53 protein-coding genes (1 of these 53 running past the window's edge) are annotated in these 54590 nt (G+C 71.5%); 31 read left to right on the forward strand and 22 right to left on the reverse strand.

The genetic code is table 11. The annotated features are described in order from the left end of the window. On the reverse strand, nt 1–597 hold a 597-nt coding region (locus NJ376_RS05330), incomplete at its 3' end, for a squalene/phytoene synthase family protein (protein ID WP_252952197.1). 180 nt (nt 598–777) lie between these two features. Here NJ376_RS05330 and NJ376_RS05335 point away from each other — a divergent pair. Further along, nucleotides 778–1416 (forward strand): superoxide dismutase, encoded by a 639-nt coding sequence (locus NJ376_RS05335; RefSeq protein WP_252952198.1) that lies wholly within the window; start codon nt 778–780, stop codon nt 1414–1416. A 167-nt stretch (nt 1417–1583) separates the two neighbouring features. Here NJ376_RS05335 and NJ376_RS05340 read toward each other — a convergent pair whose 3' ends face one another. The 3 genes from NJ376_RS05340 to yajC all read right to left on the reverse strand — a co-directional run bounded on the left by NJ376_RS05340 (nt 1584) and on the right by yajC (nt 3241). Further along, a complete protein-coding gene (locus NJ376_RS05340; protein ID WP_252952199.1) occupies nt 1584–2186 on the reverse strand; it encodes a cysteine hydrolase family protein in 603 nt (200 codons plus the stop codon). Between the two features lie 297 nt (nt 2187–2483). Further along, on the reverse strand, nt 2484–2885 hold the full coding sequence (locus tag NJ376_RS05345; RefSeq protein ID WP_252952200.1) for a hypothetical protein: 402 nt from the start codon (nt 2883–2885) through the stop codon (nt 2484–2486). Nucleotides 2886–2899: 14 nt separating this feature from the next. Then, complete coding sequence (gene yajC / locus NJ376_RS05350; RefSeq protein ID WP_252952201.1) at nt 2900–3241, reverse strand: preprotein translocase subunit YajC; 342 nt, start codon at nt 3239–3241, stop codon at nt 2900–2902. Between the two features lie 85 nt (nt 3242–3326). Here yajC and NJ376_RS05355 point away from each other — a divergent pair, with 85 nt between their 5' ends. Beyond that, complete coding sequence (locus NJ376_RS05355) at nt 3327–4190, forward strand: ATP-binding protein (protein ID WP_252952202.1); 864 nt, start codon at nt 3327–3329, stop codon at nt 4188–4190. A 496-nt stretch (nt 4191–4686) separates the two neighbouring features. Continuing rightward, nucleotides 4687–5508 carry a M10 family metallopeptidase C-terminal domain-containing protein gene (locus NJ376_RS05360; RefSeq protein WP_252952203.1) on the forward strand — a complete coding sequence of 274 codons (822 nt, stop codon included), beginning with the start codon at nt 4687–4689 and terminating at the stop codon, nt 5506–5508. A 103-nt stretch (nt 5509–5611) separates the two neighbouring features. Here NJ376_RS05360 and NJ376_RS05365 read toward each other — a convergent pair whose 3' ends face one another. Then, nucleotides 5612–7435, reverse strand: coding sequence for a type VI secretion system contractile sheath domain-containing protein (locus tag NJ376_RS05365; protein WP_252952204.1), 1824 nt, complete (start codon nt 7433–7435; stop codon nt 5612–5614). A 168-nt stretch (nt 7436–7603) separates the two neighbouring features. Between NJ376_RS05365 and NJ376_RS05370 the strand changes: the two genes are divergently transcribed. After that, nucleotides 7604–8563: a hypothetical protein gene (locus NJ376_RS05370; RefSeq protein WP_252952205.1), complete on the forward strand. Its 960-nt coding sequence runs from the start codon at nt 7604–7606 to the stop codon at nt 8561–8563. A gap of 290 nt (nt 8564–8853) precedes the next feature. On the opposite strand, the gene NJ376_RS05375 is transcribed toward NJ376_RS05370, so the two are convergent. After that, nucleotides 8854–9342, reverse strand: coding sequence for a cupin domain-containing protein (locus NJ376_RS05375; protein WP_252952206.1), 489 nt, complete (start codon nt 9340–9342; stop codon nt 8854–8856). 77 nt (nt 9343–9419) lie between these two features. Between NJ376_RS05375 and NJ376_RS05380 the strand changes: the two genes are divergently transcribed. Then, nucleotides 9420–10013 (forward strand): cysteine dioxygenase family protein, encoded by a 594-nt coding sequence (locus tag NJ376_RS05380; protein WP_252952207.1) that lies wholly within the window; start codon nt 9420–9422, stop codon nt 10011–10013. Between the two features lie 228 nt (nt 10014–10241). On the opposite strand, the gene NJ376_RS05385 is transcribed toward NJ376_RS05380, so the two are convergent. Beyond that, nucleotides 10242–11027, reverse strand: coding sequence for an SDR family NAD(P)-dependent oxidoreductase (locus tag NJ376_RS05385; protein WP_252952208.1), 786 nt, complete (start codon nt 11025–11027; stop codon nt 10242–10244). A 112-nt stretch (nt 11028–11139) separates the two neighbouring features. Between NJ376_RS05385 and NJ376_RS05390 the strand changes: the two genes are divergently transcribed. Beyond that, nucleotides 11140–12132: a Bug family tripartite tricarboxylate transporter substrate binding protein gene (locus tag NJ376_RS05390; RefSeq protein WP_252952209.1), complete on the forward strand. Its 993-nt coding sequence runs from the start codon at nt 11140–11142 to the stop codon at nt 12130–12132. 3 nt (nt 12133–12135) lie between these two features. Beyond that, nucleotides 12136–12462 (forward strand): 2Fe-2S iron-sulfur cluster-binding protein, encoded by a 327-nt coding sequence (locus tag NJ376_RS05395; RefSeq protein WP_252952210.1) that lies wholly within the window; start codon nt 12136–12138, stop codon nt 12460–12462. 159 nt (nt 12463–12621) lie between these two features. Here the strand turns inward: NJ376_RS05395 and NJ376_RS05400 are convergent, their stop codons facing one another. After that, nucleotides 12622–13122 carry a cupin domain-containing protein gene (locus NJ376_RS05400; protein ID WP_252952211.1) on the reverse strand — a complete coding sequence of 167 codons (501 nt, stop codon included), beginning with the start codon at nt 13120–13122 and terminating at the stop codon, nt 12622–12624. 136 nt (nt 13123–13258) lie between these two features. Here NJ376_RS05400 and NJ376_RS05405 point away from each other — a divergent pair, with 136 nt between their 5' ends. Both NJ376_RS05405 and NJ376_RS05410 read left to right on the forward strand, forming a co-directional pair. Beyond that, complete coding sequence (locus tag NJ376_RS05405; RefSeq protein WP_252952212.1) at nt 13259–14230, forward strand: TRAP transporter substrate-binding protein; 972 nt, start codon at nt 13259–13261, stop codon at nt 14228–14230. A gap of 154 nt (nt 14231–14384) precedes the next feature. Beyond that, on the forward strand, nt 14385–15485 hold the full coding sequence (locus NJ376_RS05410; RefSeq protein WP_252952213.1) for an acetoin utilization protein AcuC: 1101 nt from the start codon (nt 14385–14387) through the stop codon (nt 15483–15485). 91 nt (nt 15486–15576) lie between these two features. Here NJ376_RS05410 and NJ376_RS05415 read toward each other — a convergent pair whose 3' ends face one another. The 3 genes from NJ376_RS05415 to NJ376_RS05425 all read right to left on the reverse strand — a co-directional run bounded on the left by NJ376_RS05415 (nt 15577) and on the right by NJ376_RS05425 (nt 18118). Further along, on the reverse strand, nt 15577–16518 hold the full coding sequence (locus tag NJ376_RS05415) for a sigma-70 family RNA polymerase sigma factor (protein WP_252952214.1): 942 nt from the start codon (nt 16516–16518) through the stop codon (nt 15577–15579). Nucleotides 16519–16520: 2 nt separating this feature from the next. Then, on the reverse strand, nt 16521–16973 hold the full coding sequence (locus tag NJ376_RS05420) for a carboxymuconolactone decarboxylase family protein (RefSeq protein ID WP_252952215.1): 453 nt from the start codon (nt 16971–16973) through the stop codon (nt 16521–16523). Nucleotides 16974–17137: 164 nt separating this feature from the next. Further along, on the reverse strand, nt 17138–18118 hold the full coding sequence (locus NJ376_RS05425; RefSeq protein WP_252952216.1) for a Bug family tripartite tricarboxylate transporter substrate binding protein: 981 nt from the start codon (nt 18116–18118) through the stop codon (nt 17138–17140). Nucleotides 18119–18269: 151 nt separating this feature from the next. Here NJ376_RS05425 and NJ376_RS05430 point away from each other — a divergent pair, with 151 nt between their 5' ends. Next, entirely contained in the window at nt 18270–20426 is a 2157-nt protein-coding gene (locus tag NJ376_RS05430) for an HWE histidine kinase domain-containing protein (protein WP_305879961.1), read from the forward strand. A 254-nt stretch (nt 20427–20680) separates the two neighbouring features. Here NJ376_RS05430 and NJ376_RS05435 read toward each other — a convergent pair whose 3' ends face one another. Continuing rightward, entirely contained in the window at nt 20681–21754 is a 1074-nt protein-coding gene (locus NJ376_RS05435; RefSeq protein WP_252952217.1) for a tartrate dehydrogenase, read from the reverse strand. A gap of 140 nt (nt 21755–21894) precedes the next feature. Here NJ376_RS05435 and NJ376_RS05440 point away from each other — a divergent pair, with 140 nt between their 5' ends. Continuing rightward, the gene (locus NJ376_RS05440) at nt 21895–22869 is read left to right on the forward strand and encodes a phosphoribosylaminoimidazolesuccinocarboxamide synthase (RefSeq protein ID WP_252952218.1); all 975 of its coding nucleotides are present in this window, start codon (nt 21895–21897) and stop codon (nt 22867–22869) included. 268 nt (nt 22870–23137) lie between these two features. Here NJ376_RS05440 and NJ376_RS05445 read toward each other — a convergent pair whose 3' ends face one another. Next, a complete protein-coding gene (locus NJ376_RS05445) occupies nt 23138–24019 on the reverse strand; it encodes an FkbM family methyltransferase (protein WP_252952219.1) in 882 nt (293 codons plus the stop codon). Between the two features lie 297 nt (nt 24020–24316). On the opposite strand from NJ376_RS05445, the gene NJ376_RS05450 reads away from it, so the two are divergent. Further along, nucleotides 24317–25531: a Bcr/CflA family efflux MFS transporter gene (locus NJ376_RS05450; RefSeq protein WP_252952220.1), complete on the forward strand. Its 1215-nt coding sequence runs from the start codon at nt 24317–24319 to the stop codon at nt 25529–25531. Nucleotides 25532–25636: 105 nt separating this feature from the next. On the opposite strand, the gene NJ376_RS05455 is transcribed toward NJ376_RS05450, so the two are convergent. Next, nucleotides 25637–26527, reverse strand: coding sequence for a protein-methionine-sulfoxide reductase heme-binding subunit MsrQ (locus NJ376_RS05455; protein ID WP_252952221.1), 891 nt, complete (start codon nt 26525–26527; stop codon nt 25637–25639). A 43-nt stretch (nt 26528–26570) separates the two neighbouring features. Further along, complete coding sequence (locus NJ376_RS05460; RefSeq protein WP_252952222.1) at nt 26571–27503, reverse strand: mitochondrial fission ELM1 family protein; 933 nt, start codon at nt 27501–27503, stop codon at nt 26571–26573. Nucleotides 27504–27563: 60 nt separating this feature from the next. On the opposite strand from NJ376_RS05460, the gene NJ376_RS05465 reads away from it, so the two are divergent. The 14 genes from NJ376_RS05465 to NJ376_RS05530 all read left to right on the forward strand — a co-directional run bounded on the left by NJ376_RS05465 (nt 27564) and on the right by NJ376_RS05530 (nt 40915). After that, entirely contained in the window at nt 27564–28274 is a 711-nt protein-coding gene (locus NJ376_RS05465; protein WP_252952223.1) for an orotate phosphoribosyltransferase, read from the forward strand. Between the two features lie 10 nt (nt 28275–28284). Next, nucleotides 28285–28545, forward strand: a complete 261-nt coding sequence (locus NJ376_RS05470; RefSeq protein ID WP_252952224.1) for a hypothetical protein — start codon at nt 28285–28287, stop codon at nt 28543–28545. A gap of 10 nt (nt 28546–28555) precedes the next feature. After that, nucleotides 28556–28840, forward strand: a complete 285-nt coding sequence (locus NJ376_RS05475; protein WP_252952225.1) for a type II toxin-antitoxin system RelE/ParE family toxin — start codon at nt 28556–28558, stop codon at nt 28838–28840. Beyond that, nucleotides 28819–30492: a peptide ABC transporter substrate-binding protein gene (locus NJ376_RS05480; protein ID WP_252952226.1), complete on the forward strand. Its 1674-nt coding sequence runs from the start codon at nt 28819–28821 to the stop codon at nt 30490–30492. Before NJ376_RS05475 ends, NJ376_RS05480 begins: the two co-directional genes overlap by 22 nt. A gap of 155 nt (nt 30493–30647) precedes the next feature. Further along, the gene (locus NJ376_RS05485; protein ID WP_252952227.1) at nt 30648–31865 is read left to right on the forward strand and encodes a CaiB/BaiF CoA transferase family protein; all 1218 of its coding nucleotides are present in this window, start codon (nt 30648–30650) and stop codon (nt 31863–31865) included. Nucleotides 31866–32028: 163 nt separating this feature from the next. Further along, the gene (locus tag NJ376_RS05490; RefSeq protein WP_252952228.1) at nt 32029–32832 is read left to right on the forward strand and encodes an enoyl-CoA hydratase; all 804 of its coding nucleotides are present in this window, start codon (nt 32029–32031) and stop codon (nt 32830–32832) included. 227 nt (nt 32833–33059) lie between these two features. Continuing rightward, nucleotides 33060–33746: an exopolysaccharide biosynthesis protein gene (locus NJ376_RS05495; RefSeq protein WP_252952229.1), complete on the forward strand. Its 687-nt coding sequence runs from the start codon at nt 33060–33062 to the stop codon at nt 33744–33746. Nucleotides 33747–34051: 305 nt separating this feature from the next. Further along, entirely contained in the window at nt 34052–34795 is a 744-nt protein-coding gene (locus tag NJ376_RS05500; protein WP_252952230.1) for an ABC transporter ATP-binding protein, read from the forward strand. Beyond that, complete coding sequence (locus NJ376_RS05505; protein WP_252952231.1) at nt 34795–35526, forward strand: ABC transporter permease; 732 nt, start codon at nt 34795–34797, stop codon at nt 35524–35526. Before NJ376_RS05500 ends, NJ376_RS05505 begins: the two co-directional genes overlap by 1 nt. Nucleotides 35527–35530: 4 nt before the next feature. Continuing rightward, nucleotides 35531–37513, forward strand: a complete 1983-nt coding sequence (locus NJ376_RS05510; RefSeq protein ID WP_252952232.1) for a GldG family protein — start codon at nt 35531–35533, stop codon at nt 37511–37513. A gap of 3 nt (nt 37514–37516) precedes the next feature. Then, complete coding sequence (locus NJ376_RS05515; RefSeq protein ID WP_305879962.1) at nt 37517–38575, forward strand: DUF4340 domain-containing protein; 1059 nt, start codon at nt 37517–37519, stop codon at nt 38573–38575. Next, nucleotides 38572–39021, forward strand: a complete 450-nt coding sequence (locus NJ376_RS05520) for an NUDIX hydrolase (protein WP_252952233.1) — start codon at nt 38572–38574, stop codon at nt 39019–39021. Before NJ376_RS05515 ends, NJ376_RS05520 begins: the two co-directional genes overlap by 4 nt. A 118-nt stretch (nt 39022–39139) precedes the next feature. After that, entirely contained in the window at nt 39140–39706 is a 567-nt protein-coding gene (locus NJ376_RS05525; protein WP_252952234.1) for a DUF924 family protein, read from the forward strand. Nucleotides 39707–39922: 216 nt separating this feature from the next. Beyond that, nucleotides 39923–40915, forward strand: coding sequence for a Bug family tripartite tricarboxylate transporter substrate binding protein (locus tag NJ376_RS05530; RefSeq protein ID WP_252952235.1), 993 nt, complete (start codon nt 39923–39925; stop codon nt 40913–40915). Nucleotides 40916–41069: 154 nt separating this feature from the next. On the opposite strand, the gene NJ376_RS05535 is transcribed toward NJ376_RS05530, so the two are convergent. Both NJ376_RS05535 and NJ376_RS05540 read right to left on the reverse strand, forming a co-directional pair. Next, nucleotides 41070–42074, reverse strand: coding sequence for an NAD(P)-dependent oxidoreductase (locus NJ376_RS05535; protein WP_252952236.1), 1005 nt, complete (start codon nt 42072–42074; stop codon nt 41070–41072). A 710-nt stretch (nt 42075–42784) separates the two neighbouring features. Next, nucleotides 42785–43606 carry a hypothetical protein gene (locus tag NJ376_RS05540; protein ID WP_252952237.1) on the reverse strand — a complete coding sequence of 274 codons (822 nt, stop codon included), beginning with the start codon at nt 43604–43606 and terminating at the stop codon, nt 42785–42787. 341 nt (nt 43607–43947) lie between these two features. Between NJ376_RS05540 and NJ376_RS05545 the strand changes: the two genes are divergently transcribed. After that, nucleotides 43948–45339, forward strand: a complete 1392-nt coding sequence (locus NJ376_RS05545; RefSeq protein WP_252952238.1) for a dipeptidase — start codon at nt 43948–43950, stop codon at nt 45337–45339. A gap of 178 nt (nt 45340–45517) precedes the next feature. Here NJ376_RS05545 and NJ376_RS05550 read toward each other — a convergent pair whose 3' ends face one another. Together NJ376_RS05550 and NJ376_RS05555 are read right to left on the reverse strand one after the other, a co-directional pair. Continuing rightward, complete coding sequence (locus tag NJ376_RS05550) at nt 45518–46477, reverse strand: Bug family tripartite tricarboxylate transporter substrate binding protein (protein ID WP_252952239.1); 960 nt, start codon at nt 46475–46477, stop codon at nt 45518–45520. A gap of 299 nt (nt 46478–46776) precedes the next feature. Then, complete coding sequence (locus NJ376_RS05555; protein ID WP_252952240.1) at nt 46777–47745, reverse strand: Bug family tripartite tricarboxylate transporter substrate binding protein; 969 nt, start codon at nt 47743–47745, stop codon at nt 46777–46779. A 96-nt stretch (nt 47746–47841) separates the two neighbouring features. Between NJ376_RS05555 and NJ376_RS05560 the strand changes: the two genes are divergently transcribed. Together NJ376_RS05560 and NJ376_RS05565 are read left to right on the forward strand one after the other, a co-directional pair. Further along, nucleotides 47842–48489, forward strand: coding sequence for an enoyl-CoA hydratase/isomerase family protein (locus tag NJ376_RS05560; RefSeq protein ID WP_252952330.1), 648 nt, complete (start codon nt 47842–47844; stop codon nt 48487–48489). Continuing rightward, nucleotides 48486–49229: an enoyl-CoA hydratase/isomerase family protein gene (locus tag NJ376_RS05565; protein ID WP_252952241.1), complete on the forward strand. Its 744-nt coding sequence runs from the start codon at nt 48486–48488 to the stop codon at nt 49227–49229. The genes NJ376_RS05560 and NJ376_RS05565 overlap by 4 nt, the downstream gene beginning before the upstream one ends. A 54-nt stretch (nt 49230–49283) precedes the next feature. Here NJ376_RS05565 and NJ376_RS05570 read toward each other — a convergent pair whose 3' ends face one another. Beyond that, nucleotides 49284–50012, reverse strand: a complete 729-nt coding sequence (locus NJ376_RS05570; protein ID WP_252952242.1) for a class I SAM-dependent methyltransferase — start codon at nt 50010–50012, stop codon at nt 49284–49286. 22 nt (nt 50013–50034) lie between these two features. Next, a complete protein-coding gene (locus NJ376_RS05575; protein ID WP_252952243.1) occupies nt 50035–51660 on the reverse strand; it encodes a GMC family oxidoreductase in 1626 nt (541 codons plus the stop codon). A gap of 106 nt (nt 51661–51766) precedes the next feature. Between NJ376_RS05575 and NJ376_RS05580 the strand changes: the two genes are divergently transcribed. Together NJ376_RS05580 and NJ376_RS05585 are read left to right on the forward strand one after the other, a co-directional pair. Next, complete coding sequence (locus NJ376_RS05580; protein WP_252952244.1) at nt 51767–53194, forward strand: FAD-binding oxidoreductase; 1428 nt, start codon at nt 51767–51769, stop codon at nt 53192–53194. 342 nt (nt 53195–53536) lie between these two features. Continuing rightward, the gene (locus NJ376_RS05585) at nt 53537–53800 is read left to right on the forward strand and encodes a winged helix-turn-helix transcriptional regulator (protein ID WP_252952245.1); all 264 of its coding nucleotides are present in this window, start codon (nt 53537–53539) and stop codon (nt 53798–53800) included. On the opposite strand, the gene NJ376_RS05590 is transcribed toward NJ376_RS05585, so the two are convergent. Then, on the reverse strand, nt 53767–54590 hold the 3' portion of the coding sequence (locus tag NJ376_RS05590; protein WP_252952246.1) for a cisplatin damage response ATP-dependent DNA ligase. It continues 787 nt past the right edge of the window; the window shows 824 of its 1611 coding nt (coding positions 788–1611); its start codon lies off the right edge, out of view; its stop codon occupies nt 53767–53769. The genes NJ376_RS05585 and NJ376_RS05590 overlap by 34 nt on opposite strands.

Below are 54590 nucleotides of genomic sequence, written 5' to 3' on the forward strand. Positions count from 1 at the left end.
CGGGGCGTCGGGCGTCGCCACCACCGCCTCGGGCGTCAGCCCGGCCGCGGCCAGCGCCTCCTCCGGCAGCAGGCAGCGCCCCTGCGCCGCCATCGCCCCCACGCTGCGCAGCACGCCGGCCAGGCCATAGGCCGCACCGGCGGCCTGCAGCGCCGGCAGCAGCCCGGCCGGCGCGCCGAGGCTGCGCCCCGCCGCCACCGCGAATCCGCCCGCCGTGCCGCGCAGATAGGCCTGGAAGGCGGCCTCGCTCGGCAGCCCGCCCTCCTCTGCCTCGGCCTCCCGTCCATCCGCCATGGCGAGCAGCTCCTCGGGGGCGAAGGCGCCGGCGGCGATCGCCGCATGCAGCGGCCCCGCCACCTCATGCCGCCGCGGCGGGCGGCCCTCGGCGGCATGCTCCACCGCCTCGCGCCACCATTGCAGCCGCATCAGCGCGATCAGCGGCGTCCGCGCCGCCTCCCGCGCCCGGGCAAGCTCATGGTTGAAGCCGATCAGGGCGAAGATCGCCTCCCGCCGCGCAGGCGGCGCGAAGAGCGCGCAGAGGAATCGGTCGGGGTCGTGCCGCCGGGCGAATTCGGCGATCGGCGAAAGCTCGGCCATGGCGCCTTACAGCATCGATCCCGCGATATCGCCATCCCACCGCCGCGTCCCGGCGCCGCTGGCGCTGCCGCAGGCGGCGCGGTTGCTTGACGCGTCCCTGTACCCCGCTTAGCTCTTGCCGTGGCTCCCGGGCCCTGCCGCGCCGGGCGCGTCCGCACCCAAATCGAGGAGAGACAGCCCATGGCCTTCAGCCTGCCGCCGCTGCCCTATTCCACCAATGCCCTTGCCGGCCAGGGCATGTGCCAGGAAACGCTCGAGCTGCATCATGGCAAGCACCACAACGCCTATGTCGTGGCGCTGAACGGCCTGATCGAAAGCAAGGGCCTCCAGGGCAAGAGCCTCGAGACCATCGTCGCCGAAGCCGGCAAGGCCGGCGCGGACGGCCTGCCGGTGCTGAACCAGGCCGGCCAGCACTGGAACCACATCCTGTTCTGGCAGGTGATGTCGCCGAAGGGCGGCGGGGACAAGCTGCCGGGCACGCTGGCCGCGAAGATCGACCAGGATCTCGGCGGCCTCGCCCAGTTCAAGGAGGCCTTCAAGCAGGCCGGCGTGACGCAGTTCGGCTCCGGCTGGGCCTGGCTGATCATCGCCCCGGACGGCAAGCTGAAGGTGACAAAGACGCCGAACGGCGCCAACCCGATCTCCACCGGCGAGGGCACCCCGATCCTCGGCGTGGATGTGTGGGAGCACGCCTATTACCTGGACTTCCGCAATGTCCGCCCGAACTACCTCGACAATTTCCTGAACAAGCTGGTGGATTGGGAAGTGGTCGAGACCCTGCTGAAGCAGGGCGGCCTGAAGTCCGGCCAGAGCGCCTGATCCATGCCCCATGACGCCGCGCAAGCGGCGCCATGGGGGCCACGGAGGCGCTGGCGTCCCAGGCCTCGCACAGCCTGAAGCGGCGAAGCCGCCTCAGGCTGCCGCGCGGCCCAGGTGACCGGCCACGCAGGACATGGGAGAGGCGCCCGGGCGACCGGGCGCCTTTTTCATGCGCCGGTGATGGTGCCCACCGGCGCGACGATGGCGAAGCGGTCCGCCAGCTCCGCCAGCGCGGCGCGGTGCAGCGCGGCGCCGGAGAGGGGCGGGCCGCCCAGCGGGTCCGGCAGGGCGCGCGTCGCGCAGGCATCCGCCGCCACCGTCACCCGCCAGCCGAGGTCGAGCGCGGCGCGGGCCGTGCTGCTGATGCACATATGCGTCTGGAAGCCGGCCAGGATCAGCTCCTTCCGTCCCGTCGCCGCCAGCGCGTCCTGCAGCCCGGTCTGGGCGAAGGCGTTGGGCAGCGGCTTCTCGATCACCGCCTCCCCGGGCGCCGGCGCCGCTTCCGGCAGGATGGCGCCGCCCGCCGCCGCGCGGTCGAACAGGCTGCCGGCCCGGCCCTTATGGGCGATGTGGATGACCGGCGTGCCGGCGGCACGGGCGGCGGCCAGCAGGGCGGCCAGCCGCTGCATGGCCGGGCCGATGCCCTCCAGCGGCAGCTTGCCCTCGCGGTACTCGCCCTGGGCATCGACGACGACCAGGGCGGAATCGGCCAGGCGCGCGGGCGCCTGTGGCGCACCGGCCATCTGCAGCAGGGTCTTGGGTTCGCTCATGGACGCGGTTCCTTCGTGACGGGACCGCAGCATGGCGCGACGGCAGCGCCGGAACCACCCATCGCAAGCGCATGCCAAGCCATGCACTCGGCGCGGAACGAAGCCGAACGGCCTCGCCCGGCGCCTGCCCCGCCCCTGCGCGACGCCCCGCGATGGCGTGTGCCGACCGGCATGATGGCCGCGATGGTCCTGGTCATGCGGCGAGCGGCGAGCGGCGAGCGGCGAGCGGCAGCATTGCCTGGGAGCCGGCGTTGCCGGGAACCCCGCGGCCGCCGGAAGCGACATCGCGGCATCGGCTCACTCCGGACGCAACCCTTCGCTGAAATCGGCGAAGGGCGCTGCCAGCTCCGGCGGCCACTGCGTGCTGCGCGGGGAGAGATAGACCGGCTGCCCATCCACCAGCAGGAAGAGCACGAGCTGCTCCTGCTTGGTCTCGAAGGCGAGGAAGAGGCCGCGCCGCCCCTCCCGTCCCCAGCCGACGAGCCAGTGCTCCCCCACCAGGGCGATCGGCGGCCCCGGCAGGCGCAATCCTTCATAGACATGCTGCTGCCGGCCGCGCGCGGCGTTGCGCAGCAGCACCCGCACCGCCGGGTGCGCCGCCAGCGCCACCATGTCGGCGCCGATCAGCGAGGTCAGCGGCGCTTCCTGCGCCGCCGCCGGCAGGGCGGCGAGGGACGCCAGCAGGACCCGGCGGAGCATCGCCGGGGCCTGCATCACCCCTTGGCCGGGTCGTTGGCGGCGGCGGGCTTGAAGATGTCCGTGATCGTCGCCCGCAGCACGCTGACGCGGACATTGGGGGCGATCTCCACCTCCACCTCGTCCACGCCGTCCTTCACCTTGGTCACGGTGGCGATGATGCCGCCGGAGGTCAGCACCCGGTCGCCGCGCTTCAGCGCGCTCAGCAGGGCGCGGTGCTCCTTCTGCTTCTTCTGCTGCGGCCGGATCAGCAGGAAGTAGAAGACGCCGAAGATCAGGATCAGCGGCAGGATCTGCATGACCATGGCCATGCCGCCGCCGGCAGCGGCATCCTGGGCGTAAGCGGGGGAGATGAACATCCCGGGCGATTTCCTTGTGCTTCCGGCTTGCCGTGACCGGCGGGGGCAAACTAGCTTCCGGCCCCCTCCCGTCAAGTGCGACCGAATGCCCGAGAACCCTGCCGAGATTGCCCTGCTCACCCGCATCGCCGAGGCGCTGGAGCGCCTGGCCCCACCCCCGCCCCCGCCGCCGGTGCCGGAGGGCGCGGATGCCTTCGTCTGGCATCCGGAACCCCGGCCCCATCTGGCGCCGGTACCGCGCGTCGCCCGCGTCGGCCTTTCGCTGCTCCAGGGCATCGACCGCCAGCGCGACCTGCTGCTGGCGAACACGCTGCGCTTCGCCGCCGGCCTCCCGGCGAACAACGTCATGCTCTGGGGCGCCCGGGGGATGGGCAAGTCCTCCCTGGTCAAGGCCGCGCATGCCGCGGCCAACGAACAGCACCCCGGCAGCCTGGCGCTGATCGAGATCCACCGCGAGGACATCCGCACCCTGCCGGAGCTGCTGAACGCCCTGCGCGCCCAGCCCCGCCGCTGCCTGGTGTTCTGCGACGACCTGTCCTTCGAGAAGGAGGACCAGGACTACAAGGCGCTGAAGAGCGTGCTGGATGGCGGCATCGAGGGCCGGCCGCCCAACGTGCTGTTCTACGCGACCTCCAACCGCCGCCACCTGATGCCGCGCGACATGATCGAGAATGAGCGCAGCACGGCGATCAACCCGAGCGAGGCGACGGAGGAGAAGGTCTCCCTCAGCGACCGCTTCGGCCTCTGGATCGGCTTCCACAATTGCGATCAGCCGACCTATTTCGCCATGGTCGAGGGCTATGCCGCGGCGCTCGGCATCGCCCTGCCGGCGGAGGAGATCCGGCGGCAGGCGAATGAGTGGTCGGTGACCCGCGGCGGCCGCTCCGGACGCGTCGCCTGGCAGTTCATCCAGGACCTGGCGGGGCGCGAGGGCAAGCTGATCGGCTGAGCCCCGCCCCCCGGTGCCGCCTGGGGACGTCCGGCGCCGCCGCCGGCGCAATCCCGGCCTTGGCCGCAGTGACCTCCCGGGCGGCGGGCTGAGGCTACTTGGCCGGGCCGTGCATGGCGCGGCCGGTGAGGCGGCCCAGCCACCGCCCCTGGAGCGTTTTCGGTCCACATGCGTTCACCGAAAACGTTCCACCTTTATTCGCAGGGCAGATTCACGCCTTCGGGCGATGCCGCCCTACGGCGATCCGCTCTAGACGGCCCGGCCTTCACGCGGGCTCTCTCCTTCCGCCGCCCCGCGACAGTGGGGCGGCATCCGGTCCGCACATCTCACCTCCGACGGGATACCGGCATCCTGCCGCGGCCTTGGTGGCGCAGGCGGAGCCTATTCGGATCGGTTTCCTTTCCAGCAACTAGACTCTCGACTTCGTGCAATGCGCCAGCGGACCGTCATCTATAGGTTGGTTTTGCCTACTAAATACCAAACCTAAAGGAATATTATGCCGCTGCGCCCCATCCTCGGTGGAAGCCTTGCCGACCTCATCCACGGCTCCGCCCAGGCGGAAGACATCCGCGCCGGGGCCGGGGACGACACCATCCTCGGCGACGGCCCGGACGGGCCGCATCCCTGGATCTCCGGCGAGCCCTACATTTCGCCGACCATCCTGGGCAATGTGATCCATGCCGGACCCGGCAACGACCTCGTCTGGTCCGGCTACGGGGCCGATAGCGTGGCAGGCGCGAACGGCGACGACCTGATCCATGGCTGGGGCGTGCTGACCCCGCTCGATCCCTACCGCGATGCCTATCGCGAGGGCTATGCGCGGGATGCCGATCTCGGCGACCGGCTTTCCGGCGAGGGCGGCAACGACACCCTCCTCGGCGGCGGCGGCGACGACCTGCTCTCCGGCGGCGCGGGCCAGGACGTGCTGGAGGGCGGCGTCGGCCAGGACAGGCTGGCGGGCGGCGACGGCGCCGACCGCTTCGTCTTCGGCAAGCTGGACGGGCGGCCGAGGCTGCCGGTGCTGGACATCCGGGATGACGTCGTCACGGATTTCACCCATGGCGTGGACAAGATCGACTTCACCGCCCTGGCCACGGTGCTGCCGGGCGTGGCCGTCGATGTGCTGGGGCCGGACGCCGCCTTCACCGACGCCACCCACATCCAGCTCCGGACGACCCAGGCCGGCGGGGAGACGCTGCTGGAGCTCTGGGTGCCGCTGCAGTTGCAGGCGCCGGGCACGGTCCCGATGGGGCCGAGCCATGTGATCCACCTGCAGGGCGCGCCGGAGGTCACCGCCGCGGACCTGCTCTTCGCCTGAGCCCTGGCCCGGGGCCGGCCGGAATTCCGGCAGGCCCCGGGCGACGCCGGCGACCGGGAGGCGGCGCCTCCCGGCGGGGCTGCCAGCGGGCCGGCCCCTCCCCCTACTTCAGCGACGCCAGCAGCGCGTCCAGATCCGGCTCCGTCGCATCGGACTCCGCGGGCGGCGGGGGTGCCGGCGGGGCGCTGAGGCTGGCCAGCAACGCATCCAGATCGTCCTCCGGCGCCGCGGCAGGCGCCGGTTCGGCTTCGACGGCCGCCGCAGGCTCCGGGGCGGGCGCGGGCGGTGCCGCATCCAGGCTGGCCAGCAGCGCGTCCAGATCCTCCTCGGCCGGCGGGGCGGCAGGGGCGGCGGGCTCCAGCGCCGGGGCGGACTCCGCCGCGGCCGCCGGCGCGGGCTCCGGCGCCGGCGCCGTGCCGCCGCTGGCCGGGCTCCGCTCCGCGACCGGCGCCCAGAAGCCGGCGATGGGCCGGCCGGCCAGGGCGTTGAAGCTCGCCAGCCGCACCTCCGGCCGGCCGCGCAGGCTGACCAGCGGCATCACCTTGTAGCTGGCGACGCCCACCGCCTGCCGCTCGCTCCAGTGCCGCTCCGTGCAGGGCAGCGGCACCTGGTCGCCCTCCGGGTCGGTGTAGAGGAAATAGGGCATGTCATTGGCCGACATGACGCTGCCGAGCTTCAGCTTGGCACCGCTGCGCAGCCAGGTCTCCGCCAGCAGGAAGCCGACCATCACCGCCGGATTGCCCCAGAGCATGGTGCCGAGCCCGCCCTGGCGGGTGAATTCCTCGAAGGCGAAGCTGTCGATCGGCTCCGACTTCTTCCCGTAGGGCATGCGCAGCAGGAAGCGCGGCGCCGCGAGGCCGATATAGGCCGCCTCCGGCGCCGCCTGCAGCGCGCCCCAGGCCTCCTTGATGAGCGGGTGCTGCTCGGCGAAGGGCATGCCGAAGCTGTCGGCGCCAATCTGCGCCAGGAAGGGGCAGTTGGCCGCGGCGCAGAGCCGCGCCAGCCGGCCCAGCAGCTCGGCATGCGGCGGCGCCAGCTCGAAGCCGTAGAGGCCGATGATGGCGGAGAGCGGCCCCTGATGCGCATCCAACGCCGGGGCCTCGACCATCAGCCCGTAGAGCCCGCTCTCCTCGAGCTTGTCGGAGGCGGCGAGGTCGGCGGCGAGTTCCTCGGCGGAGATGTCGTAGAGGACGATCTCCATCCTGTGGCTGGTCTCGATGCGGCGGACCAGGAAGTCGATGCTGCGCCAGGTGGCCTCCAGCGCCTGGAAATCCGGATGGTGCAGGAGGCTGCGCATGGCGGCGGAGAGCGCCTGGTCCACCCGCGCGACAAGCTGGTCCTGCCGACTGTCCCTGCCTGGGACAATATGGCTGCCGACGAGGCGGCGGATCCAGTCCTCCACCGAGGCCTCGGCCGCCGGCGCCAGGCGTTTGCCCCCGGTCAGCCGGGCGAAATCATCCAGCTTCCGGTCGGTGGCGATGGCGGTGGCCTGGGATTTCACCCGGGGCGGCGGCGGCAGGGGCCCCTCCCCGCCCCAGGCCAGCACCTCCTTCGCCGCGCGGTCGAAGCTCGCCCGGTTCATCAGCCGCTTGCGCAGGTCGGAGAGGGCGTCGAAGACCTCGACCTTGTCGAAGAGCTGGTCGGGGTGGAAATCCTCGATCTCGGCGAAGTCGAGCGCCACCGCCCCGCCCTCCGGCCCGATGGGCAGGGAGAGCTTCAGCTTCATCCGCGCCATCACATCGTCGAGATTATCGACATCCACCTTGATGGGCTTGCGGGCGGCGAGCTTCGCCCCGGTCTCCAGCAGCCCGGCATTGGCGCGGCCTGAAAAATCGCCGAAGACCGCCAGGCGGAACTTCTGCACCGGCCCGGTGGCCCGCGGCGCCCTGTTCAGGCTGCCGAAATTCACCGCATATTCCATCGCCATTACCCGCCACGCCCCCCATCGCCGCCGATCCCGGCCGTTCCGGAAAGGCTAACATCTTGCGGCTAAGTTGAATATCGTTGGCACCATGACACTGCCACGGCACAATGCGGGGCCGGAACATGGCAGGGGCGCCCGGGACGGGGCGCCGGCGGCCGGAGGGATACGGGCATGGCTGGACCGAATATCGGCATGGATATCGACAAGCTGAAGCAACTGCTCCGGCTGTCGAAGAAGGAACCGATGAACTGCGCCGTCGCGGGCAATTCCGCGGATGCCAGCATGGCCTTCATCCTGCTGGACAAGGTGAAGGCGCCGAAAGCGGTCAGCGCCATGCTCGACAAGGAGAACCCGAAGAACTTCAACCTTCGCTGGGGCACCGCCGTCGTCGATACCGATATCGACCCGAAGCTCGTGACGTTCACGCTGAACAAGAACGTCACCGGCATGGCCAAGAAGCTGAAGAAGACGCTGAAGGGCACCGGCTACACCAAGGTCGTCATCAATTTCGAGGACGGCACCTCGGATGCCGACATGGAGGAGGGCGAGGCCGGCGCGCCGCCGCCGCCCTCCGGCGCCCAGCCCGGCACCATCCCGCCCGCCCCGCCGCCACCGCCCGGGCCGAACCTCGGCACCACGCCCCCGCCCTCCCCGGACTCCGAGGAGACCGGGACGGAGGCGGAGGCGGAGGAAGAGCCAACGACCTCCTCCAGCGCGCCGCCGGCGAGCGAGGAGGTGAAGGCGAAGCATGTCCAATCCGCCCGGGCCTGGATCACCGCCCGCACCAACATCCAGGGCGAGATCGACAAGCTGAAGGCCGAGCTTCTGAAGACCTATCAGGGCCAGGAGATCGTCGCCGAGATCGAGAAGGCCTATCTGGCCAAGGTCAAGTCGGTGACCGACGCCTTCGACCTGGCGCTGGCGGTGAAGCTCAACGAGGCTTCGAAGGCCGGCGATGCAGCGGCGCAGCAGAAGCTGGGCCAGGAGGCCAAGGCGATCGCCACGAATTACGTGAAATTCGTCACCTCCGACCCGCTGGTGAAGGATCTGGACGAGAACCCCTTCGTCCCGCTCGGCATCCGCGCCAGCGTCATCGCCACGCTGAAGCAGGTGAGCGAGAACCTGAAGTGATCCTCTCCGAGGCCACGCGGCCCCGGACGATTGAGGGCGGCGCGAAGTGGGGCCGGCCAAGCCAGCTTGGCTGCCCGCTTGGCTAGGCTGCCCCTGCCCCGTTCCGCCAGCTGGCCCGCCCGGGGGTGCTTGGCGTCGAGGTTGCGGCGTGCCAGGACGGCGCCGTCCCTGGCGGGTCCGGCCACCTACTACAGGGGGGCGGTCGGGCGTTGCTTGCCTAGCCCGCTCCGGCCTCCGGTTTGGTCGCTTTAGTCACGGCGCGGCTCGATCCGGGTTCAACCGGTCGCGCCCTACCCCTCCAGATCCGGCCAAGACTTCCCGGTCAGCGGCTCGCAAGGCGGGTCCGGGGTGGCGGTGATGGCGGCGATGGCCGCATCATGCAGCCGCTTCTCGGCGTGGTACTCCTCCGGCTCCTGCCCCGCCGGATAGGCGCCAACCACCAGCAGGTCGTCGCTGGCGCCGAGGTTGCGGTGGCCGACCCCGGCCGGCAGCGCCACCACGTCGCCGGCCTGTAGCTCCAGCACCTGTCCCTGCTCCCCGCCCAGCTGCACCCGCACCCGGCCCCGGGCGATCGCCAGCGCCTCATGCGCATTCGGGTGGTAGTGGTGGTAGGGATGGATGCCGTTGCGCCAGGCGGGCGGCCAGCCATGGGCGGCGAAGCACGCTTCGGCCGCCTCCGGCTCCCCGGGCGGCAGGGCGGCGCGCCAGAGCAGGGCGGGCAGGCGGGGGTTGTTCGGCACCACGCCGTCATCCGGCAGCAGCAGGGTTTCCGGGTCCATTTGAGCCTCCGCAATGCGCCAACGGCGGAAGCGTGGCATGGTTCGCGCCGGAACGAGCGACGGAGGGAGGCAGGCGCATGGCCGGCGTGGCGAAGCTCAGGGATTTCGTGCGGGGCATGACCCGGCTGGCCGAGGCCGAGGCGGCCGAGGAGCGCTGGGTGGCGGAAGGCGGGGCGCTGCTCGGCCGGCTGGTGGCGGAGGATGACTGGCTGCCGGAGGACTACGCCATCCCCGGCCCCAGCTACCGCCAATACCTGCTGCATTGCGATCCGCTGGAGCGGTTCTGCGTCGTCAGCTTCGTCTGGGGTCCGGGGCAGAAGACGCCGCTGCATGACCACCTGGTCTGGGGCCTGGTCGGCATGCTGCGCGGCTCCGAGATCTCCACCCCCTACCTGCCCGGCAGCCCCATGCAGGCGGGGGAGAAGGAGGTTCTGACCCCCGGCCAGGTGGCGGCGGTCAGCCCGCAGCTCGGCGACCTGCATGTGGTGGAGAATGCCTATGCCGACCGCGCCAGCATCAGCATCCACTGCTATGGCGGCAATATCGGCGCCATCCTGCGCCATACCTACGACCCCGCGACGGGGACGCAGAAGCGCTTCATCTCCGGCTACACCAACAGGATGGTGCCCAATCTCTGGGACCGCAGCCTGGAGCTGCGGCCGGCGCAGTAGGGCGCCGGACGTCCTGGTTGACCGAGGCGGGCTTATGCCCGCGCTCGACCCCGGGCCAGGAGGCTGCGTTCAGGTCAAGGGCGAAGCCGCGCGAGGGGCGATGCCGCCTTGCGGCATCCTTGACCGGAGAACCGCCCGATATCCGTCGCGAACAACCGCCTCCGACCGTGCCGCAGGCGCCTCGCGGCGCCTTCGGCCAGCCGCCCGGGACGCGGCTGCGCGCCGGCTTCAGTACAGCGCGTAGCCGCCATCGATCACCAGCGTGTCGCCCGTATGGAAGGCGCTGGCGCTGCTCATCAGGTACATGGCGATGCCGCCGAAATCCGCCCCGGTGCCCCAGCGCCGCATCGGCACGCGCGGCAGGACGTTGCTGGCGAATTTCGGGTCGGCGACGGCGCGCGCGGTCATCTCCGTCTCGATCCAGCCCGGCAGGATGCTGTTGGCGCGGATGCCGTAGCGGGCGAGTTCCACCGCCAGCGCCCGCACCATGGCGACCATGCCGCCCTTGGAGGCGCCGTAATGCTCATTGCGTGCCGCCCCCTCGATGGCGGCGAGCGAGGCGGTGCCGACCAGCACCCCGCCCTTGTCCCCCGTCTCCGCCCTCTCCTTCATATGCCGCGCGGCGGCGCGGAAGGTGAGGAAGGCGCCGGTCAGGTTCACCTGCAGCACCCGCTCCCATTGCTCCAGCGTGCGCTCCAGGAAGGGGCCGGAGCGGCCGCCAGAGATGCCGGCATTGGCGAAGCAGCCATCGACGCGGCCGAGCACCCGGAGCGTCTCGGCGAAGGCCGCCTCCACCGCAGCCTCCTGCGTCACGTCGCATTCCAGGGCCAGGATGCGCCGGCCGGTCGTCTCCAGCCGCGCCTTGGCGGCGGCGTTCTTCGCCGCATTGGTGCCCCAGATGGCGATGTCGGCGCCCGCCTGCGCCATGGCCTCCGCCATGCCGAGGCCGATGCCGCCATTGCCGCCGGTGACGAGGGCCACCTTGCCGGTCAGGTCGAAGGGCGCGTAGGGCATTGGGCGTTTCTCCATCTCTCGCGGCGCAGACTGCACCGCCCGGCCCGGGCTTGAAAGCCGGGGCGTGCCGCCGCAGGCTGGCGGCAAGCATCAACAGAATTCCGGAGGAACCATGCAGATCGCCCGCCGCGGCCTCGCCGCGCTGATGCTGACGCCGCTTGCCCAGCGCCTGGCCCGCCCCGCCCTCGCCCAGTCCGCCTGGCCGGAGCGGCCGATCCGCCTCGTCGTCCCCTTCGGCGCCGGCGGCAACCTCGATACGCTGATCCGCATCGTCTCCCCCAGCATGTCGCAGCGCCTGGGCCAGCCGGTGGTGGTGGAGAACCGGCCGGGCGCCGGCGGCAATCTCGGCACGGAGAACGTCGCCCGCGCGGCGCCGGACGGCTATTCCATCCTGGTCGGCTCCAACGGCGCGCTGGTGAACAACCCGCTGCTGATGGCGCGGCTGCCCTTCGACCCCGCGCGCGATTTCGCGCCCATCGGCCTCGGCTTCCGCACGCCGAACGTGCTGGTGGTGGCGCCGCGCTTCCCGGCGCAGACGCTGCCGGACTTCGTCGCCTATGCCAAGGCGCGGCCGGGCCAGGTGGCCTGCGCCTCGGCCGGCACCGGCACCACCAACCATCTGCTGATCGAGCTGCTGAACGCCGCGACCGGCGCCGGGCTGCTGCACGTCCCCTACCGCTCCAGCGGCGCCGCGACGCCGGACATGTTGAGCGGCGCGCTGGCCTCCTCCATGGACCAGATCACCACCGCCCTGCCGCAGCACCGGGACGGCGCCCTGAAGATGATCGGCATCGGGCTGCCGGAGCGGCTGGCGAGCCTGCCGGAGGTGGCGTCCTTTGCCGAGGTGGGGCTGGAGAATGGTGGTCTCACCTCCTTCATCGGGCTATTGGCCCCGGCCGGGACGCCGGCGGGGCCGATCGCGAAGATCCAGGCAGCCTTCAGCGCGGCGCTGGCGGACCCGGCCCTGCGCCAGCGGATCGAGGCGATCGGCAACCTGATCGCCAAGCCCGAGGAGCAGACGCCGGAAGGCTTCAACCGGGTGATCGAGTCGGAGCGCATCCTTTCCCGCCGTGCGGTCCAATTGGCGGGGCTGAAACCGGAGTAGCGCATGGTGCGGGTGGCGTTCGTGACGCCGGAGGGCGAGCGGCGGGAAGTGGTCTCGGCGGGCGAGGCGACGCTGATGCACCTGGCGGTGCGGGAGGATGTGCCGGGCCTGCCGGCGGAATGCGGCGGGCAACTCGCCTGCGCCACCTGCATGGTGGTGGTGGCGCCGGAGTGGCGGGACCGCGTGGGGCCGCCCGGCGAGGATGAGCGGGACATGATCGAGGACGCGCTGGGTGAGGTGCCGGAGGGGATGCGGCTGTGCTGCCAGGTGCCCTTGAGAGCGGAGCTGGACGGGTTGGAGGTCAGGGTGCCGTCTCAGCCGGGGTATTGAGGGAGGGCTCTGCCCTCCCTCAAGCTCCCGCCCGCAAAGGGCCGAAGGGCCCTTTGAACCCTTGAGTTGGCAGGTTCAACCGTCGGGTCTGAAACTCACGGTTTCCAAAGGCCCTTCGGCCTTTGGCAGGGGAGCACGAGGGGGACGGCGTCCCCCTCGTCACCGAGGCAGGGTCCCGAACACCGTCTCCGCCTCGATCTGCCGCACATTCTCCGGCCGCGGGAAGGGCGAAGGCGCCGGCTCGCCGGGCCGGCGCTCCCGCCCGATGCGCGCGAAGAAGGTCTCCAGCCCGCCCGGCATGATGACCCAGCAGAAGGTCAGCGGCCCCGCGCCCGTATTGTGGAAGCTGTGCGCCCGGCTGCGCGGGAAGAAGAAGATGCCGCCCGGCTTCATCGGGTGCACCGCGCCCTCGATATGCGCCTCGCCCTCCCCCTCCAGCACGAAGATCACCTCCTCATTCGCGTCGTGCAGGTGTTCCCGCACATGGCAGCCGGGGGCGACGGTCTGGGTGCCCATGGCGAAGGGCGTCTCGCTGCCGGTGCTCGCCTGGTCCAGCAGGCAGCGGACGAAGCCATTGGCCGGCACAGGCTGCCAGTAGCTCGGCGCCTCCTCCGGCTGGCGGATGACGAGGCGGGCGGGGCTGGGGCTGGCATCGGGCATGGCGGCCTCCTCGGCGCCGAGCATGGCCGGCCCGCGCCACCGCAAGCAAGCCTTGCAGCCCCGGTCCGGGCGTGAAACGCTCCCCTCCAGGGAAGGCGCTACCACGGCCGAAAAGAGCCCGGGGAGACTCCACGCTATGCTGTTGCGCTTGCTGCTCGCCCTCGCCCTTGCCTGCACCGCCCTGCCGGCGGCGGCGCAGACCCGCTGGGTGATGGCCACGCCCTATGCCGAGAATTTCCACACCATCAACATCCGCCAGTTCATCGCCGATATCGAGAAGGCGACGAATGGCGGCCTCGTCATCCAGCTCCACAGCAACGCCACCCTGCTGCCCATGGGGCAGATCAAGCGGGGCGCGCAGACCGCGCAGGTGCAGCTCGGGGAGATCCTGCTCTCCGCCTATGCCAACGAAGATCCGTTCTTCGAGGTGGATGGCGTCCCCTTCCTCGCCTGGACCTGGCCGCAGGCCGAGGCGCTGAACACCGCCACCGAGCCCTATATCCGCACCCGGCTGGAGCGCCAGGGCCTGACCCTGCTCTACATGGTGCATTGGGACGCCCAGGGCTTCTACTCCCGCACCCCGATCCAGAGCCTCGCGGAGCTGCGCGGCACCCGCTTCCGCGCCTACAACAACGTCACCTCCCGGATGGCGGAGCTGATGGGCGCGACGCCGGTGACGGTGCAGCTGGCCGAGGTCAGCCAGGCCTTCGCCACCAATGTGATCAACACCATGTTCACCTCGGCGCAGAGCGGCGTCTCCACCACCGCCTGGGACTTCACCCGCTACTGGTACAATGTCGGCGGCATGCGCACACGCAACGCCGTCTTCGCCAATACCCGCGCGCTGATGGCGCTGGACCCAACCACGCGCAACGCCATCCTCGCCGCCGCCACCGCTGCGGCGGAGCGGGGGAAGGAGATGGCGAAGCAGGCGGAGATCACCCAGTCCGAGCGGCTGCGCAGCCAGGGTATGCAGCTCCCGACACCCTCCGACCAGATGATGGGCGAGCTGCGAAGCATCGGGGAGACGTTGACCGCCGAATGGGCCCAGCGGGCGGGGCCGGAGGGCGTGCAGATGCTGGAGCGCTACCGCGCCGCCCTGCGCTGACGGCGGCAGAGCAAATTCCCGCCTCCGGGCGCTGCCGCCCTGCGGCGATCTGCGGTCATGGTTGCAGGGCAGATTCACGCCTCCGGGCGCTGCCGCCCTGCGGCGATCTGCCCTGGCGCCTTGCGGCCGGCGGGGGCGGTGGCATATCCGCCGCATGCCCCCGTTCCTCATCGGCTCGGAGATCTACCGCCACTCCTCCTACGGGCCGAAGCATCCGCTGGCCATCCCCCGCGTCTCCACCGCGCTGGACCTGATCGCGGCGCTGGGCTGGCTGCCGGAGGGCGGCTGGATCGAGGCGCCGCGCGCCACGCCCGAGCAGCTCACCCGTTTCCACACGCCGGACTACGTCGCCGCCCTGCAGCGCGCCGAGGCGACGCAGCAGGTGAGCCCGGAGGAGCGCGCCCGCCACCATCTCGGCGCCCATGGCAACCCGATCTACCGGGAGGTCTTCTCCCGCCCCGCCACTTCGGCCGGCGGCACCATGCTGGCGGCGCGGCTGACGGCGCAGGGCGGCCAGGCCCATGCCCCCGGCGGCGGGCTGCATCACGGCATGCGGGACCGCGCCAGCGGCTTCTGCTTCGTCAATGACGCGGCGCTCGGCCTGCTGGAATGGCTGGAGGCCGGGCTCGACAACATCCTCTATGTCGATATCGACGCGCATCATGGCGACGGCGTGGAACTCGCCTTCGCCGAAGATCCGCGCGTTTTCACCCTCTCGGTGCATGAGGACGGGCGCTGGCCACGGACCGGCCGGGTGGAGGACCGGGCGGGCGGTGCCGCGCGCAACCTGCCCGTGCCACCCGGCTTCAACGACAGCGAGATGCTCTGGCTGCTGCACCGGGCGATCCTGCCGCTCGCGGAGCGGCTGCGGCCCCAGGCCATCATGCTGCAAGGCGGGGCGGATGCGCTGGAGGAAGACCCGCTCTCCCGCCTCGCCCTCTCCAACAACGCGCACTGGCAGGTGGTGGAGGCGCTGAAGGCGATGGCGCCGCGCTTCGTCCTGCTGGGCGGCGGCGGCTACAACCCCTGGTCCGTGGCGCGCTGCTGGGCGGGCGCCTGGGGCACGCTGAACGGCTTCGCAATCCCGGAGCGCCTGCCGCCGGCGGCGGAGGAGGTGCTGCGCGCCCTCACCTTCCATCGCGCCGCGGGGCGCAACCCGCCGGAGCACTGGTTCACCACGTTGCGCGACGTGCCGCGGCCGGGGGTGGTGCGGGCGGCGGTGCAACGGGTGGCGGCGGCGGCGTTGCGCGATTGAGGGGAGCTCTGCTCCCCTCAAACACCCCTCGCCAAAGGCCGAAGGGCCTTTGGCAACCATGAGTTCAGGCCCCGCGGTTCAACCTGCCGACTCAAGGGTGCCAAGGGCCCTTCGGCCCTTGGCGGTGGGAGTCCGAGGGAGGCAGCGCCTCCCTCGGCACCACCGCCGAAACCGCCCCCAATTTCTCCGGATTCCGCACGATATAGATCGCCGTGATCCGCCCCTCGCTGATCTCCAGCGCCGTGCTCTGCGGCAGCCCGTCCGGCTCCAGCGTGATGAAGCCCGGCAGCCGGTTGATCCGCCCCATATGCAGCAGCTTGCCCGGCGCATGCTTCCGCGCCAGCCCGGCGAAGAAGCGCCCTACCTTGGCCGCGCCGAGGATGAGGTTCCGTGCCGCCGGCCGGATGCCGCCGCCATCCGTGTGCAGCACCACGTCCTTCGCCAGCAGCGAGGCCAGCGCCGCCTCGTCGCCATCCTGCATGGCCGCCAGGAAGGCCTCGCTGATCCGCCGCGCCTCCGCCTCCGGCACCGAATGGCGCGGCGTGCTCTCCGCCAGATGCGCCCGCGCCCGCTCCGCCAGCTTGCGGCAGCCCGCCTCGGTCCGGTGCAGCAGTCGGGCGATCTCGGCGAAGGGCGTCTCGAACAGATCGTGCAGGATGAAGACGGCGCGCTCGGCCGGGCTCAGCCGCTGCAGGGTCAGCAGGAAGGCCACGGAAAGGTCCTGCGCGCGCGCCGCGGCGGCGAGCTGCGGCGCCTCCGAATCGTCCGGCACCGGCTCCGGCAGCCAGGGGCCCACATACTCCTCCCGCCGATGGCGGGCGGATTTCAGGTGGTCCAGGCTCAGCCGGGCCGTCGCCTTCAGCAGCCAGGCGCGCGGCACCTCGATCGCCGTACGGTCGGCCGCCTGCCAGCGCAGGAAGGCCTCCTGCGCGATGTCCTCCGCCGTCGCATAGGACCCCGTCATGCGGTAAGCGAGCCCGACTAGCTCGCGCCGCAGCGGCAGGTAGTCCGCGACGGCATCGGACCGTTGCATGCTCAGGCCGCCTTCGGCAGCGGCGGCGAGGCGCGGAAGCCGATGGCCAGCCGGTTCCAGGCATTGATGGTGGCAATCAGCAGCGAAAGCTTCACGATCTCCTCCGCCGAGAAATGCGGCAGCAGCCCCTCATAGGCCGCGTCCGGCGCATGGGTCTGCGCCACCAGCGTCAGCGCCTCGGTCCAGGCCAGCGCGGCGCGCTCCCGCTCGGTGTAGTGCGGCGCCTCGTGCCAGGCATCCAGCAGGAAGAGCCGCGCCGCCGTCTCGCCATGCGTCATCGCATCCTTCGTGTGCATGTCGATGCAGAAGGCGCAGCCATTGATCTGCGAGGCGCGGGTCTTCACCAGCTCGATGAGGCTCCGCTCCAGGCCGGAATTGGCCACCGCCTGTTCCAGCTTCACCATCGCCTGCATCACCTGGGGCGCGGCGTTGAAATAGTCGAGACGCGGGGTCATGGCATTCGTCCTTCGGTTCCGGCGGCAGGCTTGCCGCTTGCCCTGAGGACGAGGCAGCCCGGCCGGACGTGACAGGCGCCGAGGATTTTTTCGCTCGGCCCGGCGCAAGCCATCACCGCGGACGCCATGGGGGCACCTGCCATGCGAAGCCGCTGCCCGGGGGGCTACAGCTCCGCCCGGACCCCAGCCCGACGGATGATGTCGCCCCATTTCGCCTGCTCGGCGGCGAGGAAGGCATCCGCCTCCGGCGGGCTGTTCAGGACGGGCACAAAGCCCATCTCGGCCAGCCGCGCCGCCAGCCCCGGCTCCCGCGCCGCCGTCACCATCGCCGCATGCAGCTTCTGCACCGGCAGGTCCGGCGTCGCCTTGGGGCCAGAGAGCAGGGTCCAGGTATAGACCTCGTACTCCGCCAGACGCGGGTCACTGCCGGACATCGGCGGCACCCCGGGCAACTCCGGCACTTCCCGCTTCACCAGCGAGGCCAGCGGCCGCACGGCGCCGGACCGGATATGCGGCATCACCCCCGGCAGATCGCCGAACACCATCTGCACCTGCCCGGCCAGCAGATCCGCCATGGCCGGGCCGGTGCCGCGATAGGCCACATGCGTCAGCTCCACCCCCATCATCAGCGAGTAGAGCACGCCGCCCATATGCAGCGGCGTGCCGGTGCCGGAGGAGCCGTAATTGAGCTTCCCCCCATTGGCCCGTGCCCATTCATGGAATCCCGCCAGATCCCGGGGCGGCGCATCCGCCCGCACCACCAGGATGTAGGGAACGGTCGCCAGCAGGGAGATGGCGCGCAGGCTCGCCGCGGTGTCGAAGGGCACCGGGTCCATGGCCAGCGGCGCCATCATGATGCTGATGCTGCCCATCAGCACCGTGTTGCCGTCCGGCCGCGCCTGGATGACGCTGCGGGTGCCGATGGTGGAGCCCGCGCCGCTGCGGTTCTCCACCGCCACCGGCTGGCCCAGCAACTCGCTCATCCTGGGCGCCAGGATGCGGGCGGCGATGTCCGGGCTGCCACCCGGGGCGAAGGGCACCACCATGGTGATCGGCCGGTCCGGCCAGCCCTGCGCCGCGGCGGGACGCCCGCGCAGCAGCGGCGCGGCAAGCAGCGGCGTGGCGAACAGCGTTCGGCGTTGCATCCTGGCTCCTCCCGGTGATTGCCGGCAGGATCGCACAGGCCGGCGTTGCCGCAAGCCTGTCGCCGCCCTCGCGCGCCTCGGCGGCGCACCGGGCTTGCCCGCCCGGTATCACGCCATGGCATAAGGTCGGGGAATACGGCCGGGGCGGGGAATGGAGTCGGGCGCCACGCTGCACGGCGAGGATGCGGAGAACCGGCCAGGCAGCAGGCCGGGCCGGCCGGCGAGGCAGGTGGCGCCCGGCGGCAGCCTGGCCGGCCACCTGCTGGCCTTCGGCCTGCTGCTGCTGGTGCCGGCGGTCGGCCTCGGCGCCGTCGCCGCTTGGCACTCCATCCGCGCGTCGCAGCAGGAATTCACCGGACGATTGCAGGCAACAACCACCGCCCTGGCCCTCGCGCTCGACCGCGACATCGAAAGGCTGGTGGTGGTGGCCCGCGGCATGGCCGCCCTGCCGGCGATGCGGGAGGGGGATGCGGCGACGCTCATGGCGCTGCATGGCTGGGCCAAGCAATTCGCCGTCGATGCCGGCGCCGTCAATGTCTCGCTGCACGACACCTCCGGCACAAGGCAGCAATTGCTGAACACCCGCCTGCCACCGGGCAGCCCGCTGCCCAGCACCCCAGGCGACGAGGTCGGCCGGCTCATCGACCTGGCTGTGGAGCGCGGCGAGACGGGCGTCTCCAACCTCTTCACCGGCCGGGCCAGCGGGCAGTACCGCATTGCCATCGCCGCCCCGGTCCGGGCGGAGGGGCGCGTGGTGCGCGTCGTCCTCATCATCCTCACCCCGGACCGGCTCTCCGCCCTGCTCGCCCGGCTCATCTCCACCCCCGGGGGCAGCGCCGCCCTGGCCGACGCCACCGGCCGGATGGTCGCCCGCTCCGCCGAGGCGGAGCGGTTCATCGGTCGCCCCATGCCACCCTTCTTCGCCGGGACGGCGGGGCAGGCGGAAGGGCTGCTGCGCGGCCCCAATGCGGCGGGAGCGGAGACGGTGTTCGGCTTCCGCCACCTGCAGCAGGCCCCGGGCTGGGTGCTGGTGGTGGGGGAACCGGCCGAGGCGCTGCAGGAGTTCTGGCGCGGCCCGGCGCTCTGGCTGGCGAGCGGCGCCCTGGTCGCCATGCTGCTCGGCACGCTCGCCGCCTGGCGGCTCGGCATCGGCATCCTCCGCCCCATCGCGGCGCTGCGGCGGGAGGCGAATGCGGCGGCGGCCGGGCGGCCGGATGCGCTGACCACCGCCCCGGCCCCGTCCGGCGGCATCCGGGAATTCGCCGAGCTGCGCCAGGCCCTGGTGCGCGCCCATGCGGCGCTGCAGGCGGGCGAGCTGCGGCTGCGCGTGGCGATCGAGGCGGCGCGCCTCAGCACCTGGGAATTCGACGTCCGGCGCGGCCTCGGCTCCCGCCAGGGGGAGCTGACCTCCCGCCTGCCTTACCTGCCGGAAAGCAATATCGGGCTGGAGACCTGGCTGGCGCCGATCCACCCGGAGGACCGGCCGGCGGCGGAGGCCGAGATCCGCGCCACCCTGGCCGGGGAGCAGCCGGGCTTCGCGCTGGAATTCCGCGTGGCGGCGCCGGGGGGCGGGTGGCTCTGGGTCGCGTCCCACGGGGCGGTGGTGGAGCGGGAGGCAGGGAGCGGTACAGTGCTGCGCATCGCCGGCGTGGCCCAGGACGTCACCGCCAGGCGCACCGCGGCCGAGCGCCAGGCGCTGCTGGCGCGGGAGCTGGACCACCGCGCCAAGAACGCCCTGGCCGTGGTGCAGGCGGCGCTGCGCCTGACCCCGAAGGAGGACGCCGCCAGCTATGCCAGGGCGGTGGAGGGGCGGGTGCTGGCCCTGGGCCGGGCGCATGATCTGCTGGCGGAATCCCGCTGGCTGGGCGCCGATTTCCGCAGCCTGGTGGAGGCGGAGCTGGTGCCCTTCCTGGGGGATCCGGCGGGGGGCGACCCGGTGCCGCCGCGGGCCGAGCTGTGCGGGCCGCAGGTCACCCTGCCGCCGGCCGCGGCGCAGCCGATTTCCATGGCGCTGCATGAGCTGGCGACCAACGCCATGAAATACGGGGCGCTCTCCCGGCCCGGCGGGCGGGTGGCGCTGAGCTGGAGCCTGGAGACGGCCAGCGGCGTGCTGCGGCTGCGCTGGGAGGAGCGGGGCGGTCCCGCGCTGGAAGGGGAGCCGGCGCGGCGCGGCTTCGGCACGCGGGTGGTGCAGGCGACGGTGGTGGGACAGCTCGGCGGCAGCATCCAACGGGCCTGGGAGCGCGAGGGGCTGCGCTGCGAGATGGCCATCCCGCTGCGGGCGGTGCGGCCGGGAACGGGGGAGTGAGGGAAGGATGGGACCGCCGCCCCCCCTTGGCGGCGGCGCCGCCAACTCCGCCGGCGACCGGACCTGTCCCCGGAGGCCGGGCCGAGTCCGGGGCCCCTGCCCTCGACCAGCTTATCTCCGGTCAGGTGATTCCACCTGATCGGAGATGGCTCTAGAGCAGATCGCCGTAGGGCGGCACCGCCCGAAGGCGTGAATCTGCTCTGCAAACAAAGGCGTAGAGCGTTTTCGGTGAACGCATGTAAACCGAAAACGCTCTAGCCCCGCGCCACCGCCTCGGCGATCGCCTTGCCCACATCCACCGTGCCGGCCTGGCCGCCCATGTCCCGCGTCCGCGGCCCGCCCTCGGCCAGCAGCTTCTCGATGGTCTGGACGATGCAGTCCGCCGCCGCCTTCTCCCCCAGATGCTCCAGCATCATGGCGCCGGACCAGATCTGCCCGATCGGGTTGGCGATCCACTTGCCGGCGATGTCCGGCGCCGAGCCATGCACCGGCTCGAACATGCTCGGATGGGCCTTCTCCGGGTTGATGTTGGCCGAGGCCGCGATGCCGATGGAGCCCGCCACCGCCGGGCCGAGGTCGGAGAGGATGTCGCCGAACAGGTTGGAGCCGACCACCACGTCGAACCAGTCCGGATGCTGGACGAAATGGGCGCAGAGGATGTCGATGTGGAACTGGTCCGTCGTCACCTCCGGGTAGGTCTTCGCTATCTCGGCGAAGCGCTCATCCCAGTAGGGCATGGTGAAGGTGATGCCGTTGGACTTGGTGGCGCTGGTCACCTTCTTGCGCTTGCGGGTCATCGCCAGCTCGAAGGCATACTTGATGATCCGGTCGGTGCCGATGCGGGTCAGGATGCTCTGCTGGCTGACGAATTCCCGGTCGGTGCCCGGGAACATGCGGCCGCCGACCGAGCTGTACTCGCCCTCGGTATTCTCCCGCACCACGTAGAAGTCGATATCCTCCGGCCCGCGATTGGCCAGCGGCGACTTGGCGCCCGGCAGCAGCTTGCAGGGGCGGATATTGGCGTATTGGTCGAAGCCGCGGCGAATGGGGATGAGGAGCCCCCAGAGGGAGACATGGTCCGGCACGCCCGGCCAGCCGACGGCGCCGAGGAAGACGCTGTCCGACTGCCGGAGCTGGTCCAGCCCGTCGTCCGGCATCATCTTGCCGGTCTTCTGATAGGTCTCGCAGGACCAGTCGTAATGGGTGAGCTCGAGCTCGAAGCCGAAGCGACGGGCGGCGGCATCCAGCACGCGCAGCCCCTCGGGCGTGGTCTCCTTGCCGATCCCGTCGCCGGGGATGACGGCGATGCGGTGCTTGCGCGTGGCCATGGGCGCGATCCTCCAACCAGGGGGCGCACCCTGGCCGGGTGCGGGCGGGCGGGCAAGCCCTCTCGCCGCCTCTCCCCCTGGCGTCGCCCCCTGACGCCGGCCCCCTGGCGCCAGGCAGGGCAACGGGCCTAAACCACGCCATGCCCAGCGCCGCCGATCTTGCCCCCTATGCCGGCTTCGCCCTCGCCGAGGCCGCCATCCCCGAATTGCCGAACCGCTACCGCGGCAAGGTGCGGGAGAATTACGATCTGCCGGGCGACCGCCGCCTGCTGATCGCGACCGACCGGCTCTCGGCCTTCGACATCATCCTGACCACCGTGCCGCTGAAGGGCCAGGTGCTGACCCAACTCGCCCGGCACTGGTTCGACGCGACGGCCGATCTCTGCCCCAACCACGTCATCGAGTACCCGGATCCGAACGTGCTGCTGTGCCAGCGGCTGACCATCCTGCCGGTCGAGATCGTGGTGCGGGACTACCTGGCCGGCACCACCTCCACCGCCATCCTCACCATGTACCAGGGCGGGAGGCGGGAGATGTACGGGCATCGCTTCCCGGACGGCCTCAGGCCGAACCAGAAGCTGCCCGAGACCATCATCACCCCGACCAGCAAGGCCTTCGATGCCGGGCATGACGAGGAGCTCTCGGCGGCCGAGATCCTGGAGAAGGGGTTGTTGACCAAGACGCAGTGGGAGGAGGTCTCGGCCCGCGCCCTCGCGCTCTTCGCTCGCGGCCGGCAGATGGCCGCCGAGCGCGGGCTGATCCTGGTGGACACGAAATACGAGTTCGGCGTGGACGAGGCCGGCCGCATCCTGCTGGCCGACGAGATCCACACCCCGGATTCCAGCCGCTACTGGTTCGCCGGCAGTTACGAATCGCGCTTCGCGGCCGGCGAGGCGCCGGAGAGCTTCGACAAGGATTTCGTCCGCCGCTGGGTGGTGGCGCGCTGCGACCCCTACAAGGACCCGATCCCCCCCATCCCGGACGAGATCCGGCTGGAAGCCGCCGCCCGCTACATCCAGGCCTTCGAGACCATCACCGGCCAGGACTTCCCGCTGCCCCCGCCGGCCCAGCCGGTGCTGCCGCGCATCCGGGCGAATCTGGCGCGGTTCTTCTGACGGAAGCAGCAGGCGCGGCGCGACCAGGCGCCGCCGGACGGCCCCGCTCATCAGCCGCGCCGGTCACCGCCCTCCGGATAGCGGCCGGGCCTTGGCCTGGAGCAGCCTCCGACCTGATGGATCACGCCGTGATCCATCAGGTCGGGGATAAGCCGCTTTAGAGCAGATCGCCGTAGGTCGGCGTCGCCCGAAGGCGTGAATCTGCTCTGCAGGCAAAGGCGTAGAGCGTTTTCGGTGAACGCATGTGAACCGAAAACGCTCTAGATATTTATTTCCCAGAGCAAGAAATCCGATCCGCTGATTCCACCTGATCGGATATTGCTCCAGCCCTCTCCCCGGACGCCGCCGACCCTCGGCCCGCCTGCCCGAATTCCGGTGCCCGCGCCGGCGCCGGCCGCAGGTCGCGCAGGATCACCAGCTCGCCGGAGAGCTGGCGCCGCTGGTGATAGCCGGCCAGGGCCGCCTCGAAGGCCGCCTCGCAGTCCGGCCCATGCAGCTCGATAGCCAGCGCCCCCACCTTCGGCAGCCAGGCCTCGACGCCGTCGCGGAAGATCACCGCCTCGCTGCCCTCGATATCCACCTTGAGCAGGTCGATCCGCGGCAGGCCGAGATCGGCGAGGCAGACGGCATCGACATCCCCGGCCTCGCCCGGTCCTGCCTCCCGCACCTTCACGCCCCATTCGTCGCCGCGGCGCGCCTCCACCACCAGCCGGCAGCTCCGGCTCCAGACCCCAGCCTCGATCAGCCGCACCCGGTCGCCATAGGAGGCGAGGTTGCGCCGGCAGAGCGCCGCATTGCCCGGCGAGGGCTCGATCGCGACGAGCCGGGCGCGGGGGAACATCTCCAGCAGGAAGGCGCTGGTGTAACCGACATTGGCGCCGCAATCGACGATCACCTCGGGGTCGAGATCGGCGAGCACGCCGTATTCCTGCGCCACCAGCACCTGGCGGTAGGTCATCGCATCGCTGGTGCCGACCCGCAGCGCGACCTCATGCCGCAGGCAGCCCGGCTGCATCCGGACCAGCGACTCCTCGCCCCGGCTGCGGAATTGCTGCCGCAGCCGCCATTCCAGCGCGCCCCGAAGGCCGATGCAGCGCGTCAGATCGCGCAGATACCTGGCTTGCTGCCGCAGTTCGCCCTGGATGCCCATGAAATGCCCGGCTCCGTTACGACATAGATTCGTATCATTTTTATGACTTCGGTTCAACCACCGGGCGCAGCCGCGACCCGCCCGCCGGCCGTTCAAGCTGCGTTGCTATTAGTTAGCTTGCGCTCTAATCCTCGGCGGAGATGCGGTCCGACCCGCCCTGCGCCCCGGTCCGTGCCGGCGTTCCGGCCGGCCGCCGCTGGTCCGGTTCCTGCTTGGCTGTCCCCGCCCGGGGCCCGGCCGGGCCAGGCAACCAGAAGGGAGGCGAACGATCCGCCACCAGCCAAGGGATGTCGGCGCATGAGCACCAAGGCTTCCAGGGATGCCGCCAAGGCGGCGCAGCCCGCCGGCAAGGGGCGGGCGCCGCTCTGGCTCCTCGCCCTCATCACCTTCAGCGGCACGCTGGCCATGCATGTCTTCGTGCCCGCCCTGCCCCAGGCGGCGGCGGCGCTCGGCGCTAGCCCGGGGGCGACGCAGCTCACCATCAGCTTCTACATCCTCGGCCTCGCCCTCGGACAGCTCGTCTATGGTCCGGTCTCGGACCGCTTCGGGCGACGCCCGGTGCTGGTCTTCGGCCTCGTCCTCTATGCCCTGGCCGGCTTCGCCGCCCTCCTCGCCCCCAATGTCCATCTGCTCATCCTCGCCCGGCTGCTGCAGGCGCTGGGCGGCTGTTCCGGCCTCGTCCTCGGCCGCGCCATGGTGCGGGACGGGGCCACACCCGGCGAGGCGGCGCAGCGCCTGGCGCTGATGAACCTGATGGTGGTCGCCGGCCCCGGCATCGCCCCGCTGATCGGCACCCTGCTGGCGGAGACCGCCGGCTGGCGCTCCATCCTCCTGGCGCTGGCCGGCCTTGGCATCTTCAACCTGCTGCTGGCCTGGAAGCTGCTGCCGGAGACCGGCGGTGGCGCCGGCAAGAGCGCCGGGGCGGTGCTGCGCAGCTATCTCGGGCTGCTCCGCACCCCCGCCTTCCTCGGCTTCACCCTGGGCGGGGGCTGCGCCAGCACCGCCATGTACGCCTATGTCGCCGCGGCGCCCTTCATCTTCATCGACCAGCTCCACCGGCCGGGGCATGAGGTGGGCTTCTACCTGGCACTGAACTTCCTCGGCCTATGGCTCGGCACCCTGGCGGCGAGCCGGCTGGCCGGGCGTCTCGGCGCGCCGCGGCTGCTGGTGCATGGCAACCTGCTGAGCCTGATCGGGGCGGTGGGGTTCCTCGCCGCCATCCTCACCGGCGTCCTCGATGTGAAGCTCACCGTGCTGACCATGGCGCTGTTCTCCTTCGGGGTGGGCACCGCCGCTCCCGCCGCGCTGGCCGAGGCGATGAGCGTGAACCCGCTGGTGGTCGGCTCCGCCTCCGGCCTCTACGGCTTCGGCCAGATGGGCATCGGCGGCATCTCCACCTCGCTTGCCGGCATTGGCGGCAATCCCGCCCTGGCGGCCGCGCTGGTGCTGGTCAGCGCAGGGGTGATCGCCCAGTTCAGCTTCCGCCTGGCGCTGCGCGGGCGGCGGGGCTGAAACCGGGGCGGCCGGTTCAGCGGCCGACTCACACCGGGGTCCGGGGTCAGGTCCTGGCCCCGGCGGGGGGGGTGGGGGCAGCATCCCCGATGCTCTCACCGGACTTCAATGTTTTCTGATAAAACTTTGAGTTATAAAAACTTGCCCAACCGGCACGGCCAGCGCCACCAGCCCCACCCACACCGCCGGCCGCAGCTCGAAACTCACATCAAGATTGGCTGCCAGGATCCTGGCAGCCGGCAGATTCGTCCCCAGCGCGTACCAGGCATATTCGATCAGCGCCGCCCCCAGCGCGGCTGCCGGGGCCAGCGCCAGCAGCGCCGGCTTCTGCGTCTGCCACCCCGCCGGCAGCAGCCGCCACAGCGCCAGCCAGAGCAGCAGCCCGGCTGCCAGCACCGCCTCCCACAGCCCGGATTTCGGCGATTGCAGGAAGAAGTGGAACACGCCGAGCGCGGCGATCGGCCAGATCAGCAGGTGCAGCCGCTTCCAGCGCCGCCCCAGCGCCTTCACCCAGCCATCGGTGGAGGTCCAGCCGAGCGCCGCCATGGCCAGCAGCGCGACGAAGCCGATGGTCAGGTAGAAACGCTTCGCGATCTCGGCGGCGACGTGCAGCAGGCGGAAATTCTCGTTCGCCGCATACATGCCGAGATGCAGCAGCGCGTAGCCCAGCGCGCCGAGGCCGATCATCCGCCGGAGCGTCGCCAGCCGCGGCTGCGCCAGGATGCGGGCGAAGGGCGTCACCGCCAGGGTCAGCAGCAGCAGGCGGATGGCCCAGAGGCCGATCTCCCTGAGCCCGTCCTTCCAGGGCTCCGGCCCCAGCGCATCGATGGCGGCCAGCCAGGCGATCCAGGCGCCGGGGGCGAGCAGCAGGGCGAAGGTCATGGCCTTCAGCCAGGAGAAGCGCCCGGCCCGGTCCCGCCAGGGGAAGGGAAAGGGCCGCGCCCGGCCGGGCGGCAGGGCGGATGGGAAGGCGGTGCGGAGCATGGTCTGCATCATGCCTGCAATTCGTTCGTCCTGCGGCTGCGGTAACTCCCTTCCCTCACCACAGGCCGCGGGCACGGATCGCGGCGGCAACCCGCCCGGTCTCGTCCAGCGACGCCCGGGCGAAGGGGACGGGCGCGGCGTCCAGCGTCCGGGCCTGGCCGGCCGCCACCAGGCTCTCGGCCAGGCGCAGGTGGCGCGGGCCGAGGCCGCCCGGATCGGCAATGAAGACCGGGACGGCGGTCGCCAGCGCCTCCGACAGCATGGAGACGGAATCGCCGGTCACCACCACCGCATCCGCCCAGGCGAGGAAGCCGGCATAGGGGTTCGGGCCGGGATCGCCCGGCCGGTAGAGACGGTGCGGATGCCCGGCCAGCCGGGCGGCGATCGCCTCTGCCGCCGCCGGGCCGCTGCGGCGGCTGGTGGTGGCCAGCACGCTGCCGGCGAAGCCGCGGAGCCGCGCCGCGATCCCCGCCGCCACCTCCGGCGCCATCGGCCCCTGCGTGCCGGGCTTGCCGCCCACCAGCAGGGCCACCCGCGGCGGGGGCAGATCGGCCAGCGCCGCCCATTCCCCCCGTGCCGCCGCCAGCCGGGCCGGGGAGAGGCGATGGCAGGCGCCGAGGATCTCCAGCAGGTTCGGCGCCGGGGCGGGTGAATCGTGCCGGCCGATCACCAGCAGGTCGAAACCGGCGGCGCCGAACCCGGGCCGCATGCAATGGACCAGCCGCGCCCCGCGCCGCCCCAGCCAGCGCGCGACCGGGCCGGCGCGGCGGCCGGCCGAGAGGACCAGGCGCGGCCAGGGCGGCTGGATACTCGCCCGTGCCGCCGGGCTGAGCCCTGCCAGCGTCGGCCAGGGAAAGGGCAGCTTCGCCCCCCTGCCCCAGTCCAGATCCACGGTCCGGAAGGGCGCCCCCAGTCGCTCCGCGATGCCCAACGCCTGCGCCGCCGTACCGGCACGCGGATCCGCCAGCACCCAGATCCCGTCGGTCATGGACGCGCCCGGTCCCCAAGGTTACGAGAGACCGAAATTCCGCCTGCAGGGGACTGCGCCATGGCCATGCAACATGCTTCCGACTGGGACCGCGACGCCGCGCTGACCACCGCGCGCATCCTGCTGGAGATTAAGGCGGTGAATTTCCGCCCGGAGGAGCCCTATACCTTCACCAGCGGCTGGAAGAGCCCCGTCTATATCGACTGCCGCAAGATCATCTACTTCCCCCGTGCCCGGAACAAGATCATGGACCTGGGCGTCGAGAAGATCGGCCGGCATATCGGCTATGAGACGATCGACGCGGTGGCGGGCGGCGAGACCGCCGGCATCCCCTTCGCCGCCTGGATCGCCGACCGCCTGGCCGCGCCCATGGCCTATGTTCGCAAGCAGCCCAAGGGCTTCGGCCGCGGGGCGCAGATCGAAGGTGACGTGCCGGAGGGCAAGAACACCCTGCTGGTCGAGGACCTGACCACGGATGGCGGCAGCAAGATCAAATTCGCCCAGGCTTTGCGCGATGCGGGGGCGATCTGCGACCATACCTTCGTGGTGTTTTATTACGGCGTCTTCCCCGGCAGCTTCGAGGCGATGAAGGGCATGGGGCTGAACCTGCACCATCTCTGCACCTGGTGGGACGTGCTGGAGGTGTGCCGGGAGCGCCCCTATTTCTCCGAGACGGCGCTGAAGGAAGTGCGGAAATTCCTCGAGGACCCGACCGGCTGGTCCAAGGCGCATGGCGGCATCGGCGCGGCGGGGGAAGGCAAGCCGAAGTAGGGAGGGCGGGATGACGCTGTACCGGGTCGAACTGCCGGAGGATGTGGCCGCGGCGCTGGAGCGCGTGGCCCTGAGCCGCGGCTCGACGCCGGAGGCGCTGCTGCGCGCGGCGGCCTCGGCGCTGGTGCAGGCCGACCCGGCGGCGGAGCGGGCCGCGCTGGAGGCAATGCTCGCCGCGGCCGAGGCGGAGATCGACGCCGGGCGCGCCGTGCCGCATGCGGAGGTGATGGAGGAGTTGCGGGGCTGGGCCGCCGGCCTGCGCCAGCGCTGATCCGGCCGGGATGGAGCTGCTCTGGTCGCCGCTCGCCCGGGCGCAGCTCCGCGAGGCGCGGGATTTCATCGCCCAGGACAATCCGGACGCCGCCGACCGACTGGTGGCCGCGATCGAGACCGCGGCGGCGCATCTGCTGGTCTTCCCGCAGTCCGGCCAGGCGACTGGCCAGCGGCGGCGTGCCTGGCAGGTGCCGCGGACTCCCTTTCGCCTCATCTACCGGGTGCGGGGCGAGAGGCTCGACATCCTCATGGTCTGGCATGGAGCACGGGCATGGCCTTTCGACGAATCCTGATCGCCGCCCTCCTCCTCGCCCCCGGTCTTGCTTCCCCCGCCGCCGCCCAGCCGGCGCGGGAGACGCTGACCATCGGCATCACCCAGTACCCCTCCACCTTCCATCCCAATATCGACGCCATGCTGGCGAAGTCCTACGTCCTTGGCTTCGCCCGCCGGCCGCTGACCGCCTATGACCCCGACTGGCAGCTCATCTGCATGCTCTGCGAGACGCTGCCGACGCTGGAGAACGGCCTCGCCGAGCGGGAGACGACGCCGGAGGGCAAGCCCGGCCTCCGCCTGACCTACCGCCTGCGCGAGGATGCGCACTGGGGCGATGGCACGCCGGTCTCGGCCGAGGATCTCCGCTTCGCCTGGGAGGCGGGGCGAGAGGCGGCGACGGGCTTCGGCGGCACGGAATTCTACCGCTCGGCCTATGCGCTGGAGGTGGTGGATGCCCGCACCATCACCCTGCACCTCGACAAGGTGACCTTCGACTTCGCCTCCATGGGCGATTTCCAGCCCCTGCCCGCGCATATCGACCGCGCCCGCTGGCAATCCGCCCCCCGCCTCTACCGCAACCGCACCGCCTACGACACCGAGACCACCAATCCCGGCCTCTGGAACGGCCCCTACCGCATCACCGGGGTGCAGCCCGGCGCCGGGGTGACGCTGGAGCTGAACCCGGCCTGGCGCGGCCCCGCCCCGGCCTTCCGCCGCATCCAGATCCGCAGCGTGGAGAACACCGCGGCGCTGGAGGCCCAGCTTCTGGCCGGGCAGCTGGACATGATCGCCGGCGAGCTCGGCCTGCCGGTGGAGCAGGCGGCGGCGCTGGAGCGCCGCACCCGCGACCGTTTCCGCATCACCACCAAACCCGGCCTGGTCTATGAGCATCTGGACCTGAACCGGGACAACCCGGCGCTCGCCGATCCGCGGGTGCGGCAGGCGCTGCTGCTCTCGGCCGACCGTGCCCAGATCGTCGCCCGGCTCTTCGATGGGCGGCAGGCCCTCGCCGCCACCAGCGTGAACCCGCTGGACCGGATGCATGACGACAGCCTGGCCCCGGCCCCCTACGACCCCGCCCGCGCCGCCGCGCTGCTGGACGCGGCCGGCTGGAGGCGCGGCCCCGACGGTATCCGCCGCAACGCCGCCGGGGAGCGGCTGGCGCTGGAGCTGATGACCACCGCCGGCAACCGGGCGCGGGAGGCGGTGCAGCAGGTGCTGCAGGGCATGTGGCGGCAGGCGGGAATTGAGGTCCGCATCCGCAACGAGCCGCCGCGGGTCTTCTTCGGCGAGACCATGTCGAAGCGCCGCTTCCAGGGCCTCGCCCTCTATGCCTGGCTCAGCGCGCCGGAAAGCGTGCCGCGCACCACCCTGCATTCCGAGGAGATCCCGACCGAGGCCAGCAACTGGTCCGGGCAGAATTTCGGCGGCTACCGCAACCCGGAGATGGACCGGCTGATCGAGGCGATTCCGGTGGAGCTGGACCGGGAGAAGCGCCGCGCCCTCTGGTCCCGGCTGCAGCAGCTCTATGCCGAGGAGCTGCCCGCCCTGCCCCTCTGGTTCCGCGCCGATGCGCATATCTGGCCGCGTTGGCTGGCCGGGGTCCGGCCCACCGGGCATTTGAATTCCACCCCCCTCTGGGTCGAGGAATGGCGCGTCGCGCCCCAGTGACACACGGGTCCGGACTCACGCCGGGGTCCGGGGCCAAATCCCGGCCCCGGCGGGGCTTGGCGGCACTGCCGCCAACGGGGGCAGAGCCCCTCGCCGGGGGGAGGCGACAGCCCCAGCGACCCGATCTAAGCTCCCCAGTCCGAGGAGGACGCCCGATGCCTGAAAGCCCCATCGACCCGAAGCTGATGACGGAAACCCGGCTGCCGCTCGCCGGGCTGCGCGTGCTGGACCTCACCCTGGCTCGCGCCGGCCCCACCTGCGTCCGTCACCTGGCCGATTGGGGCGCCGATATCATCCGGGTGGAGCCGCCGGCGGCGGGCGACGGCCTCGGCGGCGCGCGGGACGGGTTCGACCAGGTCAACCTGCACCGCAACAAGCGCGGGCTTTCCCTGGACCTCAAGAACCCGGCCGGCCATGCCGCCTTCCTCCGCCTCGCCGCGACCGCCGACATCCTGGTCGAGAACATGCGGATGCAGGTGAAGCACCGGCTGAAGATCGCCTATGACGATCTGAAGGAGCTGAACCCGCGGCTGATCTATGCCTCCATCTCCGGCTTCGGCCAGACCGGCCCCTATTCGAAGCGCGGCGGCGTGGACCAGATCGCCCAGGGCATGGGCGGGCTGATGACCATCACCGGCGAGCCGGGCCGCGGCCCGATGCGCGTCGGCATCCCGATCAACGACCTCACCGCCGGCAATCTGCTGGCCATGGGCATCATGATGAAGCTCTACGACCGCGAGCGGACGGGCAAGGGCGGCTATGTCCATACCTCCCTGCTGGAAGCCCAGGTCTTCATGCTGGATTTCCAGGCGACGCGCTGGCTGATGGATGGCGAGGTGCCGGGCCAGGCGGGCAACGACCATCCGGTGAACATCCCGATGGGCGTCTTCCCCACCGCCGACAAGCCGATCAACATCGCCGCCTCCTCGTCCAAGCTGTGGGAGGCCTTCTGCAAGGCCGCGGGCCATGAGGAATGGCTCGAGGTGCCGGAGTGGAAGACGCCGAAGGGCCGCAGCGCCGACCGCGCCCGGGTGAACGCCACCATCGCCGAGGTGACGAGGACCAGGCCCTCCGAATGGTGGGTGCTGAAGCTGGAGGAGGCCGGCATCCCCTGCGGCCCGGTGAACAACATCCGCGAGGTCTTCGAGGACCCGCAGGTGCAGCACCTGGAGATGGCGATGCCGATGCGCCACCGCACGCGCGGCGACATCAAGGTGGTCGCCCAGCCGGTGAACCTTGAGGGTGTGGAGACCGGCTTCTACCGCGACATCCCCAATCTCGGCGAGCACAACGAGGAAATCCTGCGCGAGGCGGGGCTGAGCGCCGCCGAGATCCAGGAGCTGAAGGACAAGGGCGCGCTGGGCGGCGGCTGAGGCGTGCGGTTCGGCCTGCGGATTCAAGGGAGTCCAGGGGCGCTTCGGCCCCTGGGCGGGATGGAAGCTTGAGAGGGGGTCGCACCGCAGGCCCGGCTTGCGGCGCGCGGACCTCCCGCAACAGGGGCGCGGCATCGGCGCCGGTGACGAGGAGAGGCGAGGCATGAGCAATTTCGAGTTCGCGGAGGGGAAGATCCTCGCCAGCATCGAGGGCGGCGTCGGCAAGGTGGTGTTCAACCAGCCGGAAAAGCGCAACGCCATGTCGGTGAACATGTGGGAGGGGATGGGCGCCGCCCTCGACCTCTTCGCCGAGGATCCGAATGTCCGCTGCGTCGTCCTCACCGGCGCCGGCGACAAGGCCTTCGTCTCGGGCGCCGACATCTCGCAGTTCGAGAAGGTGCGCAACAACGCCGATGCGCAGAAGGAATACGACAAGCTCACCAGCGCCGGGCGCCGCAAGCTCGCCAATTACGAAAAGCCGGTGATCGCGCAGATCCGCGGCTTCTGCATGGGCGGCGGGCTTGGCATCGCGATGTCCACCGATATCCGCATCGCCTCCGATGACAGCCAGTTCGGCATCCCGGCGGCGAAGCTCTCCATTGCCTATGGCTTCGACATGGTCCGCGCCCTGGTCGATCTCGTCGGCCCGGCCCATGCGCATATGATCCTGATGACCGGCGAGCGCTTCGACGCGAAGGAGGCCGAGCGCATCGGCCTGGTGAACAAGGTGGTGCCGGCGGCGGAGCTGGAGGCGACGGTCGCCAAGCTCACCGCGACGCTGGCCGGCAACGCCCCGCTCTCGCTGAAGACCAACAAGATGACGGTGAAGGCCGTCTGCAAGGACCGGGCCGACCGGGACATGGAGCAGATCAAGGCCGCCATGGCCGCCTGCTTCGACAGCGCGGACTACAAGGAAGGCCGCCGCGCCTTCATGGAGAAGCGCAAGCCGGTCTTCACCGGTCGCTGAGCCCCAGCCACACGCAATTTTACGGATGCGCCCGGCCTGTCCCTTGTCTAGGATGGCCGAGCCATGACGCGGCCGGAAAGACCGTGCAGGCAGGCTTGGTTTGCCCGCGGCCGGGGCCATCTGGCTGAGGCCATTCCCGGCAGGATCGGGCCGCGACAGGGATGCTGCGTATCACAGGCCGGGCCAACCGGCCGGGTTGGGATCGGAACGAAGGACGAGGAGCCGGAATGGACGGAAATATCGAGGCGCCCATCGCCATGGCGCGGCCGCAGGGCTGCGACCTGGCCACGTCGCCGCCAGAGACCTGCGCGGCGGAGCATGAGGGCGCCCCGATCTCCCGCATCGTTGCCGAGGTGGTGGGGCGCTTCCCGGGGGAGCGCATCAGCCTGGGCGAGATGGCGGAGGCCTTCGGCGACCGCGCCTTCGGCCTGCTGATCCTGCTGCTGCTGCTGCCCTCCCTGCTGCCCGGCATGGCCTCCGTCTTCGGCACGCCGGTGCTGCTGCTCGGCGTCCAGATGGGGCTCGGCCGGCAGGTGCCGTGGCTGCCGAAGATCCTGGCGCGGCAGAGCGTGAAGCGGGAGGACCTGCTCCGCCTCACCAACTCCTCCTCCAAATGGCTTGCCAGGGTCGAGCGCTATGTGAAGCCGCGGCCGGGCTTCTTCACCACCCCGCTCTCGGACCGGCTCTTCGGCTGGCTCACCGCCTATGTCGCCATCATGCTGATCCTGCCGGGGCCTGGCACCAACGGCCCGCCGGCCTTCGGCAACATCGTCATGGCGCTCGGCCTCGTCGAGCATGACAGCCAGGTCACCGGCTGGGGCATGGCGCTGACCGTCGCGGGCTGCGCCTTCGCCACCTTCGTCCTCGTCGCCATCTGCTGGCTCGGCGTCGCCGCGCTCGGCTTTGTCTTCTGATCCCCGCGACGTCGCGGGGGCCTCGGCAGCACAGCCTTTCCCATGCCTCGCACAGGCTGCCGCAGCGAAGCCGTGGCAGCGCAACCGGCGGCACGGATCCTAGACCGGGCGCCGGGCGCCCGGCACGCGTGGCGTCCTGCGATGCCGCGCGACGCGAGGAGACCCGCGAACCCGGTAGGCGCCGCCATGACAGCGCAGCAGGCGGCGCGGTTTGTAACGCGTGTCTCGCGCCCCGCGGCCGGTCTTGCAAAGCCCTCGCACGCGAGTAAACCGGGCGGCATCGGGGGCAGCCAGGGGGGGCAGTCTTGTCCGCGCTGATCGAGATCGAGCGCCTGACCAGGCGCTTCGGCGGCTTCACCGCCGTCGACGACGTGTCCTTCACGGTGAACCGGGGCGAGGTGCTGGGCTTCCTCGGCCCCAACGGCGCCGGCAAATCCACCACCATGCGCATGCTGGCCGGCTTCATGCCGCCCAGCTCGGGCACCGCCCGCATCTGCGGCGCCGATATCCTGGAACAGCCCGTGGCGGCCAAGCGCCATCTCGGCTTCCTGCCGGAGGGCGCGCCCACCTATCCGGAGATGACCGTCACCGGCTTCCTGGAATTCGCCGGCCGCATCCGCGGCTTCAAGGGCGGCGAGCTCGATGACCGCGTGGCCCACGCCATGCTCCTGACGCAGCTGGAAGGCGTCCGCCTGCAGCCGATCGAGACCCTCTCCAAAGGCTTCAAGCGGCGCGTCGGCCTGGCCCAGGCCCTGCTGCACGACCCGCCCGTGCTGGTGCTGGACGAGCCGACCGACGGCCTCGACCCCAACCAGAAGCATGAGGTGCGGGAGCTGATCCGCCGCATGGCGCCGGAGAAGGCGATCGTCATCTCCACCCATATCCTCGAGGAAGTGGGCGCCGTCTGCACCCGCGCCATCATCATCGCCCGCGGCCGCGTGGTGGTGGATGCGCCGCCCGCGGTGCTGGAGGAGGAAGGAAGCAGCCTCGACGACGTCTTCCGCCGCCTGACGCTGGGCACCGAAGCGCATGCGGGAGAGACCGCCTGATGGCCCCCGCCCTCATCGTCGCGCGGCGGGAGCTGGCCGGCTACTTCGCCACCCCCGTCGCCTATGTGTTCATCGTCATCTTCCTGGTGCTGGCCGGGGCGCTCACCTTCACGCTGGGCAATTTCTTCGGCCGCGGCCAGGCGGATCTCCAGCCCTTCTTCGCCTTCGTGCCCTGGCTCTTCCTCTTCCTCGTGCCCGCGCTGACCATGCGGCTCTGGGCGGAGGAACGCCGGCTCGGCACCATCGAGCTGCTGCTGACCCTGCCCCTGCCGCAGTGGCAGGCGGTGCTCGGGAAATTCCTCGCTGCCTGGGTCTTCTGCGGCATCGCCCTGCTGCTGACCTTCCCGCTGGTGGTCACGGTCAACCTGCTCGGCCAGCCGGACAATGGCGTCATCCTCTCCGGCTATCTCGGCTGCCTGCTGGTGGCCGGCGCCTATCTCGCGGTCGGCGCTGCCGTCTCCGCCATGACCAAGAACCAGGTCATCGCCTTCGTCCTCGCCGTCGCGCTCTGCTTCGTCTTCGGCACGGCGGGCAGCCCGGTGGTGACGGAGTTCCTCAGCACGCGCCTGCCCATCCTGGCCGATATCGCCCGCGGCATCTCGGTCGCGGAGCGCTTCGGCGGCTTCACCCGCGGGCTGGTGGCGGCGCGCGACCTGGTCTTCTTCGCCAGCTTCATCGGGTTCTTCCTGTTCCTGAACGCGGTGGTGCTGGACCACCGCAAGGCGGATTGAGGCCATGAGCGCGACTTCCCCTGCCGCTTCGGACAAGCCCGCGCGCGCCGGCGGCACGCCCGGGCCCGCGCGCGCCGGCGCGCGACGCCTCTGGTCCTCGGCCCTCGGCCTGCTGGCCGCGGCGGTGCTGGCCGTCGGCGTCAACCTGCTGGCGGAGCGGCTGTTGCCGCGCGCCCGCCTCGACCTGACGCAGCAGCACCTCTACACATTGGCCGACGGCACGCGGCAGATCCTCGCCGGGCTGCGCGACCCGATCACGCTGCGTCTTTTCTACTCCCGCCGCCTCGGCGCCGAGATCCCGGTCTATGGCGCCTATGCCGACCGGGTGCGGGCGATGCTCGACGAATACGTCGCCCTCTCCAACGGCCGCCTGAAGCTCGAGGTCTACGACCCCGAGCCCTTCAGCGAGACCGAGGACCGCGCCATGGCGCTCGGCCTGCAGGGCGTGCCGGTCGACCAGTCGGGCGAGCAGGTCTATTTCGGCCTCTCCGGCAGCAACCTGGTGGATGAGGAGCGCAGCATCGCCTTCTTCCAGCCGGACCGGGAGCGCTTCCTGGAATACGACCTGACGCGGCTGGTCTATGAGCTCTCCAACCCGACGCGACCGGTGGTCGGCGTCATGTCGTCCCTGCCGCTGAACGGCGACCCGCGGGCGATGATGCTGCGCAACCCGGCCCTGGCCCAGCCCGCCGTGGTGATGCAGCAGCTCCGGCAATTCTTCACCGTGCGCGACGTGCCGCCGGATGCGCAGGCGATCGAGCCGGATGTGCAGGTGCTGCTGGTCGCGCATCCGCAGCACCTCTCGGAGGCGGCGCAATACGCCATCGACCAATTCGTGTTGCGCGGCGGCAAGCTGATCCTGCTGCTGGATCCGCACAGCGAAGCCCAGGCCAGCCGTCCCGGCCCCACCGGCCAGCCGCCGAGCGACACCGCCAGCTCCCTCCCCCGCCTGCTGAATGCCTGGGGGCTGGAGGCCTCGCCCGACCAGGTGGTGCTCGACCTCCGCGGCGCCTGGCGGGTCCGCGCCAACCCGCAGGACCGCGTCCAGGCGGTGGACTACGTCGCCTGGTACAACCTGGCGGGCGACAGCCTGAACCGCACCGAGGTCTCCCTGGCGCAGCTGGAGCAGATCACCCTCGCCTCCGCCGGCCAGGTCCGGAAGAAGGAGGGGGCGACGGTGGAGTTCACCCCCCTGCTCACCTCCTCGCCGCAATCCATGCTGGCCGATGCGCAGCGCGTGCGGCAGGACCCCAACCCGGTGCGGTTGCTGGCGGAGTTCCGCCCCTCCGGCGAGCGCTACGTGCTGGCCGCCCGCGTCCGCGGCGAGCTGGCGACGGCCTTCCCGGACGGCCCGCCCCCGCCGCCCGAGGGCGCCGCGCGGCCGGAGAATTTCCCCGCCCACCGCGCCCGCAGCGAGGGCCCGGCGAACATCGTCGTCATCAATGACAGCGACGTGCTGGAGGACCGCTTCTGGGTCCGGGTGCAGGAATTCTTCGGCCAGTCCGTCGCCACCCCCTTCAGCGGCAATGGCAGCTTCATCGCCAACCTGGCGGATGCCCTCTCCGGCTCCGATGCGCTGATCTCGCTGCGCAGCCGCGGCGAGAGCCTGCGTCCCTTCGAACTGGTGGAGGACATCCGCCGCAACGCCGATGCGCAGTACCGCCAGACCGAGCGGCAGCTCACCGAGAAGCTGGAGCAGACGGAGCGGCGGCTGCGCGAGCTGCGCCAGGGGGGCGGGCAAGGGGGCAGCCAGGCCCAGGCCGTCATCACCCCGGAGCAGCGGGCGGAGATCGACGCGGCGCGGGCCGAGATCGTCGCCACCCGCCGCCAGCTCCGCGCCGTGCAGCTCGACCTCCGCCGCGACATCGAGGGGCTGGAGAATGTGCTGCGGCTGGTGAACGTGGCGCTGGTGCCGGCGCTGCTGACGGTCTTCGCCATCCTGCTCGCGGTGGTGCGGGCCAGGCGGCGCGCAGCGGCGAGGGCCTGAGCCATGCAGCGACGTCACCTCCTCCTCCTCGGCGGCGCGGCCGCCGCCAGCATCGCCGCCGCCCTGCTGCTGGCGCCCGAGCGGGTGGAGCAGCAGAGCCTGCCGGGCGGCGGCCTCGCCTTCCCCGGCCTTGCCGAGCGGCTGCAGGGCGCGGCGCGGATCGAGGTGAGGAAGCCCGACGCCACCCTGGTGCTGCTGCGCCAGGGTGAATCCTGGGTGCTGCCGGACAAGGCCGGCTACCCGGCACGGCCGGAGAAGGTGCGGGAGGCCCTGGTCGGCCTGACCGAGCTGCGGCTGATGGAGCCGCGCACCAGCGACCCCGCCCAGCTTGAGCGGCTGGGGCTGGACGACCCGGCGAAGCCCGGCAGCACCGCCCTGCTGCTCCGGGTGCTGGACGGCGCCGGCCAGCCGCTGGTGGAGCTGGTGGTCGGCCGCCGCCGCGTTCGCACCCAGGGCCATGTGCCGGAGAGCGTCTATGTCCGTCGGCCGACCGAGACCCAATCCTGGCTGGCCGAGGGGCGGCTCGCCCTGGATGCCGACCCGCAGCTCTGGATCGACCGCGACATCGCCAATTTCCCAGCCGGGCGGATCCGCAGCCTCGCCGTCACCCGCCCCGGCGAGGCGCCGCTGCGCCTGGTGCGCGAGGACGCGCCCGATGCCAGGCTGAAGCTGGCGGAACCCGCCGGCCAGGCCACCGATGAGGTGGCGGTGGAGGAGGTGGCGCGGGCCTTCGAATATCTCACCTTCCTCGAGGTGAAGAAGGCCGAGGAGCTGCAGGGCGAGGCGCTGGGCGAGGGCCGCTTCGGGCTGAGCGAGGGGCTCGGCATCACGGTCGCCGTGGCGAAGCAGGGGGAGAACATCTGGGTGAGGCTCTCGGCCGAGGGCGGCGAGGCGGCAGCGGCGCTGAATGCCCGCTGGCAGGGCTGGGCCTATCAGGTCGGCGCCTGGAAGGAGAAGGCCTTCATCCCCCGCTTGGCTGACCTGCTGCCCCGCCCGGCGGAGCCGGCCGCCCCAGCCCCTGTGGAAGCGCCCGCCGCGCCGGCCCCGGCCCCGGCGCAATGAGCGCGGTCCCGGAGCGGCGGGACTATCCCGGCCGGCCCTGGGTCGGCATCGGCGCCATCATCTTCGAGGATGAGCGCGTGCTGCTCGTCCGTCGCGGCAAGCCGCCGCGCGAGGGCTCCTGGTCCCTGCCCGGCGGCGCCCAGCATCTGGGCGAGCGCGCCGAGGCCTGCGCCCGGCGCGAGCTGTTCGAGGAGACGGGGATCGAGGCCGGCCCGCTGGAGCTGGCCGCGGTGGTGGACGGCATCACCCGGGACCCGGACGGAACGGTCCGCTACCACTACACCATCATCGATTTCTGCGGCCGCCGCAGCGGCGGCGAGGCGCGGCCGGGCGACGACGTCGCTGCCATCGCCTGGGCGCTGCCGGAGGAATTGCCGAGCTACGACCTGACGCCCGAGGTGCTGCGGGTGATCGCCGAGGCCAGGGTGAAGCTGGGCATGGGCTGAGCCGCCCGCGGCGGGCCCGACCCCGCCGGCACGGCGCCCCGGCGATGTGACCCTGGTCACAGCCCACGCTACCATGCCGGTTATATCGACGGCGCCCCTGCCGCCTCGAGGCCCGTCTATGCCGTTTGCCGCCTGCCCCCTCCGCGCCCCGCTGCTGCCGCCGGAGGCCAGGGCCGTGCTGGCCTTCTGGCAGGCGGAGGGCCTCGGCCCCGACCACCCGCCGGAACCGGCGTTGGCCACCCGCCTCGCCGCGCATTTCCTGGTGGCGCATGAGGCCGCGGCGCGGGGCGAGCGCGCCGCCTGGGCGGGCATGGCGGCCGGCAGCCTCGCCCTGGCCCTGCTGCTGGACCAGTTCCCCCGCCTCGCCTTCGCCGGCACGCCGCGCAGCTTCGCCACCGATGCGGCGGCGCGGCGCGTGGCCCATGCCGCCCTGGCCCTGGCGCAGGATCTGGACCTGCCGGCCGTCTGGCGGGTCTTCCTCTACCTGCCGCTCGGCCATGCGGAGGCGCTGAGCGACCAGGAGCTCTGCGTCGCCCTCAGCTCCCTGCTGCCGTCGCCGCATCCCGAGCAGGCCCGGGCGCGCCGCGACCAGATCCGCCGCTTCGGCCGCTTCCCGGCGCGGAACGCGGTGCTGGGCCGCGCCAGCACGGCGGAGGAGCGCTGCTTCCTGGCGGAGGCCGGCTGAAGCGCTCCGGGCCCGGGCGGGCCGCCCGGCCGCCCGGGGAATGTCGCGCAGGGAAGGGCCAGAGCGGTCCCAGGCCGGCACGGCCGGCGCGACACCGCCCCAAGGCCCGCCCGGCACCCTGCCATGCCTTGTCGTGTTCGGCGCCGGCGGCGCGCTGCCACGGCTTGCGGCGCCCGGCGGCGCAAGGCAGCCTTCGCCCAACAGGGAAGAGACGCCATGCCGGGACGCCGCCACCTCCTCGCCGCCGCCACCACGCTGCTGGCCGCGCCGGCCATGGCCCAGCCCATCGCCGGCGGGCGGCCGATCCGCCTCATCGTCCCCTTCCCGCCCGGCGGCGCGGTGGACCTGCTCGGCCGGCTGCTGGCGGAAAGGCTGGCGCCGGCCATCGGACAGAACGTCATCGTCGAGAATCGCGGCGGCGCCGGCGGCAATATCGGCGCGGATGCGGTGGCCAAGGCGGCGCCGGACGGCACCACGCTCGGCCTGCTCGGCGTCTCCACCCTCTGCGCCGCGCCCTTCCTCTATCGCTCCCTCCCCTTCGACACCCGGAAGGACTTCACCCCCATCGCCGCCATCGTCACCGGCGCCGTGCTCTGCGTGGTGAATGCGGACACGGCGCGGAAGAATGGGTGGCGGGATTTCGCCAGCCTCATCGCCTGGGCGAAGGCGCATCCGGGCGAGGTGCGCATGGGCTCCTCCGGCACCGGCACCACCAGCCATTTCACCATCGCCGCGGTGAACCGCTTCGCGGGCGTGGAGATCACCCATGTCCCCTATCGCGGTGGCGGACCGGCGATCAGCGACCTGCTCGCCGGCACCATCGACATGATGTTCGACGTGATGCCGGCGCTGATGCCGCATGTGCAGAGCGGGAAATTCCTGCCGCTGGCCGTCAGCAGCGCCGACCGGCTGGCGATATTGCCGGAGGTGCCGGGGATGAAGGACCTCGCCGCCTTCGGCCTGGGCGAGCTGGACATCCAGAGCTGGAACGCGGTGATGGCCCCGGCCGGGCTGCCGGCGCCCATCGCGGCGCAGCTTGCCGCGGCGCTGAAGGCCGTGGCGGCCGACCCGGCCTTCGTCGAGCGGCTGCGGCCGCTGGGCTACAGCGTGCGGACGACGGACAGTCCGGAGGCGCTGGCGGCGCTGATCCAGGCGGAGACGCCGCGGTGGCGGCAGCTCGTGGAGATATCCGGCGCGCAGCTGGATTGAGGGAGGGCTCTGGTTGCGGCGGTGCCGCAACCCCTCAAGCTCCCCCCCGCAAAGGGCCGAAAGGCCCTTTGAACCCGTGCGTCGGCAGGTTGAGCCTGCGCGCTATCCGCTCAGGGTTCCGAAGCTCTTTCGGCCTTTGGCGGGAGACAGCCCCTCAACCGATCCCCAGCCGCTTCAGCCGGAAGGCCTCTGCCGCATTCACCGCATGCTCCGGCACCCTGCCCTCCGCCAGCGCCCGCACCTGCGCCACCGTGTCGAAGGCCTGGTGCTCGATCGCCTCCGGCGTCAGCCCGCCGATATGCGGCGTGGCGATCACCTTCGGGTGCCGCGCCAGGGCGAGGCTCGGCATCTGGTCCGGCGCCCGGCCGACATCCAGCGCCGCCCCGGCCAGGTGCCCGCTTTCCAGCGCCGCCAGCAGCGCCACCTCCTCCACCAGGTTGCCGCGGGAAGGGTTGATGAAGAAGGCCCCGCGCGGCATGCACGCGAAGGCGGCGGCGTCCATCAGATTCTCCGTCTGCTCATTCGCCACGGCGAGGCAGACGAGGATGTCGCATTCCGGGAGCATCTCCTCGAGCGGCAGGTGCTCGATCCGCGCATCCTCCGGCGTCGCATGCGGGTCCGCCACCAGCACCCGCATGCCGAGGGTGAGGCCGAGCGGCGCCAGATACCGCCCGATGGCGCCATAGCCGATGATGCCGAGCGTGCTGCCCGCAAGCTGCCGCCCCATCTTCGCCGTCGGCACCTGCCCGGCATGGTACTCCACCGTCGCGGCGGTGATGCCACGGCAGAGATCCACCATCATCCCCAGCACCAGCTCCGCCACCGCCGGCACGAAGCCCGCCGTCGCCTGCGTCACCAGCACGCCCGCCCGGCTTGCCGCGGCAACGTCCACGTTGCGGATGTCGATGGCGCAGCGGTGGAAGGCGATGAGGTCCGGCGCGTTCTCGAAGGTCGTCGCTTCGCCCGGGGACTGCCGGTAGGAGATGATGCAGTGGCAGCCCGCCGCGGCCTCCGCCAGCTCCCGCCCCGCCAGGTGGCGGCCGGTCTCGTTCAGCCTGACCTCCGCCACTTCGCGCAGCGCCGCCAGGGCGCGGTCGCCGTAGTAATTCGCCAGCGCCTCCGGCGGGTGCGTCAGATAGACCTTCAGTCGGTTGCGCATGGCGTGTCTCCCTGCGGGAAAGGCTGAACGTGGTGGATCAGGGCGGGATCTTGGGCCGCCGAATCGGGCGCGCCCAGGCCACCGCGCCTTTCCGGGGCGAGCGGGCCCTGGCGAGGCAACCTGGGATGATGGCGGCGATTGCGCCGCCGCTGCAATTCACCGCCGCAGGGCATGACCAGGAATGACCCGGCATGCACCCAGGCTGACGGCGGCAGGCCAGCCGGGCCGCGCAGCCGCCGACGGCGAACCGCAGCCATCGGGCCGTTGGGATGGAGGTGGCCTATGGCGGCCCCTTCTCGGCGCCCAGGCAGAGGGGCGCCCCCTGGAGCCGACGATGCTCGGCCGCTTGAGGGATGGCCGTGCGGTCTCGGCGGCGGCGGACCCGAAGGGGCTCAGCCAAGCAGCGGCTGCCATGCGCGCCATCGCTGGCGGCTGGCGCAGCCCGCCGGCCAGGGAGTCGCCTTGCACACAATCAGCCCAGAGGGGCACGGCCACCTTCCTGTGCCTTGCGTCCGGCGCAGAACTTCCCATCGGGCGGGACCAGCGAAGCGGCCATGACGCCCAGCAAAGGCGTCGTGAAGCGGCATCCCGCCGGGGGCCGTCCGGCCTGGGGCAGATCGCCGTAGGGCGGCGTTGCCCGAAGGCGCGAATCTGCGCTACGAGCAAAGGCGTAGAGCGTTCCCGGTGAACGCATCCGAACCGAAAATGCTCTAGCTGCCGGCGCGCGGCCAGTCCGCCGGCCGCAGCGGGACCAGCAGGTCATGCACGCCACGCGTACTCCAGTGGCGGGCGGCGAATTGCAGGCTGGCCCAGAACAATACGCTGCTGCCAGCCATTTCGAGGAATTCCTCCAGGCAGATTACCGCCAGATCGGTGCCGCGCAGCCGCCCCGCTTCCACCTCGCCCTCGGGGAAGACGAAATTGCCGGCCGCCTCCACACCGATGGCCCCTGCCATGAGCAGGCAGATCCCGGTGAGCAGCTGCCGCGGCGCGCCGGGAACCTGGCCGAGAAAGCGCGCCAGCCGGTGGACGCCACAGGTCATCGCCAGCGCCGCCGGCAGCCCGATGGCGAAGACCCAGAGCCCGGTCCGGTGGAAGGCCGTGCCGGTGCGGTCCCCGATCAGCTCGTCCAGTTCGACGCCCGCCCGCTCATGCAGGCCGCTGACCTCGTCCACCGACATGGCGATGAAGGCGGCCGCCAGGAGGCCGAGCATCCAGCCGGCGCGATCCACGCGCCGGCTGCGCAGCGCCACCAGCGCGAGCAGGAGGCCGGCGAGCAGGAGCTTCGCCGAGGACCACCAGGCCGGCAGGTTCCCTTCCTCGTCGAGGTAGATCAAGATCGGGATACGGCCGGACAGCGCGAAGGCCAGCAGATTGGCGACGACAAGGGCGAGATCCACAGCCAGCAGCGCCCCCAGCAACACGCCGCCGAAGCGCGGCAGCAGCGCCTCTGCCGGGTCGGGATCGCGGCGCGACAGGGTGGCGTCCGGCAGCCGGGCCGCCATCGTGGCCGTGGTAGGGGAAAGCTTCATCCGCTCGCGCTTCCTTCCAGCCTTCGCCCCTGCGGCCGCAACCGATCTCCGGCCGCGGAAGGCAGCGCAGGAACCGGCAGGCGCAGGGCAGGTCGACATGACAATTTTCTTAAGCAGAAATGTATACGTCGTTATGTTTCGACCCTGCTGCGCAGCGGCGCAATCCACGTTCCACGACCGCACGAATTCCCGCCAACGTGCCAGACAGCACGATGAGGACTAGTGGTTGAAGTTGTGGGAACCATGTCGCGGTCCCGTTCGCGGAAGGCGACCCTGCTCCCCCCCCGCGGAGCCGCCCCGGCCCTCGCGCAGGATGCGAGGGGATGGTGTAGCCTCCGCCTATGAGCACCTGTCTTGACAGCATCCTCGCCGAGATCGATGCCGGCGCCGCCGCCGCCCGCGACCGCCTGATCAACTGGCTCCGCATCCCGAGCATCAGTGCCCAGCCGGCCCATGCCGCGGATTGCCTGCGCGCCGCCGACTGGGCCCGGGAACACCTGGCCGCCATCGGCTTCCGCGCCGAGATCCGCCCGACCGCCGGCCACCCTTGCGTCGTCGCCCACCACCCGGGCACCGGCGGCAAGGCGCCGCACCTGCTCTTCTACGGCCATTACGACGTGCAGCCGGCCGACCCGCTGAGCCTCTGGCGCTCCCCGCCCTTCGAGCCCGCGATCATGGAGGGCCCGCACGGCCCGCGCGTGGTCGCCCGTGGCGCGGTGGACGACAAGGGCCAGGTCGCCATGTGGCTGGAGGCGCTGCGCGCCTGGCACGTCGTGGCCGGCGGCCCGCCCTGCCCCGTCACCGTGCTGCTGGAAGGCGAGGAGGAGGTCGGCAGCCCGAGCCTCGACGCCTTCCTCGCCGCCAACCGGGCGGAGCTGAAGGCGGATGTCGCCGTCATCAGCGACACCGGCATGTGGGACATCGCGACGCCTGCCATCACCACGCGGCTGCGCGGCATGGTCTATGCGCAGATCGACCTCTTCGCCGCCTCGCGCGACCTGCATTCCGGCCTCTATGGCGGCGCGGCGCTGAACCCGATCAACGCCCTCACCCGCATCCTGGGCGAGTTGCAGGATGCCGATGGCCGCATCCAGATCCCCGGATTCTATGAGGGCATCCAGCCGGTCTCCAACGTCCAGGCGGCGGAATGGGCGGCGCTCGGCTTCGACGAGGCGGCCTTCCTCGGCGAGATCGGGCTGAAGACGCCCGCCGGGGAGCGCGGCCGCGGCGCGCTGGAACGGCTCTGGGCCCGGCCGACCGCCGATCTCAACGGCATCTGGGGCGGCTATACCGGCGAGGGCGGCAAGACCGTCATCGCCGCGGAGGCGCATGCCAAGCTTTCCTGCCGCCTCGTCCCCGGCCAGGACCCGCAGAAGGTGGCGGCCGGCATCCGGCAATTCGTCATGGACCGCCTGCCGCCGGATGCGCGGGCGGAGGTGAGCATCCTGAACACCACGCCGGGCATCGAGGTGCCGGCGGACAGCCCCTGGGTGCAGGCGGCGCGCGGCGCATTGGCGGCGGAATATGGCAGGCCCGCCGTGCTGGTCGGCAGCGGCGGCTCCATCCCGGTGGTGGAGAGCCTGAAGCGGCTGCTGGGGCTGGACAGCCTGCTGGTCGGCTTCGGGCTGAATGACGACCAGGTGCACAGCCCGAACGAGAAGTTCGAGCTGACCTGCCTGCACAAGGGCGCCCGCAGCCATGCGCGGATGCTGGCGGCGTTTGCGGGGAGGTAAGGGGGGCTCCGCCCCGGGCCCAGGCAGGGCTCTGCCCCTGCACCCCGCCGGGGCCAGGACCTGGCCCCGGACCCCGGTGTGAGTTGGCAAGGCTGAACCGGTGGGTCTGAAACCCAGACCGGGGTCCGGGGGATGGTCCGCCCCCCGGCGGGGGTTTGGGGGCGGCGCCCCCAACCTTCTACTCCGCCTTCAACCCCGCCTGCGCCACCACCTGCCGCCACATCGGCAGCTCCATGTTCAGCCTCGCGGCCAGGGTCTCCGGCCCGGCCAGCAGCAGCGCGGCGCCGTTCTCCGCCATACGCCCGGCCAGCGCGCTGCTGCGGAAGCCTTCCAGCGCCCCTGCCAGCTTCTGCGCCACCTCCGGCGGCGTGCCCTTCGGCCCGAGCAGCGCGAACCAGATGCTCAGCGCCGCGCCCGGCACCATCTCCTGCAGGCAGGGCACCTCCGGCAGCACCGGGCTGCGCGCCGTGCCGCTCTGGCCGATGAAGACGGCCCGCCCTTCCTTCACATGCGGCATGCCGGTGGCGAGATCGACCGACATCAGATCAATGTCCCCGCCGAGGAAGGCGCCGACCATCTGCCCGCCGCCGCGATAGGGCACATGCGTCCACTCGATGCCGGCCCGCAGCGCGAAGAGGGCGCTGAGCATATGCGTGGTGGTACCATTGCCGGAGGAGCCGATAGTGATTGCACCCGGCTGCGCCTTGGCCAGCGCGATCAGCCCGGCCAAGTCCTTCACCCGGCCATTCGGCCGCGCCGCGAAGCCCATCGGCGCTTCGGAGATGAGGGAGATGGGCAGCAGATCCTTCTGCGGGTCATAGCCGATCTCCGGCTGCAGGGCCGGCTGGATGGCGATAGCGCCGGTGGTGAAGAGAAAGGTGTGGGCATCCTGCGAGGCGATGACAGCCTGTGTGCCGACCGCACCGCCCGCGCCGCCGCGGGTTTCCACCACCACCGACTGCCCGAGCACCGGGGCCAGCGCCTCCGCCAGGAAGCGGGCGGGGATTTCCACCGGGCCGCCGGCGGCGAAGGGCACGATGAAGCGCAGCGGCCGGCTGGGCCAGTGCGGCTGGGCGAGGGCAGGCATGGCAAGGCCCGGCAGGGCGAGGGTGGCGGCGAGCCATTCCCGGCGATGCATGAAGCGACTCCTGAAGCGCTGTGACGTTCCCCCTTGCTGTCTGTCCCGGCTTTAGAGCGTTTTCGGTTTACATGCGTACACCGAAAACGCGCTACGCCTTTGTTGGCAGAGCAGATTCACGCCTACGGGCGATGCCGCCCTACGGCGATCTGCTCTAGCCTCGCCGGCCTAATCAGTCGTTAGGGCCAGGCGAAGCGGGGCGGTGGTGGCATGCCCGGGCTCGTGCTGGAGCGATGCTTTCGCCCGGGCCTGCAGTCGCATGCTGTGCGTCCCGGCAAGCCCTCCCGGGCCATCACGCCTCACTCCGCCCGCAGATTCGCTGCGGCGGCAATGCGCTTCCATTGCGGCACCTCCCGCGCCATGCGTTCGGCCAGCGATGCGGGCGGCGTCAGCAGCAACTCCACCCCGGTACCGCGGAAGCGCTCGGCGAGCGCGCTGCCGTCCCGCAGCGGGGCGATCTCCGTGGCCAGCCGCTCCGCCAGCCCGGGCGGCAGGCCGCGCGGGCCGAAGAAGCCGTACCAGATGGTGATGACGTAGTCCGGCACCCGCTCCATCGCGGCCGGCACCTCCGGCAGGGCGGGGATCCGGCCGCGTCCGGTCACGGCGATGGCCCGCAGCCGCTTCTCCCGCAGATGCGGCATCGCCTCCCCCATGCCGGTCACCATCAGATCGGTATCGCCCGCGTAGAGCGCATTCACCGCCTGGGCCGCGCCGCGATAGGGCACATGCAGCAGATCGACGCCCGCCATGCTGCAGAACAGCGCCCCGCCGAGATGGGTGGTGGAGCCGGCGCCGGAGGAGCCGTAGCTGATGCTCCCCGGCTTCGCCCGCGCCTTGGCCAGCAGCTCCTCCAGATCGCGCACCGGGCTGTCCGGCCGCGCCAGGAAGATCATGGGCGCATCGGTCAGCAGCGAGACGGGGGTGAAATCCGCCAGCGGATCGAAGCCCGGCTCCTTCATCAGCGCGGGCAGGATGGCGATGGCGCTGGTCGTCACCAGCATCAGATGCGGGTCGTTCGCCTGCGCCACGCTCTGGATGCCGAGCGCGCCGCCGGCGCCCGGCTTCGCCTCCACGATCACCGGCTGGCCAAGCCGGGGCGAGAGCTGCTCGGCAATGAAGCGTGCCGGGATCTCCACCGGCCCGCCGGGCGCGAAGGGCACGATGAAGCGGATGGTGCGGCTGGGCCAGGGCGCCTGCGCCAGGGCCGGACAGGACAGCGCCAGGGGCGAGGCCAGGCCGGCCAGCAGGGCGCGGCGGGGGACGCGCATTTCGGTTTCCTCCGGTTTGGTGCCAGCATGGCGCCGGGGCCGGGACAGGGACAAGGGCCGTCCCGCCCCGCAGGAAGATGGGAGAGCGACGCCTTGGTGCTGCTGGTGGAGGAACATGGCCGGGTCCGCGTGTTGCGGCTGAACCGTCCGGAAAAGCGCAATGCCCTGAACGGCGCGCTGGTGGAGGCGATCATCGCCGGGCTGCGCGCCGCCGACGAGACGGATTCCATCGCGGCCGTGGTGATCGCGGGCGCCGGCGCCGGCTTCTCCGCCGGTGCCGACCTCGGTGAGCGCGCCGGCCTGGATGACGCGGCGCGCCAGGCCCGCTCCGCCCTGAACGCGGCGCTGATGGCAGCACCTGCGCAGACCGGCAAGCCGGTGGTCGCCGCGGTGCAGGGCGCGGTGGTCGGCGCCGGCGCCTCCCTCGCCCTTTCCTGCGACATGGTGGTGGCGGCGGAAGGCGCGCGCTTCCTCTATCCGGAGGCGAAGCACGGCATCTACCCCTCCCTCGTCGCGCCGATGCTGCTGCGGGCGCTGGGGCCGAAGGACTGCTTCGAGTTGCTGACCACTGGCCGCCCCCTGCCCGCCGAGGAGGCCCGCGCCCTCCGCCTGGTGAACCGCGTGGTGCCGGAAGCCGCGCTGCTGGAGACCGCCTGCGCCCTCGCCGAAACCGCCGCCACCTACGGCCCCGAGAAGATGCGCCGCATCAAGGCCATGCTGAACGCCGAGGGCGCGCCGCGATGAGTGAGGTGCTGCGCTACGCCGGCGACGAGCGCGGCGTGGTGACGCTGACGCTCGACCGCCCCGAGGCGCGCAACGCCTTCAACCTGGCCCTGGCCGAGGCGCTGGCCCTCGCCTGCCGCCGCGCGACGGAGGACGGCGCGAAGCTGGTGCTGCTGCGCGCCGCCGGTCCGGTCTTCTGTGCCGGCGCCGACCTGAAGGAGCGCCAGGGCATGAGCGACGAGCAGGTGCGCGCCCGCCGCCTGCGCGGCTTCCTGGCCTACGCCGCCATCGAGGCCCTGCCGATGCCGAGCATCGCCGTGGTGGCGGGGCCGGCGGTCGGCTCCGGCGTCGAGATCGCCGCCGCCTGCGACTTCATCCTCGCCACGCCGGCCGCCAGCTTCCGCACGCCGGAGGCCCTCTGGGGCACGGTGGGCGCGACCCAGCGCCTGCCGCGGGTGCTGGGGGCGCGGCTTGCCAAGGACATGATGTTCACCGGCCGCACCCTCTCTGCCGAGGAGGCGCTGGCCCATGGGCTGGTGTCACGGCTGGTGGCGCCGGAGGCCTTGGAAGCGACGGTGGAGGAGATTGCCGCCACCATCGCCAAGGCACCGCCTGCCGCCATGCGGATGGCCAAGCGCTGCATCGCCGAAGGGCTGGACCGCGACCCGCGCGGCGCGCTGGCGACCGAATTGCTGGCGCTCGAGGAGAACCTGGCGGCGGCGGAGTGGAAGAAGGCGATGGCCGCGTTCGGGAAGGGCTGAGGCCGTCCCTGGAGCAGTATCCGATCAGGTGGAATCACCTGATCGGATACTGCTCTAGCGCGTGGCGGCGACCAGCAGCAGCATCGGCCGGTCCATCTCCTCGGCCAGGGCGGGCTGCGCGGCGAGCTGTGCTGGCGTCGGGTGCCATTCCTGCACCTCGCGCAAGGTGAAGCCCGCCCGGATCAGGGTGGTGAGCGTGGTGCCGAGGGTTCGGTGCTGCTTCGCCACGCCCTTGGCGAGCCAATCCGTCCGCCGCTCGCCTTCCACCGCATAATGGTCCACCGCCCAGCTCCGGCCGCCGCCCTCCCGCACCATCCAGCCCGGCTGCCGGGAGGCCATGTAGATCGGGTGCTCGATGGTGAAGACGAAGCCCGCCCCCGGCACCAGCGCCCGGTGGACCATGCGCACCAGCCGGCCGAAATCCTCGATGTAGTGGAGGGCCAGGGAGCTGTAGGCGAGGTCGAACCCGGCCTCGGGCAGCTCCAGCCGTTCCAGGTCGGCCTGGAGAAAGGTGATGGCGGGATCCGCCGTGCCGCTGCGGGCGCGCGCCAGCATCTTCGTCGAGAGGTCCACGCCCAGCACCTGGGCGGCGCCCTGCGCGGCCGCCCAGCGCGCGAACCAGCCGAAGCCGCAGCCGAGATCGACGACGCGCCGCCCCCGCAATGGCGGCAGCATCGCCCGGATGGCAGGCCATTCCGGCGCCCCCTCCAGCCCGAGGCGGGAGCGCGGCAGCCGGCTATAGCCTTCGAAGAAATCCGGCCTGTCGTAGATGTTCTGGGCCATGACCTTCCGCCATGCGCCAGGCTCAGGCGGCCAGGCGCTGCTTCGCCGCCGCCTTCACCATGTCGGCGCATTTCTCGCCGATCATGATGGCCGGCGCATTGGTGTTGCCCGAGACCACCGTCGGCATGATGGAGGCATCCGCCACGCGCAGCCCCTCGATGCCGCGCACCCGCAGCTCCGGGTCCACCACGCTCGCCGGGTCGCCGCCCATCCGGCAGGTGCCGCTCGGATGATAGATCGTGCCGCCGGTTCGGCGGATCCACTCCAGCCAGTCCTCGTCGCTGACCGCGCCGGGGCCGGGCGCAATCTCCTCCTCCACCCAGCGGGACAGGGCCGCGGTCTGCGCCAGCCGCCGGCCGAGCTTCGCCCCCTCGATCATGCAGCGCCGGTCGGTCTCGGTCGCCAGGTAGTTCGCATGGATCAGCGCCTTGGCGCGCGGGTCTGGGCTCGCGAGGGTGATGGTGCCGCGGCTTTCCGGACGAAGCTGGCAGACGCTGAGCGTCATGCCCGGGAAGGGGTGCAGCTCCAGCATCGTCGCGCTGGTGCTGAAGGGCAGGAAATGGAACTGCACATCCGGCGTCGCGCTGCCCGGCAGCACGCGCGCGAACAGCCCCGCCGTGCCGGCGCTGACCGTCAGCGGTCCGGTGCGCCTCAGCGCGAATTCCGCCCCCATCAGCGCCTTGCCCCACCAGGTGCGGGTGCGGGTGTTCATGCTGGCCTTCTGGTTCACCCGGTAGGCCAGCCGCGCCTGGAAGTGGTCCTGCAGGTTCCGCCCCACCGAAGGCAGGTCGTGCACCACCGCGATCCCCATCTCCTGCAGATGCGCCGCCGGCCCGATGCCGGAAAGCATGAGCAGATGCGGGGAGGCGATGGCGCCGCCGCAGAGGATCACCTCCCGCACCGCCTTGATGGTCAGCTTGGCGCCATGCCGCTCCAGCTTCACCCCCGCGGCGCGGCGGCCTTCCAGCAGCAGGCCGGTGCTGTGCGCGTCGGTGACGACCGTCAGGTTCGGCCGACCCCGCGCCGGCTTGAGATAGGCGGTGGCGGCGGAGCAGCGCCAGCCATTGCGGGAGGTGGTCTGGTAGAAGCCCGCCCCCTCCTGCTCCGCGCCGTTGAAATCATCGTTGCGCGGCAGGCCCAGCTCCACGGCGGCCTCGATGAAGCTTTCGGCCAGCGGGTTGCGGTCGCGCAGGTCGGAGACGGCCAGCGGCCCGCCCTTGCCATGCAGCGCGCTCGCCCCGCGCTCCTGGTCCTCGGAGCGCTTGAAATAGGGCAGCACATCCTCGAAGCCCCAGCCGGTGCAGCCGAGCTGGCGCCAATGGTCGTAATCCGCGTGCTGGCCGCGGACATAGAGCAGCCCGTTGATGGCGGAGGAGCCGCCGAGCGTCCGCCCGCGCGGCCAGGGCACCCGCCGCCCGCCGAGATTCGGCTCCGGCTCCGTCATCAGGTTCCAGGAGAGGGTCGGGTGGTACATGGTCTTGGCGTAGCCGATCGGCACATGCAGCCAGGGGTTCCGGTCCCGTCCGCCGGCCTCCAGCAGCACCACCGTCACCGAGGGGTCCTCCGAGAGCCGGGCCGCCACCGCGCAGCCGGCGGAGCCGGCCCCCACCACCACGTAATCCGCGCTCAACGGCAGAACCTCGGCCATTCTCTCCCCCATCTGTCCTTGGCCGTGCAGGAAAGCGCATCACGGCGGCGGGGGCCAGGGGGGCGGAGGGCTTGAAGCCCGTGGCCGCACGGCGGAGAGTCACCGCATGAGGAACGTCGAAACGAGCCAGGTCGAGACCCTGGCCGCCCTGCTCGGCCCGCGCCACTGCCTGACGGCGGCGGAGGACATGGCCCCCTATGCGGTGGATTGGCGCGGCACCTGGCGCGGCCAGCCCCTCGCCGTGCTGAAGCCCGGCACGGTGGAGGAGGTCTCCGCCGCCGTCGCTGCCTGCGCCGAGGCCGGCATCGCCGTGGTCCCGGCCGGCGGGCGCACCGGGCTGTGCGGCGCGGCGGTGGTCTCGCCCGGCGGCCCGCCCGCCGTGGTGCTGAGCCTGGAGCGGCTGAACCGCATCCGGGACGTCGATGCCCGCGACTTCTCCCTGGTGGCCGAGGCCGGCTGCGTGGTGCAGCGTGTGCAGGAGGCGGCGGCGGAGGCTGGGCGGCTGTTTCCCATCGCCTGGGGCGCCCAGGGCAGCGCCCAGATCGGCGGCATGCTCAGCACCAATGCCGGGGGCATCCGCACCCTGCGCTGGGGCAATGCGCGCGAACTGGTGCTCGGCCTGGAAGTGGTGCTGCCGGATGGCCGCGTGCTGAACGATCTGCGCCGGGTGCGGAAGGACAATAGCGGCTACGCGCTGCGCCACCTCTTCCTCGGCGCGGAGGGCACCCTCGGCGTCATCACCGCCGCGGCGCTGCGCCTGGTGCCGGCCCTGCAGCGGGTGGAGACGGCCTTCCTTGCCGTCCCCTCCCCCGATGCGGCGCTCAGCCTGCTCGGCCGCATGCTGGGCAGCGGGGCGGAGGTGATCGCCTGCGAGTTGATCCAGCGCATCTGCCTGGAGATGGTGGCGGAGCACGGCCCGCATCTCCGCCTGCCTTTGCCGCTCGAAAGCCCCTGGTACGTCATGGTGGAGCTCGCTGCGGCGCATCCGGCGGTGCCCGTGCGCGCCATGCTGGAATCCGCGCTGGAAGCGGCGCTGGAGGCCGGCGAGTGCACCGATGCCGTGCTGGCGGAGAATGAGGCGCAGCGGCGGGATTTCTGGCGCATCCGGGAGGATTTCCCGGAATTCTCCCGCATGGCCGGCCCCTCCATCGCCACCGACACCGCCGTGCCGGTCTCCGCGGTGCCGGAATTCCTGGCGCGGGTGGAAGCGGCGCTGGCGGCGCGCTGGCCGGAGGGGCGGATGGTCGCCATCGGCCATGCCGGCGACGGCAACATCCATGTCGGGCTGAAGGCGCCGCCCGGCGTAACGCGCGAGGCATGGGCGGCCCGCGCCGGCGCGGCGGACATGGTGGTGAACGAGATCGCCATGGCGCTCGGCGGCAGCTTCAGCGCGGAGCACGGCATCGGCGTCTCCAAGCTGCATGTGATGCGGGCGCTGAAGGACAAGCTGGCGCTGGAGATGATGCGGGCGATCAAGCAGACGCTGGATCCGCGTGGGGTGATGAATCCGGGGAAAGTCCTGCCTGAGGGTTGAGGGAGGGCGCTGCCCTCCCTCAAACTCCCACCCGCAGAGGGCCGAAAGGCCCTTTGAACCCATGAGTTTCGCGGCTGAACTGTCGGGTCCGAACTCATGGTTTCCAAAGGCCCTTCGGCGTTTGGCGGGTGGAGCTCGAGGAGGGCAGAGCCCTCTTCGACCTAGAGCAGATCGCCCTAGGGCGGCATCGCGCGAATGCGTGAATCTGCTCTGCAAACAAAAGCGTAGAGCGTTTTCGGTGAACGCATGTGAACCGAAAATGCTCTAGAACCCTCCAGCACAACCTTGCCGATCGACCTGCCACTCTCCACCAGCCCATGCACGCGGCGCGGAGTCTCGGCCGTGATCCGCGCGCTGCGCCGGCGCCTCGGCCAGATCACCCAGCGCATGCCGACGAAGCAGTTGCGGGAGCTGGAGGAGGCCGGGCTGGTGCTGCGCGCCATCCATGCGGAGGCGCCGCCGCGGGTCGAATACGCCCTCACCGCCTCGGGCCAGGGCCTCCGCCCCGTGCTGCTGGCGCTGGAGCAATGGGGCCAAGGCTGGATGGCGGCGCGCGGGCAGGTGCCCGTCGATCAGCCCTCCTCCGGCCGCGCCGCCGCCACGTAGCTCATCAGGTTCTCAAGGCGGTCCGCCTCGCTCGCCGGCTTGTCGGTGCGGATGCGGGCGATGCGAGGGAAGCGCAGCGCGACGCCGGATTTGTGCCGGGTGGAGAGCTGCGCCGCGTCGAAGATCACCTCCAGCACCAGCGCCTTCTCCACCTCCCGCACCGGGCCGAAGCGGCCGGTGGTGTGGTTGCGGATCCAACGGTCCAGCCAGGTGAGCTCCTGGTCCGTGTAGCCGGAATAGGCCTTGCCCACCGGCACCAGCTCCTCGCCCCCCTGCCCGTCCGGCCGCCACAACCCGAAGGTGTAGTCGGAGTAGAAGCTGCTGCGCTTGCCATGGCCGCGCTGGGCATACATCAGCACGGCGTCGATCGAGAGCGGCGCCCGCTTCCACTTCCACCACAGCCCCTTGACGCGCCCGGCGACATAGGGGCTGTCCGCCCGCTTCAGCATCAGCCCCTCGATGGAGGCGGCACGCGCCCCCTCGCGGATCTCCGCAAGCTGGGCGACGGAGGCAAAGGCGATCTGCGGCGAAAGGTCCATCCGCGCCGGGGCGTGCCGCGCCACCCATGCCTCCAGCCGCGCCCGGCGCTGGTCGAAGGGCAGGCCGCGCAGATCCTCCGTGCCCTCGAACAGCAGGTCATAGAGCCGGACGCCGGCCGGGTAGTCCTTCTGCATCTTCGGTGTCACGACCTTGCGGTTCAGCCGCTGCTGCAGATCGGCAAAGGGCGCCACCTCGCCCTCCCGGACCACCAGCAGCTCGCCATCCAGCACGGCGTGGAAGTTCATCGCCT

Origin of the sequence: Siccirubricoccus soli (assembly GCF_024178315.1) — a bacterium.
Taxonomy (GTDB): Bacteria; Pseudomonadota; Alphaproteobacteria; order Acetobacterales; family Acetobacteraceae; genus Siccirubricoccus; species Siccirubricoccus soli.

Excerpts from the sequence above, each read along its gene's own strand:
- NJ376_RS05335 (WP_252952198.1), top strand. The coding sequence starts at position 778 with ATGGCCTTCAGCCTGCCGCCGCTGCCCTATTCCACCAATGCCCTTGCC.
- NJ376_RS05340 (WP_252952199.1), bottom strand. The coding sequence starts at position 2,186 with ATGAGCGAACCCAAGACCCTGCTGCAGATGGCCGGTGCGCCACAGGCG.
- NJ376_RS05345 (WP_252952200.1), bottom strand. The coding sequence starts at position 2,885 with ATGCTCCGCCGGGTCCTGCTGGCGTCCCTCGCCGCCCTGCCGGCGGCG.
- yajC (WP_252952201.1), bottom strand. The coding sequence starts at position 3,241 with ATGTTCATCTCCCCCGCTTACGCCCAGGATGCCGCTGCCGGCGGCGGC.
- NJ376_RS05355 (WP_252952202.1), top strand. The coding sequence starts at position 3,327 with ATGCCCGAGAACCCTGCCGAGATTGCCCTGCTCACCCGCATCGCCGAG.
- NJ376_RS05360 (WP_252952203.1), top strand. The coding sequence starts at position 4,687 with ATGCCGCTGCGCCCCATCCTCGGTGGAAGCCTTGCCGACCTCATCCAC.
- NJ376_RS05365 (WP_252952204.1), bottom strand. The coding sequence starts at position 7,435 with ATGGCGATGGAATATGCGGTGAATTTCGGCAGCCTGAACAGGGCGCCG.
- NJ376_RS05370 (WP_252952205.1), top strand. The coding sequence starts at position 7,604 with ATGGCTGGACCGAATATCGGCATGGATATCGACAAGCTGAAGCAACTG.
- NJ376_RS05375 (WP_252952206.1), bottom strand. The coding sequence starts at position 9,342 with ATGGACCCGGAAACCCTGCTGCTGCCGGATGACGGCGTGGTGCCGAAC.
- NJ376_RS05380 (WP_252952207.1), top strand. The coding sequence starts at position 9,420 with ATGGCCGGCGTGGCGAAGCTCAGGGATTTCGTGCGGGGCATGACCCGG.
- NJ376_RS05385 (WP_252952208.1), bottom strand. The coding sequence starts at position 11,027 with ATGCCCTACGCGCCCTTCGACCTGACCGGCAAGGTGGCCCTCGTCACC.
- NJ376_RS05390 (WP_252952209.1), top strand. The coding sequence starts at position 11,140 with ATGCAGATCGCCCGCCGCGGCCTCGCCGCGCTGATGCTGACGCCGCTT.
- NJ376_RS05395 (WP_252952210.1), top strand. The coding sequence starts at position 12,136 with ATGGTGCGGGTGGCGTTCGTGACGCCGGAGGGCGAGCGGCGGGAAGTG.
- NJ376_RS05400 (WP_252952211.1), bottom strand. The coding sequence starts at position 13,122 with ATGCCCGATGCCAGCCCCAGCCCCGCCCGCCTCGTCATCCGCCAGCCG.
- NJ376_RS05405 (WP_252952212.1), top strand. The coding sequence starts at position 13,259 with ATGCTGTTGCGCTTGCTGCTCGCCCTCGCCCTTGCCTGCACCGCCCTG.
- NJ376_RS05410 (WP_252952213.1), top strand. The coding sequence starts at position 14,385 with ATGCCCCCGTTCCTCATCGGCTCGGAGATCTACCGCCACTCCTCCTAC.
- NJ376_RS05415 (WP_252952214.1), bottom strand. The coding sequence starts at position 16,518 with ATGCAACGGTCCGATGCCGTCGCGGACTACCTGCCGCTGCGGCGCGAG.
- NJ376_RS05420 (WP_252952215.1), bottom strand. The coding sequence starts at position 16,973 with ATGACCCCGCGTCTCGACTATTTCAACGCCGCGCCCCAGGTGATGCAG.
- NJ376_RS05425 (WP_252952216.1), bottom strand. The coding sequence starts at position 18,118 with ATGCAACGCCGAACGCTGTTCGCCACGCCGCTGCTTGCCGCGCCGCTG.
- NJ376_RS05430 (WP_305879961.1), top strand. The coding sequence starts at position 18,270 with ATGGAGTCGGGCGCCACGCTGCACGGCGAGGATGCGGAGAACCGGCCA.
- NJ376_RS05435 (WP_252952217.1), bottom strand. The coding sequence starts at position 21,754 with ATGGCCACGCGCAAGCACCGCATCGCCGTCATCCCCGGCGACGGGATC.
- NJ376_RS05440 (WP_252952218.1), top strand. The coding sequence starts at position 21,895 with ATGCCCAGCGCCGCCGATCTTGCCCCCTATGCCGGCTTCGCCCTCGCC.
- NJ376_RS05445 (WP_252952219.1), bottom strand. The coding sequence starts at position 24,019 with ATGGGCATCCAGGGCGAACTGCGGCAGCAAGCCAGGTATCTGCGCGAT.
- NJ376_RS05450 (WP_252952220.1), top strand. The coding sequence starts at position 24,317 with ATGAGCACCAAGGCTTCCAGGGATGCCGCCAAGGCGGCGCAGCCCGCC.
- NJ376_RS05455 (WP_252952221.1), bottom strand. The coding sequence starts at position 26,527 with ATGATGCAGACCATGCTCCGCACCGCCTTCCCATCCGCCCTGCCGCCC.
- NJ376_RS05460 (WP_252952222.1), bottom strand. The coding sequence starts at position 27,503 with ATGACCGACGGGATCTGGGTGCTGGCGGATCCGCGTGCCGGTACGGCG.
- NJ376_RS05465 (WP_252952223.1), top strand. The coding sequence starts at position 27,564 with ATGGCCATGCAACATGCTTCCGACTGGGACCGCGACGCCGCGCTGACC.
- NJ376_RS05470 (WP_252952224.1), top strand. The coding sequence starts at position 28,285 with ATGACGCTGTACCGGGTCGAACTGCCGGAGGATGTGGCCGCGGCGCTG.
- NJ376_RS05475 (WP_252952225.1), top strand. The coding sequence starts at position 28,556 with ATGGAGCTGCTCTGGTCGCCGCTCGCCCGGGCGCAGCTCCGCGAGGCG.
- NJ376_RS05480 (WP_252952226.1), top strand. The coding sequence starts at position 28,819 with ATGGCCTTTCGACGAATCCTGATCGCCGCCCTCCTCCTCGCCCCCGGT.
- NJ376_RS05485 (WP_252952227.1), top strand. The coding sequence starts at position 30,648 with ATGCCTGAAAGCCCCATCGACCCGAAGCTGATGACGGAAACCCGGCTG.
- NJ376_RS05490 (WP_252952228.1), top strand. The coding sequence starts at position 32,029 with ATGAGCAATTTCGAGTTCGCGGAGGGGAAGATCCTCGCCAGCATCGAG.
- NJ376_RS05495 (WP_252952229.1), top strand. The coding sequence starts at position 33,060 with ATGGACGGAAATATCGAGGCGCCCATCGCCATGGCGCGGCCGCAGGGC.
- NJ376_RS05505 (WP_252952231.1), top strand. The coding sequence starts at position 34,795 with ATGGCCCCCGCCCTCATCGTCGCGCGGCGGGAGCTGGCCGGCTACTTC.
- NJ376_RS05510 (WP_252952232.1), top strand. The coding sequence starts at position 35,531 with ATGAGCGCGACTTCCCCTGCCGCTTCGGACAAGCCCGCGCGCGCCGGC.
- NJ376_RS05515 (WP_305879962.1), top strand. The coding sequence starts at position 37,517 with ATGCAGCGACGTCACCTCCTCCTCCTCGGCGGCGCGGCCGCCGCCAGC.
- NJ376_RS05520 (WP_252952233.1), top strand. The coding sequence starts at position 38,572 with ATGAGCGCGGTCCCGGAGCGGCGGGACTATCCCGGCCGGCCCTGGGTC.
- NJ376_RS05525 (WP_252952234.1), top strand. The coding sequence starts at position 39,140 with ATGCCGTTTGCCGCCTGCCCCCTCCGCGCCCCGCTGCTGCCGCCGGAG.
- NJ376_RS05530 (WP_252952235.1), top strand. The coding sequence starts at position 39,923 with ATGCCGGGACGCCGCCACCTCCTCGCCGCCGCCACCACGCTGCTGGCC.
- NJ376_RS05535 (WP_252952236.1), bottom strand. The coding sequence starts at position 42,074 with ATGCGCAACCGACTGAAGGTCTATCTGACGCACCCGCCGGAGGCGCTG.
- NJ376_RS05540 (WP_252952237.1), bottom strand. The coding sequence starts at position 43,606 with ATGAAGCTTTCCCCTACCACGGCCACGATGGCGGCCCGGCTGCCGGAC.
- NJ376_RS05545 (WP_252952238.1), top strand. The coding sequence starts at position 43,948 with ATGAGCACCTGTCTTGACAGCATCCTCGCCGAGATCGATGCCGGCGCC.
- NJ376_RS05550 (WP_252952239.1), bottom strand. The coding sequence starts at position 46,477 with ATGCATCGCCGGGAATGGCTCGCCGCCACCCTCGCCCTGCCGGGCCTT.
- NJ376_RS05555 (WP_252952240.1), bottom strand. The coding sequence starts at position 47,745 with ATGCGCGTCCCCCGCCGCGCCCTGCTGGCCGGCCTGGCCTCGCCCCTG.
- NJ376_RS05565 (WP_252952241.1), top strand. The coding sequence starts at position 48,486 with ATGAGTGAGGTGCTGCGCTACGCCGGCGACGAGCGCGGCGTGGTGACG.
- NJ376_RS05570 (WP_252952242.1), bottom strand. The coding sequence starts at position 50,012 with ATGGCCCAGAACATCTACGACAGGCCGGATTTCTTCGAAGGCTATAGC.
- NJ376_RS05575 (WP_252952243.1), bottom strand. The coding sequence starts at position 51,660 with ATGGCCGAGGTTCTGCCGTTGAGCGCGGATTACGTGGTGGTGGGGGCC.
- NJ376_RS05580 (WP_252952244.1), top strand. The coding sequence starts at position 51,767 with ATGAGGAACGTCGAAACGAGCCAGGTCGAGACCCTGGCCGCCCTGCTC.